The organism is Rhodococcus sp. IEGM 1241, from assembly GCF_033142365.1.
In the GTDB taxonomy this organism is placed as follows: Bacteria; Actinomycetota; Actinomycetes; order Mycobacteriales; family Mycobacteriaceae; genus Rhodococcus_F; species Rhodococcus_F erythropolis.
Map to the genome: position 1 here is coordinate 510,638 of NZ_JAWLSE010000004.1, position 56,335 is coordinate 566,972.

The following is a 56,335-nucleotide window of genomic DNA, read 5'->3' on the forward strand; positions in this document are numbered from 1 at the left end:
TTCCTCGAACCGGCGGCAAACACCGTCACGAGTTTTCTGGTCGTCGCCGCCATGGGAAAGATCGTCGCGCGTCTGCGAAAGCAAGCAATGGAGAACAGTCAGGCGGTAGCGGATCTGCACCGGGACCGCGAACGCAAGATTGCGAATGCCGTTGTCGCCGAACGGCAGGACATGGCACGTGAGTTGCACGACGTCGCGGCTCACCACATGACCGGCATGATCATCCAGGCCCGTGCCGCCGACAAGTTCTTCTCGAGCAATCCAGAACAAGCGCAAGCCCTTCTGGGCGGCGTCATCGAGCAGGGGCAGCGGGCCCTCAACAGCTTGCGGCAGATCGTGGGGATCCTCCGTCTGGGTGAGGAAGACCCCGATTTCCCGACGCCTATGGTCTCCGACATCGACGAGTTGGTGGACGACTGCAGGCGCACCATCTCGTCGATCTCGCTCGAGAAGGTCGGCCGCTTCGACGACCTGGACAGCGGAGTCCAGCTGACGTGTTACCGCATCGTGCAGGAGGCGTTGTCGAACGTCCTTCGCCATGCGCCGGGTAGCGAGTCCAAGGTATGTCTGAGCCGAGAAGCCGGTGCGGTGCGAGTCCGGGTGATCAATACGCTCGGGAATGCTCGCCCGTCCTCCGACGGGCAAAACCTCGGAATTGTGGGAATGCGCGAACGCGCGACGCTCATGGGTGGTCAACTGGACGCCGGACCGAATTCGGAAGGTGAGTGGGCTGTGCAGGCACTGGTGCCGGTGAACGGGAGGATCAACGCATGATCGATGTCCTTATTGCAGACGACCAGCAGGTGGTACGGCAGGGGTTCGAACTGTTTCTCTCCGGTCACCCCGAGATTCGCGTCGTCGGGCATGCCAAGACGGGAGTCGAGGCGTACGAGCAGGTGCGTGCACTGCGTCCGGACGTCGTACTGATGGATATCCGAATGCCTCACGGTGACGGGTTGACCGCGACCAGGGAGGTCCTTGCCGAGTTTCCGGCGACCCGCGTCGTCGTGATCACCACGTTCGATCTCGACGAGTACGTTTTCGAGGCGCTCGACAGTGGCGCCGCAGGGTTCCTGCTCAAAGACGCCGATCCCGAGGAGCTCTCGTCGGCAGTGCTGACCGTGGCCGAGGGTGGCTCGGTGCTCTCTCCGAGATTGACGTCGAGACTGATCGTGGAGTTCGCGAGGCGCAAGCCGGCACCGATGTCCACGGCGCGCTCCGGATCGGATCACGGTCTCAGCGCGCGTGAAATGGATGTGGTGCAGTTGCTGTCACAAGGCTTGGGAAACAACGACATCGCAGATTCTCTCAGCCTCGAGCAGAGCACGGTGAAGTCGCACATCAGCAACATCTGCAAGAAGCTGCAGGTGCGCACCCGTGTGCAGATCGTCATCTGGGCGTACCGAAACAACGTGATCGCCGTATCGCGCTGACGCACGGGACGCTGCGGCGCATCCGGCACGGCGCGGGCAGAGAAATTCCACGTGCCCCGGGTTCGACCCCTCGTCGAACCCGGGGCAGCTGGGTCGCTCAGCCCAGCAGTTTGGCTTTGAGCGTCATGACGGTCGCCGGACTCAGACCCAAGCCCTCGGTCAGGTAACGATCGACCGACCCGTAGGTCAGGTCCAACTGGGCGAGGCCGGCATCGAGATAGCTTGCCTCGACACCCAACAGGGGCTCCATGTTGACGGCCATCTGTTCGCCCAGGCTCGCCGCGATGCCCGCGCGCGTGGCCTTCATGCCTTCGGCTGTGTATTCGTTGGTCAGCAAGTAGTCATTCATGATCACTGAGCGGTCGACACCGGCGATGCTCAGCAGCAGAAACGACGTCCAGCCGGTGCGGTCTTTACCTGCAGTGCAATGGAAGACCTGTGCGCCTTCGGTTTCCGCGAGGCCCGTGAGCAACTGTGCGAACCCGGCTCGCTCCGTCGCTCCGGTGACGAAGGCGCGGTTCATGTCCTGCATCATCGATCGTGAGTCATCGGGGGACTTGATCTTCGCGACCATCTCGGCGATGTTCCCGGACAGGATCGGAATGTTCTCGTACGCAACCCCGTTGGGCAGGACATCCGGCTTGCTGGCGATCTCGGGTTCCGTGCGCAGATCGTAAACCTTTGTCAGTCCCAGCTTTTCGAGAATGCTCATGTCATCGCCCTTGGGCGTGATCGCGTTCGCGCGGTAGAAGACTCCCTTGTTCACGGGCAGACCGAGAGTTCCCGAGTATCCGGCGCCGGTGCCTGCGACGTCGCGGAAATTGTCGATCCCGGTCAGCCGCGGAGCATCTGGGGTTTGCTCGGCACTGCCGAAGTTGCTGGATCCGAAATCCAGTGAGCCGAACTGTGGAGCCGAGGGGGCAGGTTCGGCGTGCGCGATCGAGGCGCCGAAACCGGTGATGAGAAAGCTGCTGGTCAACGCAATGGCCGCGGCAGACCGTAGCGAGCACGTGCGCGTGGATCGGGACATGTGTGAGCCCTTCGTCGAGCGGAGAGAGTGGCTGGTCGATGAGGTATCGCGAAGGCAAGGTAGCGAGTTCGCGTGTCCGATTCGAGAGGAATCTTGCTTTGCTCCCTCTCAGTGGGAGGCGTGCTGCTGTGAGCGTGAGTGACTCGGGAGGCGCAGTTCATTCCTCGGGACCTGTGTTTGTGTAAAGGTCCAGTGCCCTGATATTGGTTAGCCTCACCAAATCAATTCCGGAGCAGTCCGGTGCGTTCAGATGGAGTTCAACATGCGGGTTCAAGGTCTGTCGTGGTTTCGCCGCGCAGTGGTGATCGGCGCAGCAGCTGCGCTGGCGGTCGGCGTCGCCGGCTGCAGCAACTCCGAGGAGGCGTCGTCCGAATCGTCGACGACAGCCGCGAGCTCGCAGACCCGTGTCTTCGAGGCACAGAACGGATCCATCGAGATCCCGAGCGACCCGCAGCGGATCGTGGCCTGCGGATACGCAGTTCTGCCGCTGATTCAGGCGGGAGCGAACCTGGCAGCAGTATGTGAGTGGACCCGTGAACTCGGCAACATGGACGACAAGACCAAGGCCGCTTACGAAGCTCTGCCGAAGGTCGCGCCCGACGGCAACGTCTCCCAGCTCAACTACGAGGGAATCGTCGCTGCCGAGCCCGATCTGATCATCATGGGTGTTCCCGCTCGTGTCGAAAGCCAGCTGGACATGGCGCAGCTCAAGGCGGCCGCTCCCGTCGTCTTCCTGGGACCGACGGTTCCTGCTGATTGGCGAGTGCTGGGCGAGCAGTTCGCCGATGCCGCGAATGTCTCCGACACCTACGGCGAGTTCAAGGACGACTACGACGCCAAAACCGCCGAACTGGCCGCGAAGTACAAGGACAAGCTCGGCTCGTTGACCTTCGGCGGCGTGTGCAACGTCTGCAAGCCCGAGGCCGGCACCTTCTCACGCGAGTACGCGTCTTCGTACACGACCAATCTCTTCGACGGACTCGGACTGCAGTTCCCCGGCACCCCCGCAGACCCCGCCGACATCCACGTCGAACAGGTATCCATCGAGAAGATCGGCGAAAATCTCGGAAATGTCGACGTGATCGTCTACGGCCTCAACGCCGACGGCTCGATGTCTCCGCAGTTGCAGGAGCTGGTCAATTCCGAGCTGTGGAAGGAATTGCCCGCAGTGAAGGCCGGCAACGTCGTCCAGGTCCAGCATTCGTTGGCCGCGACCTATCAGACGGCTCTTCTGACGCTGGACTCGATCGACGAGGGCCTGTCGAAGCTGCCCGCAAACCAGTAGTTCATCGACTGTGACGGTGGCCTCTCGCCTGCTGGCGAGGGGCCACCTGCATATCCGGATGAGCAGGGCGGACAGCTCTCCGAACGGCGAGGACGCTTACCTGTCCCGGCTACCGGGGTTCTGTACGAACTGCGAACGCCCGATAGGGTGACCGGGTGCGTCCTACACTTGATTCCTACACTCATCTGGCCGGTGGCAAGGTCCGTGACCTTTACACGATCGACGACGAGCATCTGCTGCTTGTCGCGAGTGATCGGATCTCGGCCTACGACCACGTGCTCAGCACGCCGATCCCGGACAAGGGTCGCGTGCTCACCGCGATGAGCGTGTTCTTCTTCAACGTCCTCGGTGGCACCAACCACCTGGCCGGCGAGCCCGACGACGATCGCATCCCGGAAGAGGTTCTCGGCCGCGCTCTCGTGGTGCGCTCCCTCGACATGGTTCCCGTCGAATGCGTCGTTCGTGGCTTCCTCACCGGCTCCGGCCTGGTCGACTACAACAACACCGGCGCAGTGTGCGGCGTCGCGTTGCCCGAGGGCCTCGTCGAGGCGTCGCGGCTGCCCGACCCGATCTTCACCCCGGCGTCCAAGGCAGCTCTCGGGGATCACGACGAGAACATCAGCTTCGATCAGGTAGTGGAGAAGGTCGGCCAGAAGCTGGCAGTGCAGCTTCGCGAGGACACTCTCGACGTTTATGCCCGCGCCTCCAACTTCGCGGCCGATCGCGGAATCATCCTTGCGGACACCAAGCTCGAATTCGGTCTCGACTCCGGTGGAAACCTCGTGCTCGCCGACGAGGTGCTCACCCCCGACTCGTCGCGCTACTGGCCTCTCGAAGGCTACGAAGCGGGCAAGGTGCAGCCCAGTTTCGACAAGCAGTTCGTGCGCGACTGGCTCACGAGCCCCGAATCCGGCTGGGACCGTAGCTCGGACACGACACCGCCGCCGTTGCCGCAGGAGATCGTCGACGCGACTCGGGCGCGCTACATCGAGGCGTACGAGCGCATTTCCGGTCTGTCCTTCGACGATTGGGTCGGTCCCAGCGCATGAGCCTGATCCCGCCGGTCGCAAAGAAGGTCCCCGCCGAACGTACCCATCACGGACACACGTTCGTCGATGACTACGAGTGGCTGCGGGACAAGGACAACGCCGAGGTCGTCGCATACCTCGAAGCCGAAAACGCGTACACCGACGAGCAGACGGCCGCGCTCGAGCCGTTGCGCGAGAAGATCTTCCAGGAGATCAAGTCGCGGACGCAGGAAACCGACATGTCGGTGCCCACTCGCATGGGTAAGTGGTGGTACTACTCGCGCAGCGTGGAAGGCAAGTCGTACACCGTCCAGTGCCGGTGCCCCATCGCCGGTGAAGACGACTGGACTCCGCCCAACCTGACGCCCGGCGTCGAGCTGGCGGGCGAGCAGATCCTCATGGACGGCAACGTCGAAGCCGAAGGGCACGAGTTCTTTTCGCTCGGCGCGTTCTCCATCAGCGAGGACGGCACGTTGCTCGCGTACTCGGTGGACATCGTCGGCGACGAGCGGTACACCTTGCGGTTCAAGAACCTCGAGACCGGTGAGATGCTCGCCGACGAGATTCCCGATACCGCGCCTGGCGCCACCTGGGCGATCGACCACAGTCACGTCTTCTACATGACGGTCGACGATTCCTGGCGTCCGGACACCGTGTGGCGTCACAAGCTGGGAACGCCGCAGAGTCAAGATGTTTCGGTGTTCCACGAGCCCGACGAGCGGTACTGGGTTTCGGTGGGGTCTACCCGCAGTGAGAAGTACCTGATGATCTGGGTCGGTTCCAAGGTGACCAGCGAAGGCTGGATGCTGGAATCGGCGAACCCGGAAGGCGACTTCCGCGTCATCATCCCGCGTCGCGAGGGCGTCGAGTACGGCGCTGAACACGCGGTGATCGGGGGAGAGGACCGCTTCCTGATCCTCCACAACGACGTCGTGGACGGAGTCAAGGCCGAGAACTTCGTGTTGGTGGAAGCTCCCGTGTCGGATCCGACAAACATGACGACGCTGATCGAGCACAGCGCAGACGTTCGTCTGGAAGAAGCCGAAGCTTTTGCCGGACACCTCGTCCTGAGCTACCGCCGCGAGGCGCTCACTCGGGTTGCCGTGTGGCCGTTGACGGATGACGGCTACGGCGAGCGTCACGAAATCGACTTCGACGAAGAACTCTTCAGCATCGGTATGGGGTCCAATCCGGAATGGGCGCAGCCCACCATCCGACTCGGCTTCACGTCGTTCATCACTCCCGGGCAGGTGTACGACTACTACGTCGCCAGTGGTGAACTGGCACTGCGCAAGTCGCAGCCTGTTCTCGGTGACTTCGATGCGAGTAATTACGAGCAGCGTCGCGACTGGGCAGTGGCCGACGACGGAACCCGCATTCCGCTCTCGATCGTGAGGCGCGTAGGTGCGCCGGAAGGTCCCGCGCCGCTGCTGTTGTACGGCTACGGTTCCTACGAGGCGAGCATCGACCCGTCGTTCTCGGTTGCCCGCTTGTCGTTGCTCGATCGCGGCGTCGTCTTCGTGGTCGCACACGTGCGCGGCGGCGGCGAGATGGGTCGTCACTGGTACGAAAACGGCAAGACGCTCACGAAGAAGAACACTTTCACCGATTTTGTCTCGTGCGCAAAGCATTTGATCGACACCGGTGTCACCGCCGCTGATCGGATGGTTGCCGACGGCGGTAGTGCGGGTGGATTGCTGATGGGGGCTGTCGCCAACCTCGCTCCGGAACTGTTTGCCGGCATTCTCGCCAATGTTCCGTTTGTCGACCCGCTGACGTCGATTCTCGATCCGTCGCTGCCGTTGACGGTCATCGAGTGGGACGAATGGGGAGATCCGCTGCACAACAAGGACGTCTACGACTACATGCGCTCGTACAGCCCGTACGAGAACGTGGAAGCCAAGGACTATCCCGCCATTCTTGCGATCACGAGCATCAACGACACCCGTGTTCTGTACGTGGAGCCGGCCAAGTGGGTCGCAAAACTGCGCGCCACCAAGACCGGTGATGCTCCGCTACTTCTCAAGACCGAGATGAGCGCCGGACACGGCGGTGTCAGCGGTCGGTACGAGAAGTGGAAAGAGGTCGCATTCGAGTTCGCCTGGGTTCTCGACACGGTTGGCGCAAACTAGCTTCTGTGTCAATCAGGTTCTGCGGTAACGAACCTGAGGGCGCCCAGCGCGCCCGTACTCGGTCTCCCGGGTGAGCATGCCGTCGTCTGCCAGCTTTTCCAGGTAGCGCCAGGCCGTCACCCGGGACACGCCGACCGATGCTGCCACCTCTGCAGCGGTCACCGGTCCTTCAGAATCCCGGACAGACGCTGCGACGAGTCCGAGTGTTTGAGACGCAAAGCCTTTCGGTGCCGCTGCGCGATCGTCGGACGTTCGTAGTGCGGACATCGCGCGGTCGATGTCGTGTTGACTGACCGCAGACTCTCCAGCGGGAAGTGCTGCACGATATTCGAGGTAGCGCTCGAGCTTGTCGCGGAATGCTGCGAAAGTGAACGGCTTGAGAAGATAGAGGACGATCCCGCGAGCCACGGCGCTTCGGACCACCTCCAGATCGCGCGCCGAGGTAACCGCGATGATGTCCGGACTGGGCCGCAACCCGCCGAGGGCGGAAGCCACGTCGAGACCGCTGGCGTCGGGCAACCCGATGTCGAGCAGGACCAGGTCGATGGGCTGGTCGGTGGCATTGGCCGCCGTAACTGCACGCACGGCGGCGTTCCCGGAATGAACCACGCCGTGGACCACGAATTCCGGCACACGCTCGACGTAGGAACGGTGTGCCTGCGCGATCAACGGTTCGTCGTCGACTATCAGTACACGGATCATCGCGGTGCTTCCGCCTCGCGCAGCGGGATACGGACAACCAGCATTGAGCCCATCGCCGGCTCGCTGGTGAGCGTGCCGCCGTGCCGTTTCACAACTTGAGAGACCAGTGCGAGACCGAGTCCGCGAGAGCCGGATTTTGTGGAGTAGCCACGGCCCTTGGCCTTTTCGAGTGCTTCGGGTGTCATTCCCGGGCCGCTGTCGGCGACGGCAACAACCATCATCGAATCCTCTTCCATTACCGTCACTTCCACCCACGGAGACTCGCTCGCGCGCGATGCGTCAATAGCATTGTCCACGAGATTGCCGACCAGCGTGACCAACTCGCGTGCATTGAGCGAAGGAACCGGACCGAGCGCGGTGTCTTCCGTGATGGTCAGGTCGACCCCGCGTTCGGTCGCTTCGCTCATTTTCCCGAGCAGTAGTGCGGCCAGCGCCGGCTCGTGGACCGCATTCATCAGACGATCGATCAGCTGTTGGGACACCCGCAATTCGTTGGTGGCGAAGGCCACTGCGTCCTCGTTTCGCCCCAACTCGACCATCGTGATGATCGTGTGCAGACGATTTGCGCTCTCGTGGGCTTGCGATCGAAGCGACTCGGCAAAACTTCGTACCGAATCCAATTCCCCGAGTACGTTCTGAAGTTCGGTGTGATCGCGAATTGTCAGCACGGTGCCAATACTGTTGCCCTCCCACTCAACCGGGTGTTGGTTGACCACCAGCACACGCTTGTCGGTGAGGTGCACTTGATCCTTCGCGGGAGAGGCGTCGTCGACCCGCATGGTCTCGGGGATGGATGAAAGTGGCACGGGCCCGTCCGGTAGATCGAGGAGGCGACGTGCTTCGTCGTTGACGATGTCCACTCTCGCGTCTTTGCTTCGGCCTTGCCCGATCACCACCAAACCCTCACCGATGCTGTGCAGTACGGCGTCGTGGTGCTCGTACATGGTGCGCAGTTCGTCCGGAGCCATTCCCAGGGTCTGTCGCCTGATGCGTCGGCTCACCAGAAGTGAACTCAGGAGGGCGGCAAGAAGACCGCCGCCGGCAACGAACAGGATGACCGGAACACTTTGGGCGAACTGCTTGCTGATCTGCTCTCGGGTGACACCGGCAGAAACCAGACCGACCAGGGTTCCGCCGGAATCGTAGACAGGAGTGACTGCGCGGATCGACGGCCCCAGCGACCCGGCGTACGTCTCCGTGAAGGTCACGCCGGCGAGTGCGCGGTCAATGTTTCCGTTGAACAGTTGACCGATCAGCTCCGGGCTCGTGTGGGTGAATCGAGTGCGATCCGGCGCCATCACCACGATGAAATCGACGCCGGTTGCCTGTCGTATTTTCTCGGTCTGTGGTTGCAGAATCGCGGTCGGGTCCGGGCTCGTCAGGGCTGCCGCCGTCGAATCCGACAGGGCGAGAGTCTGCGCTATCGAGCTCACCTGCCTGCGGATCGCGTCGTCGCTGTCTCGGCGTTCGTCGACAACTGCGAGCGCGGCCCCCACGCCGATGACCAGCGCCAACAACGCCAATTGCAGGAGCAGGATCTGCCTGGCGACGCTCATACGTCGGCCGGTCTTTCGTTCGACCATCGAGCGCCTCCTGAACGTAATGAACACAAACTTCCGGGCCCACCTGTTTGCAACAAGAATTCTCCACGACTCGAAGTGATCCCGATCACTTCACAGATATCCGATCCAAAGGACACCCCATGAGCAGCACGGCAACAGGGACAGTAGACGGTTCCCCACAGCCCGAGGGCACCAAGGCAAAGCGCGACAAGACGCATTGGCTCTACATGAGCGTCATCGTCGCGGTTATCGGCGGCATCCTCGTCGGTTGGCTCGCACCCGAGTTCGGTAAGTCCGTCGGTGTACTCGGCACGTTGTTCGTCAGCCTGATCAAGATGATGATCAGCCCGGTCATCTTCTGCACCATCGTGCTCGGCATCGGCTCGGTTCGAGCTGCGGCCAAGGTCGGCAAGGTCGGCGGCCTCGCACTCGCCTACTTCATCGGGATGTCCACCATCGCACTCGCGATCGGCCTGGGCGTCGGCAACCTGCTCAACCCGGGCAGCGGCCTGAACATCACGCCCAACGCGGCCTCCGTGGCCAAGCTTGCAGATCAGGCCCACAGCGCGGGCGGTACCTGGGACTTCATCGCGTCCATCATTCCGACGTCGATGCTGTCCTCCCTCACCGCCGGCAGCGTGCTGCAGACTCTGTTCGTCGCCCTTCTGGTCGGCTTCGCGATCCAGTCGCTCGGCAAGTCGGGTGAGCCGATTCTCAAGGCCGTCGGATACATCCAGAAGCTCGTGTTCAAGATCCTGACGATGATTCTCTGGCTCGCCCCGATCGGTGCTTTCGGCGCCATCGCCAGCGTCGTCGGCCAGACCGGTTTGAACGCCGTCGTCCAGCTCGGAACCCTGATGATCGGCTTCTACCTGACCTGCCTGATCTTCGTCTTCGGTGTTCTAGGAACGCTGCTGCGCGCCGTCACCGGATTCAACATCTTCAAGCTGGTCAAGTACTTGGCCCGTGAGTACCTGCTCATCTTCGCCACGTCATCCTCCGAATCGGCACTGCCGCGTCTGATCGCCAAGATGGAGCACGTCGGCGTCGAGCGCACCACGGTGGGCATCGTCGTTCCCACCGGCTACTCGTTCAACCTCGACGGCACCGCGATCTACCTGACGATGGCCTCGATCTTCATCGCCGACGCCATGGGACAGCCGCTCGCCTTCGGTGAACAGCTCTCGCTGCTGGTGTTCATGATCATCGCCTCCAAGGGCGCTGCGGGAGTCAGCGGCGCCGGTCTGGCCACGCTGGCCGGTGGACTGCAGAGCCATCGCCCCGAGCTTCTCGACGGCGTCGGACTCATCGTCGGAATCGACCGCTTCATGTCGGAAGCGCGAGCGATCACCAACTTCTCGGGCAATGCGGTCGCGACTCTCCTGGTCGGCGCGTGGACCAAGACGATCGACAAGGAACGCGTCATCGAGGTGCTCGACGGGAAGATTCCGTTCAACGAAGCCACGATGCTCGACGACGAGGACGAAGAAGAGCAGCACAAACTCGAAACGGCTCCGACCGGCACCAAGCAGTCATTTGTGAGCCATCACTAGATACTTCCGCTCTGCTGAACGTTTGACCGCACAGCAGGCGCGGAACCCGATCTACGATCAGTGATCCTGGTCGTAACGATGAAAGAGACCGCCGCACTAACCGTGCGACGGTCTCTTTCTGTTCGTGGGTGCTATGTGTACCAGGTGGGTTCGGGAATCTCGCCGGTCAGAAAACGACTACCGACTTCACGGCGCTTGTACGCGAGCGGATCGTGAAGGGTATGCGTCCGGATGTTGCGCCAGTAGATATCCAGGCCGACATCGTTGGACGTGGCTCTGGCACCGGTCAGTTCGAAGATCTTGTTGCTGATCTCCAAGGAGACGTCGGCGGCGCGAAGTTTTGCGGCCGCAATGCGTACGGCGAGGTCGCCGCGAGCCTGCTCGGTGAGGTTTTTGCGAGCGTCGTGGAGCACGGCGTCGGCCTCACGGCTGACCTGATCCACGAAGGCCTCCGCTGCCCACAGCTTCGATTGCAAGTCGCCGTAGCCCTCACGGAGGTACCACTCGTCGGTTGCGATTTCGCGGTTGTCACCGCCGTACGGCCATGGACGCGTACGGGTTCGGGTGTACTCGGCCGCAGTGTCCAGTGCGCCACGGGCGATCCCGAGGTAGAAGTTCGCGAACACGATCTCGATCGCGGGGAAGTTCAGCGTGTTGTAGACCAGAGGTTGGAATTCCTTGTCGACAAAGCCTGCCGCACTTGCCCAGTCGACCTCGACGTCGTTGATCTCGACACTGCCGGAATCGGTGAGGCGCTGTCCGAGATTGTCCCAGTCTCCGCGGAAGACTATGCCGTCCTGAGCAGTCGGCACGATAGCGAACACATGCGTCGCAGTTCCGTCGATGATTCCTTCGAGCACCGTGAGGTCGGTGACTCGTCCGCCGGTGGAAAACGACTTCACACCGTTGAACACCAGGGTGTCTCCGCGGTCCACGACGGTGAGGTCCGTATCTCGAGGATTCACTGCGCCGCCGAAGAAGAATCGGTTGCTCGTGTACAGCTCCTCGACAGCGGAGATCTGCGGATCGGTTCCGACCAATCTGGCTGCCCACGCCCACAGGTAGTGATACCCGAGCAGTTGCCCGATGGAGCCGTCGGCGCGCGCGATCTCCCGAACCACCCTGTAGGCGGTCTCCCATCGCTGCCCACCGCCGCCGAACTCGATCGGACCCAGCAGTGTCACCAGACCACTGTCCTTGAGCAGCCGAACTTCTCGAAACGGTGGTTCGCCGGCTCGGTCGCGGGCGAGTGCGTCGGCGGCAAGGATGTTGCTCACCTCGCGAGCGCGGTCGATCCAGCCTTCGGATGTGTCGGGAACGCCGACGAAGACTTCGGTTTCACTGGTCACGGTCATGCCTGTACATCCTTTTCGGTCGGTGCAGTCCCGATGGCCCACACGTAAATCGGTTCGGTTCCGTTGATTTCGTAGTCGCCGACAACTTTGGATTTGAAGACGACCGGGTTGTGGCTGGCCACGGTGCGGGCATTGCGCCAGAACCGATCGAGATCGAGGTCGCGGCTCACTCCGGAAGCGCCGAGTGCGTCGAAGATCTTGGCCGTGGCTGGAACGACGAGTCCGATCGAGGCGACTTGCTCTCGCCCCGAATCGATTTCGGCTGCGATGTTGGCGGCTTTCTCTTCCTCCGGCGAGCCGGAGAATGCGGCTTCGTATGCCCATTGGGACGACTGTGCTGCGTGCAGCGCCACGGCCTCGGCTGCAAAGGCAGCCGAGGACACCTCGCCGACAACTTGCTGGATCTGCGAATCCTGCGCGTATCTCGGAGTGTTGCCGTGACTGAAGGTTCGAGTACGAGAGGCGACTCGACGAGAGATCTCGGTTGTCGCAGCCTTGGCGATGCCGGCGAGAGTAGCGAGATGGAACAGTTGGTAGAACGCGGTCTGGTATTTGAATCGCGTCGAGAAATCGAAGATGTTCTCCGGCTGGACTATTGCGTTCTCGTAGACGGACGAGCCGGAGCCAGTCGTCTGCTGGCCGAACCCGTTCCAGTCGTCACTGTGTGTGACACCGGGTTGTCTCGCTTCGACTGCGGCGATCACGAATGCGCCGGTGTCGGTGCGCTGCGAGTACAGGTCGATCCAGTCGGCGAAAATGGAACCCGTGCTGTAGAACTTTGCCCCGTTCGCCAGGAAATGGTCGGCATCGGGTGCGGGCGAGACCTTGGTGTTGGCTTCGCCCAATGCAACGTCGCCGATTTCGGTCCACGCGTTGCCGACCAACTGTCCCTCCGCGAAGCGTCGGAGCCAGGTGTCACGCTCAGGCCCGGGGTCGGCGACCAGTCGGTCTTCGACAAACGCGAAATGACCGCGCAGTGCCTGGGTGATGTTGGAATCGGCGCTCGACAACTCGACTAGTAACCGGATCAATTGCGGGATGCTCGCGCCGGATCCACCGTGTGTTGTCGGCACCCGAACGGCGCCGAAGCCTGCTTTCTTGAGTGCGTCGATCTGTTGGAAGGGAAGCACGTGATCGCGTTCGCGTTCGACGACGGCTTGTGCGATGTCCGCGAAGATCGGACGGAATTTTGCTGCCAGTGTTTCGTAGTCGACCTCACTCTTGATCGGATCTGCAGACCGGGAAACGGCATTCGGCGTCAGTGCGGTGGTCATGGGAAGAATGCAAGCTGTAATCACCAGGGGCGTCGATCCTTCATCGCGACCTGATTCGAAGTGTTGTCAGTCCGCGCAAATCTCGGTTCGATGGCCTGCCGGGCAGTTCTACCGGAATCGAGTGGTCAGTGCGATTGCTCGTGAAGGTGTTCTACGATCCATCCGTTCCATTCGACAGTTCCTCCGGAACCGCAATCGTGTCGGAACGGCTGCCCTGGAGAGCCGGGTCGAACGACCACGCGAAAGTCTCTCGCCTCCAATCGAAGATCGACAGTCGTATGTTCTCCGTCGACGCTCTCGGTGACGCTCTCGAGTGCGTCCGTCCCGACGATGCCGGTAACGCGTCGGACTGCGTGTTCGGCGGCCTGAGCGGCCTGTGACAGTGCCGCTCGGCCGCGCAGGTGCAGCAGCTCCAATTCTCCGGCTTGGTATTTTTCGGCTGCATCGATCGCGGAGTTGCCGTCCAGTCGGCTGAAATAGACTGCGGCGGGCCACGCAATCATGTTGGCCGCGAATCGATCTCCGCCGATGTGACTGCATTCCCACACATCTGCGATCTGTGCCGCGTTCAGCGCCGACACGACCGGGCGACCGAGTTCCGCGCAGCACGCATCCTTCTTTCCATGTGTGCAGACTGCGAAGAGCGGTTCCGTGCGGGAGCGGCCGAAGTCGGGTTCCACACCGGTGGCCATCGATTCGAACGGCAGTACCGACAGGTCCTCGTATCGGTCGACCGACCCTTCCCGCATCCACTGACGTGTGCCGTCCGTCCAGGCGAGTACGCACATCGGGGTGAGGACTCGGCGGTTGCGGGGCCGCCGGATCACCACGAGGCGGATACGACCCTGCGCTGCGTAGATTTTTTCGGTGAGTGCGACGGGGAGAACGTCGTCAGGAGCGGACGCCGGCCAGGGGCCGGGGTGCTCGATCAACACCCACAGATGTGTCATTCCGGAGCGACCGACCATCGGTTCGCCGACGGTCGACGACTGCCGTGTACAGGCGTGAGGGCGTCGACTGGTTTGCGGATTGGCGACAAATTCCGGAAAGCACTGCATAGATGCCTTCCCCAGGACACCGTCGCTGCAGGTGTGGCAGGGAAGGGAAGACATGATGAGGCTCCAGTCTCGTAGGTTAGGCTCACCAGACTATTGGATGGTGAATCCTTTGCTCAGCCGTGGTGAATACGCGTGGCTGTGACGGTCGAAAGCAGTCGGTAACAGGAGTGTCGGGAATGAAACGCAGTAACTCGCGGGCGAAGTACGTGCTGGGTGGTTTTGTCCTCGCCGCCATCGTGGCAACGACAACGGCGTGTGGCAGTGACGACAAGACGGATATCGACAGTCAGTCCGCCGACACCGTGCACGCGGTCACCCATGCCCGCGGAACCACGGACGTACCGATGGATTCGCAGAGAGTTGTCGTGCTCGAGCCGGTTCAGCTCGACACGTCGGTAGCGCTGGGCGTGATTCCCGTGGGCACCGCGGTCCTCAGCGAGACGACCGGTGTTCCGGCGTACCTCGGTGAGAAGGCCGCGGAGATCGAGATGGTCGGCACCGTCGCGGCACCGAACCTCGAGAAGATCGTCGCACTGAGCCCGGACCTGATCATCGGAACGGAATCGCGGCACGGTGATCTGTACGAGCAACTCGCTGCCATCGCGCCGACCGTCTACATGGCGACCCAGACCGATCCGTGGCAGGACAACGTCCAGTTCGTCGCAGAGGCGTTGAACAAGACCGATAAGGCAGGCGAACTGCTCGGTGACTACACGGCACGCTGCGAGGAAGTGGCGAGCAAGCACAGCACCGAGGGCAAGACCGCTCAGCTCATCCGCCCACGCGACGACGTTCTGACGCTGTACGGACCAACGTCGTTTGCCGGAAGCACTCTCGAATGCGCGGGACTCACGATTCCCGCACGCGACTGGGAGAACTCGATCTCCGTCGACCTCTCCCCGGAATTCGTCTCCGGAGCCAACGCCGACCTCATCCTGGTCACCTCCGCGAAACCGGCCGATGCCAGCACGATGCCGAAGGCCGTGGCGGACAACGCCGGATTCTTCCCGAACCCACATCTGGTCGACATGTCCTACTGGATCACCGGCGTCGGACCGCTCGGCGGCCTCACCGTTCTGGACGACCTCGATCGCATTCTCGGAGCATCGAAGTAGCAGTAGGTGAGAACAAGCAGTAGGTGAGAACAAGCAGTAGGTGAGAACAAGCAGTGGGCGAGAACTGGCAGTCGGCAAGAGTCGCTAAGTTGGACCTATGACAACTCCAGTACAGAACATCGCGATCAACACCCTCGGTGGCGTGCCCACCTCGTTGGGTGAATACGACGGCCGTGCCGTGCTCGTGGTCAACGTGGCATCCAAGTGTGGACTGACCCCGCAGTACTCGGCGCTCGAGAAGCTGGCCAGCGAGTACGCCGATCGCGGTCTGACCGTGATCGGCATCCCGTGCAACCAGTTCATGGGGCAGGAACCGGGTACCGCCGAAGAGATCGAGACGTTCTGCTCCACTACCTACGGCGTCACGTTCCCGCTCCTCGAGAAGATCGAGGTGAACGGCGAGAACCAGCATCCGCTGTACGCCGAACTCACCAAGGCTGCCGACGCCGAAGGCGCTGCGGGCGACATCCAGTGGAACTTCGAGAAGTTCTTGATCGGACCGGACGGCACCGTCGTCAACCGCTTCCGTCCGCGGACCGAGCCTGACGCTCCCGAGGTTGTCGCCGCGATCGAAGCTGCGCTTCCGAAGAACTAGTAGCTTCCCAAGAGCCAGTAGATGCGCTGAAAACTGCCGCCGGATGATCATCCGGCGGCAGTGTGCTGTTCACCCACAGCTGCCACTATCGGAGTATGTCCGCAGAACTGATCGTGTCGGTATCCGGAATCAGAGACGAGACATGTTATCTCGCTGCCGGATTCGCTGACGAGATGGACGCTCGAGGTGTCCGCCTGTCACTCCTGGTGGCGCCGCGACTGAAGGACAAATACCGACTGGCCGACGACGCGGTGACGACGGCCTGGCTGCGTGAGCGTCGTGAGCACGGCGACGCCATCGTTCTGCACGGCTACGACCAGGCCGCGACCAAGCGTCGTCGAGCCGAGTTCGCCACTCTGTCGAAGCACGAAGCAAAACTGCGACTACTCGCTGCGGATCGGGTTCTCGAGCATGCAGGCCTTCGGACCCGGGTGTTCGCACCGCCGCGCTGGGTGGCGTCGCCTGGTGCCATGTCGGTGTTGCCGGAGACCGGCTTTCGGACGATGGCAGGCCTCGGCGCAGTACACGATCTGACCCGTGGAACCTTGCAGCGGGGAAGGGTTTTCGGTATCGGCGAGGGCTTCAAGGCCGAGCCGTGGTGGTGTCGCGCATTGGTTCTCGGAGCTGGGCGCGCCGCCAAGCGTGGGGGACTGGTCAGATTGTCGATTACTGCCAAGCAGTTGGGAAACGAGGGCCCACGTCAGGCTGTTCTCGACGCTGTGGACCTCGCGCTTTTTCATGAGGCCACCTCGCAGGTATACCGATGGAACTCCCCGTCGCAGGAACTCGGCGCTGCCTGAATTCGGTCATTGGCAACTATTCGATAGCTGCGAGATGGTGTCGTGTGTCCGGGTTGCCCGAGCATGCAGACTCTTCGCATTTATCCCGTTCCTTGCAGGCAGTAGGGCCGATTAGGTCAAAGTCGCATAAAGTGGACGTTGAATTCGAGTATGGCGTCGCCCAACCTTTTCGCTGCTACAGTGCGTGCAGTTAATCTGCCGCTAGTAGACGAAGTTGAGGTTCACCATGCGCGCACGAGGGTTCTCCAAGTCGGCCGAGGGTCTTGTCGCTCTGGCTGTGGGCGCAGTCGTCTGTGCTGCAATCGTCCCGGCAGTTGCGTCTGCCGCTCCGACCGGCGTGGTTCACACGCTGCCGACGGGCGGTGTCGACGGTGGTGCGAGCGAAGGCACCCGCACCGCAACTGTCGACGACGAAGGTGAGCAACTCACACTGCGGCTTCACAAGATGAATCTGCGGGGATCCGACTTCTCGATGGCCGTGCAGGAAAGCGGCGGCGAGCTGACCGATGTGGTGATCCCGGCGCCCCGTTCGTACATCGGCAGTGTGGAAGGGCATCCGGACGCAATCGTCTCGGCCATCGTCGACTCCGCCGGAACACTGCGCGGGCAGGTGATTTTCGATCGTGGTGCTTCGATCGAGTTCGTGGGATCCGACGTGGTCGGTCGCAGCACGGCGCCGATCGACGCAAAACCCAAGTGGCCGACCGCCTCTATCGCGTCGGCCTCGGCCGCAAGCGTCGGCAAGACGGTGAAGCAGTTCGTGGTGGGATTGGATCTGAGTGGCGAGTGGTACTCCGCGCACGGCGCAGGCAGTCCCGCCGTCGCTCTGGATCGGGCCGAGGAATCAATGGCCCGAACCGCTGCGATCTGGATCAGAGACGTCGGAATTCGACCGATCCTGGGTCGGGTTGTCCTTCGGCCCGATGCCGCGAGTGACCCGTATTCGAGCAGTTGTGAAGACCTCGACCAGTTGGAAGGTCTGTGGTCCGATCAGGTCGGGACGAGCGTCGACCAGGCGACTGTCGTCTGCGCTTCCGGTGGCGGAAATGCCTACTACTCGAGGTTCGAACTCGATCACAGCTATGCGCAGGTCGGTGCCGAGCCCGATGGCAACTTCAGCCGCGTCCTCCGCCACGAGTTGGGCCACAACTTCTACGCCGACGACTATCACGGCGGCGGCGCCGAGGGATCGACCATCATGAACGGCAACGACCTCTCGCGCTTCGACGGCACCGAATTTGCTGCCATCGTCGATGCCGCGGACGTGGCCTCGGATCGACTCGACGACGTCGGTCGGTACACGGCAAGCCCGATCCCGCCGTACGCCGCACTCGACACCGCGCAGGTCCGCTCAGGTGGCACAGTCACCGTCGACGCCGTCGCGAATGATCATGACAGCAACGGAGATTCGATCAAGGTAACCGGGGTCGAGGCGACGTCACTTCTCGGTGGCACCGTAAAGCTCGAAAACGGCGAAGTGGTGTTCGAGGCCGGAACGAAGACAGGCACCGACAGGATTCTCTACACACTCACCGACGCAGCCGGTGGGACGAGCACCGGCTGGATCATCGTCGATGTGAGTGCGTGAGGACTGAATCAGGCGACTTCGACGCTCGACTCCTCGCCGAGAACTCGGAACTCGGTACCGTCGGCAGCCATTTCCGAGTAGCGACCGTAGAAGATGCCTGTGGCTTCGTCGCGGATGATCGCTTGATGGATGGGAACCGCGACGCGCGGCGCTACCGCGCGGAGGTAGTCGATGGCCTCCGAGATCTTGAGCCACGGTGCGGCGGCGGGAAGGGCAAGAACGTCGACCTTCTGTTCGGGGACGTAGAGGGAATCGCCGGGATGCATGAACTGCGCCGGGTTGGTGGCGTCGCCGAGGAGGAACGCGGTGTTGTCGATCATCGGTAGGTCCGGATGGATGATCGCGTGCTCTCCGCCGGTTCCGGTCACCTCGACGTCGCCGATGCTGAACCGGTCGCCCGGCCGGACTCCCGTCCAGCGCCCACCGAGCTTCTCAGCCGTCTGCGGATCGCTGTACAGCACCGCGTCGGGGTTTGCTTCGGCCAGTTCGGGTAGGCGCGCCGGGTCGGCGTGATCGGGGTGTTGATGTGTCACGAGGATGGCGTCGAGGCCGGTGATGCCTTCGAATCCGTGCGAGAAGTTGCCGGGATCGAAGAGGATTTTCGATCCGTTCAACTCCACGAGCACACAGGAATGGCCAAAATGTGTCAGTCGCATGATTTCGAGTATGCGCCGCCCTGGAGTGACTCGCAGGCGGGTTTCGCGGGTGTTGGCCGTCACGCCCCGATCACTCGATGCGAACCATCTCGGGTGCGCCCGGTAAACTGGCCATCACCCGAGCGTTTCACTCCGGGTTCGCGCACTAGTACCGAGGAGCAGCACGTGGCCCGTGTCGTCGTCGAAGTCATGCCCAAGGCCGAGATTCTCGACCCCCAGGGACAGGCAATTGTCGGGGCACTGTCTCGCCTGGGCTTTGCAGGAGTATCCGATGTCCGTCAGGGCAAGCGGTTCGAGTTGGAGATCGACGGCAGTGTCGAAGACGCCGAACTCGAGAAGATCGCCGAAGGCCTGCTGGCCAACACGGTGATCGAGGATTGGACCGTCAGGCGAGTCGAGGCATGAGCGCACGTATCGGGGTTATCACGTTCCCGGGCACGCTCGACGACATCGATGCTGCTCGGGCCATCAACCTGGCCGGCGGTGAAGCTGTCGAACTCTGGCACGGCGACGCAGACCTCAAGGGTGTCGACGCGGTTGTCGTTCCCGGCGGATTCTCCTACGGCGACTACCTTCGTTGCGGCGCGATCGCACGTTTTGCTCCCGCGATGGGCAAGGTTGTCGAAGCAGCCAAGGGCGGCATGCCGGTCCTGGGCATCTGCAACGGTTTCCAGATCCTCTGCGAAGCAGGTTTGCTCCCCGGTGCCCTGACCCGTAACCAGGGTCTGCACTTCATCTGCCGCGACGAGTGGTTGACGGTCGAAGCCAACAACACGGCTTGGTCCTCGCGTTACGAGGCCGGCGCCCAGATCCTCATCCCGCTCAAGTCGGGTGAAGGTCGCTTCCAGGCTTCCGAGAATGTTCTCGACGAACTCGAGGGTGAAGGCCGCGTCGTCTTCCGCTACTCGGAGGAGAACCCCAACGGTTCGCAGCGTCGTATCGCCGGCATCTCTTCGGCCAACGGCCGTGTCGTCGGTTTGATGCCGCACCCCGAGCACGCCACCGAGGCTCTCACCGGACCGAGCGACGACGGACTCGGCTTGTTCTACTCGGCACTCGACGCGATCGTCACTGCCTGATCGCCTGCTGATTCTCACCACTGAACGCCGACCGGAAATCCGGTCGGCGTTCAGTCGTTTGTGGAGGTGTCGCGGGGCTCGGGGGTTACTGGCTGTAGGAACTGAGGAAGTTGCCGAGACGCTCGAGGGCGGTCGCGAGGTCGTCGGTGTTCGGCAGAGTCACCAGTCGGAAGTGGTCGGGTTCGATCCAGTTGAACGCGCGGCCGTGACTGACCAGAATCTTTTCCGATTCCAGTAGATCGAGAACGAACCTCTCGTCGTCGACGATGCCGAACTTGTCGACGTCGAGCTTCGGGAACAGATACAGCGCGCCGTCGGCCTGCTGACAGCTGATCCCGTCGATGCTGTTGAGCGTGCTGTGCGCGAGATCGCGCTGTGCTGTCAGTCGGCCCTGCGGGAGCAGGAGGTCCTCGATGGACTGGCGTCCGCCGAGTGCGGTCTGGATCGCGTGCTGCGCCGGCACATTGGCACACATTCGCATGTTGGCCAGTAGTTTGATGCCTTCGATGAAACTCGACGCCCGCTCGAGTGGTCCGGTGATGGCCAGCCATCCGGCTCGGAACCCGCAGACGCGGTAGGCCTTGGACAGCCCCGAGTACGTCAGACACAAAACGTCTCGCCCGGTCATCGACGCAAGGTTTGTCATGGATCGGCCGTCGTAGACGATCTTCTCGTAAATTTCGTCGGCGAAGAGCATCAGGTCATGCTTGCGGGCAATGTCGACGAAGCGTTGCAGCACCTCCGTCGAGTAGACGGCGCCCGTCGGGTTGTTGGGATTGATGACGACAATCCCTCGGGTGCGCGGAGAGATCCGGGCTTCCAGATCGTCGAAGTCCGGTGCCCAGCCCTGGCTTTCATCGGTGAGGTAGTGAACCGGCGTGCCGCCGGCAAGTGAAACCGAAGCCGTCCACAAGGGGTAGTCGGGAGCGGGAATCAGGATCTCGTCCTCGGGATTGCAGAGCGCCTGCATCGTCAGCGTGATCAGTTCGGAGACGCCGTTTCCGAGATAGATCTCGTCGACGGTGACGTCGGTGATACCCCGCGTCTGGTAGTACTGGACCACCGCGGTGCGCGCCGAATACAGTCCGCGAGAATCGCAATATCCCTGGGCGGTAGGGAGATTGCGGATCATGGCCATCATGATTTCGTCCGGTGCTTCGAATCCGAAGGGGGCCGGATTACCGACGTTGAGTCGCAGGATCGTGTGTCCCTGATCCTCGAGTTCTTCGGTCTTGTCGAGAATTCGCCCTCTGATGTCGTACCTGACATTCTCGAGCTTGCGGGCCTGATCGATGGGTGTGTTCACGCGGTTACGTACCTCTCCGGTTCGGGTGGGCGAGTTGTGTTTCAGATGAGAAGGGCGCCTCAGGGTTCGGTCTGGAAACGGACATTGATTCGCGATAGCGCTAGCGGCGAGAGGAGAGTAGCGCTACTATGATTCGACATGTCCAATGATAGCAGTTCGAGGATTGTCGCAGCCTTGCGCGAATGGATCGCGACGGCACCTCCAGGCGCGAAGCTTCCGTCCACTCGGTCGCTCGTGAGCCTGCACGGGGCGAGCCCGGTCACCGTGCAGAAGGCGCTGCGAACGCTGGTATCTCAGGGGGTTGTGGAGGCTCGTCCCGGTGTGGGGACCTTCGTACGCGCCGCATGCGTCGTGCGACCCAACGACTACGGGTGGCAGACAGCGGCGCTCGGATCGCCGAACTATCGTCTGCAGCTGCCTATTGCGCTGCAGTCCACCTCCAACGACGTGATCGCGCTGCATTCCGGCTATCCGGCCCGAGAGCTGTTGCCCGAAGGGCTGGTTCGTGCAGCATTCACCAGAGCGACGCGAACCGACGCCGTGTTCAATCGGCCCCTCGCTGCCGGGCTTCCGGAACTGCAGTCCTGGTTTGCCTCCGAATTGGGTTCCGCAACTCCCGCCGGGATCACTCCGCCCGGGCCGAACGACGTGGTTGTACTTCCCGGCAGTCAGGGTGGGCTTGCGACGTCCTTCCGTGCGCTGGTGGGGGAGGGGCGTCCGTTGCTCATGGAATCGCCGACCTACTGGGGTGCGATCCTGGCTGCCGCCCAGGCCGGAGTCACGGTCATTCCGATCTCCAGCGGCGCCAACGGCCCTGATCCTGAAGAGCTTTCGCGTGCATTCGAACAGACCGGTGCCCGGGCGTTCTACGCACAACCGAGCTTCGCGAGCCCGACGGGAGCGCTGTGGTCGCCGTCGTTGGCTGACAAGGTTCTCGACACCGTCCGTCGGCACGGCGCCTTCCTCATCGAGGACAGTTCGGCGCTCGACTTCGGAATCACCGCAGATCCCAGCCCCATCGCTGCACGCGACGACAGCGGACACGTCGTTTACCTTCGTGCACTGACCAAGAGCGTGTCGCCATCGGTGCGAGTTGCCGGATTGATCGCCCGAGGGCCGGCCTACGAGCGGATTCTTGCTGATACACAGGCGGATTCGATGTATGTCAGTGGGATGCTGCAAGCGGTAGCGCTCGACGTCGTGACCCAGCCGGCCTGGCGCACGCACTTGCGCCGGCTTCGTCACCAACTCGAGGCCAGACGCGACCTCCTCGTGTCGAGTCTGCGCGAGCATGCGCCGGACGCTCACCTCGACGCTGTACCGCAAGGCGGACTCAACCTCTGGCTTCGGCTCCCGGACACCACGAATCTCGAACGTGTCGTGCAGGACTGCCGGTCGGCCGGCGTCATCGTCGGGGCCGGTGACGATTGGTTCCCGGCAGAACCGACCGGAAAGTTCTTGCGGCTCAACTACGCCGGACCGAACCCGGGTGAGTTCCCCGACGCCGCCCGCATCATCGGCCGAGCAATCACACAACATATGTAGAACTTCACCTCGCTGGTGGTTGACCTGAACTTCCGTTGAGGTTTTATCGTCGTGTCCATGAACAAACAAGCGATGCAGCCACCGGCCAATCAGCCGATCGGATTCTGGACAGCGCGTGCCGGTGAAGCGATTCGCGCGCGCACGCGCGGAGCGCTCGAAGCAATCGGCGTGACCCAGCCGGGGTGGTGGGTCCTGCACCAACTTTCGCTGCACCCTGAAGGTGTGGAGCGAGCTGTCCTCCTGCGAACGATCGGTCCGAACGAATCAACTGACGTGATCGACGCTGCCGTCGACTCTGCTCTCGACCTGGGCTGGGCGCGTGAAGACGAGTCTGTCCTTCTCCCTACTGATGCGGGCACCCAGCAGTTCGATCGCGCCGCGCGGGTACAGCAGATGCTGCAGGAAGAGCGGATGCAGGGAATCAGCGAAGAAGAATTCGTCACCACCATCACGGTTCTGCAGCGAACCATCAAGAACGTGGGCGGCGACGCCTGGCACTGGTAGCCACCACTACCGCCGCCCGCTGTCTGGCAGGGCGGCCTCGATCAACTCGACGGCACGAGATACACCGCCCGCCGCTGCGAGTTCTTTTGCCAACTCTGCACTGCGTCGGCGGAACTCGTCCGAGCTCACCCGAGTCAGAGCCTCTCGAAGCTCTACTGGCGTGACGGTAGCGCCGTCGACGCGTACTGCGACACCGGCGTCGACGAGTGAGTCGGCGTTGCCGAACTGATCGACGGCTTGCGGCACCGCGATCATGGGTGTGCCGGTCACGAGACCCTCGCTGGATCCGCCCATACCCGCGTGGGTCACGAATGCGTCGGCCTGCTGCAGAATCGCGAACTGCGGTATCCAGCGGTGTATTTCGACGTTGGCGGGCAGTGGTCCGAGATCCGAGATCTGCACCTGCTTTCCGATCTGGAGGACGACGTGCCAGCCGTCCGTCTGGCCGAAAGCCTCGACGCAGGTGCGATAGAAATCCGGATGATCGGTGAAGGCTGAACCCAGCGAAATCAACACAAGCTTGCGTTCGGGATCCGGGTTCACCCAGGGTTGATTGCTCGGTTCGAGTGCGGGGCCGACAAACGTGTAGACGTCGCGGTTCACTCGATCGGCGTTGGGCTGCATCGATTCTGCGATCAGCACGATTGCACGGGGTGGGCGTCCGGTGAACTCACGCGGATCGACCTCGACGCCTTCGGCGCGGAAGAACCGGGCCTCGCGATCGAGTAGGTCGACGCCTCTCGGATCGGAACGAATCTCGTCGTACATCGGTGCGGCGTCGGCTTCGTAGCCGTCCCAGGCAACATACGTCGGCGACAACTGGATGATGGGAACGTTCCACTGCTGAGCCAGTATTCGCGCGGGGATCCCGGCGATGTCGTAGAGAAAGAGGTCGGGACGGTCGTCGTCGTAGATTTGGCGCAGCTGCGGCAGCATCGCCTCGTAGTCGTCCTGGAAAATCGTCAACTGATCGATCAGATCCCCATCCCAACTCTTCTCCGGTTCGGCGCCGTCAGGGGAAGGAACGAGGCTGGGCAGCGTGGAGACGTACGGTGCGAATTCGGCCCCGGTCGCCTCGATGACCTCGCGCATCGACTCGTCGTTGGCGTAGGTGACGCGGTGACCGGCGGCGACGAGACGCGCGATGATCGCCAGGCTCGGATTGACGTGGCCAGGTGCCGGAATGCTCACCATGGCGATATGTCTGCGGGTCATCGATCACTCCTGCCGTCTGACTGTTGTCGAACAACAACTGTTCTGGAACAACTCCGGATACCGGACCGAGACTATCCACCAGGCTGGGTAACGGCATCTGATTTTTGCCGGGGAAGTACCGTGCGCACTCGAGTAGGACTACGCATCCGAGTGCCGGGATGGGCGAGCAGACTTCGAAGCATGAGCACACCGACAACACCTTCGAAGACCACTGCAGCCTTCTATCTGCAGGCCGGAATAGCCTTTGCCGTCAGTTTTGTCGGCACCCTCCTCGGAATTGCGTATCTTCCGATCGATGCGTGGCAACGCGGATTTCTCGGAATGTCCTTGCTGTTCTTGGTCACCAGTACGTTCACGTTGGCCAAGGTGATTCGTGATCAGCAGGAGGCGTCTACCGTCAGGGTTCGAGTGGACGAGGCTCGACTCGAGAAGTTGATCGCCGAGCACGATCCGTTCAAGGCAGCTGCCTGAGTCCCATCGGCACAGTGAGGACGAGCGTGCTGCCGAGTGGCTGCTCGTTGCGGCGGGCCGTCAGGTTGCCGCCATGCGCCAGCGCGAGGCTCCTCGCAATGGTGAGTCCCAAACCGGAGCCGTCGGATCGATCACCGCGATGGAAACGGTCGAAGACGGATTCGAGTTGGTCTGCGGGAATTCCGTCACCGGTATCGGTGACGGACACCGTGAGGTGATCACCTTCCCGTGCGAGTGTCACCTTCACCGAACCTCCGGTTGGAGTGTGCCGCAACGCGTTTTCGAGCAGGTTGGCGAGGATCTGTTCGATTCGTTGGCGATCGACCTCGGCCGTGACCGGTTGCGGAGGCAGGGCGGTTGTCAATTCGACTCCACGATCGGCAAAACGTGGCCCCGCTGCTGCCGTTGCGCTGCAGACGACGTCGTCGAGATTCTCGGTCCGGCGATCGAGTTCGAGAGCGTGTTCGTCGGCAGCGGAGACGTCCGCCAGATCGCACGACAGCCGACGCAGACGTTCGAGTTGATCGCGCATCACCGACCACGACGAAGGATCTGTCGGCACAACTCCGTCCTCGATACCGTCCACGTACGCAGCCAAAGTCGATACCGGAGTGCGCAATTCGTGGGCAAGGTCGGCAAGCAGTCGTTTGCGGACCCGATCCGAATGATCAAGGCGTGCAGCCATGTCGGCGAATGCCGTTTCGAGACGCGTGAAATCGGCATCTACGTCGGACCTGCCGATAGTCACGTCGAAGTTCCCGTCGGCGACGCTTTGCGCCGCCTCTGCCAGCATGGTGATCGGTGCCGTGACGCGTCGGACGATGTAGACCGCGGCGATGCCTGCGCCCACCAGCGCGACCACGATCCCGCACAACAGTGCAATGGCCATGGTCTGAGCGAATGCTTCTTCGGTGTGGGTACGGACATTCGAGTCTTCGATGCCGGCCATCATGAGGTGGTTGTGAAAGAGCGGGGCAGCGACGGCGATGGCAACGGCGGCGATGACGAGGCAGGCGACGAACAGGACGACAAGCTGCGCGAGCAGTAGTTTTCCGCGTAGCCCGAGTCTTTTCATGACGACCGCGTTCATGACGACCGTGTTCATGACGACCTCAGGGAGTATCCGACGCCCCTGACGGTTCTGATGAACCGCGGATCGGTCGCGTCGTCGCCGAGTTTGCGGCGTAATGCACGGACATGGACGTCGACGATGTGCTGGTCCCCGAACCAGGACGACCCCCACACCGAGGCGATGATCTCGGCCCGACTCCAGGCTGCGTCGGGTCGGGATGCGAGCGCGGACAACAGGGTGAACTCGGTGGGGGTCAGATCGACCAGGTTGTCGTCGACACGGACCGTGCGGGCCAGGACGTCGATGTCGAGTCCGGGAGGCGTTGGCAGCACTTTCGGCAGCAAACTCGACGCGCGTGGCCGTCTGAGCAGAGCTTTCACTCGCGCAACCAACTCGCGGGGGCCGAAGGGTTTGACCACGTAGTCATCCGCGCCGGCCGCCAGACCCGTCACCTTGTCCGACTCTTCACCGCGGGCGGAGAGCATCAGGATGTACGCGTCCGAGAAGGTGCGGATTCGTCGGCAGACTTCCATGCCGTCGAAGCCCGGGAGCATCAGATCGAGCACGATCAGCGCGGGCTCGAATTCGCGCACCGAACGTACTGCGCTCGGCCCGTCGTGGACGAGGCGAACGGTGAATCCTTCGCGTGTCAGATAGTTGGCGACAACCTTCGCGAGGGCAGTCTCGTCGTCGACGACAAGAACACGCCCCGGTTCCTCACCCGGTCGTAGTTCGGCGCTCATCAAACCGAGGTTAGTCGACTGCGTGTCTGCATTGCTGTCGTGTGGTGGTTTCCGCTCGACTGTGAAGATTCGATGAAGGAAGCCTGTTTGGGCCGGTTATCGGGCTTCGAGGCGGATTTTCGCCGGTAACGTGGCAACTGTGCATGTGCAGCATTGTTGTCAAATCAATTGTGGTGCAGTGCATATCGAACAGAATCAATTCTCGGGAGTGAAACATGTCTTTGACGGTCAGGAAGAGCGCCGCACGGTTCGTACCGGTTGTGGCAGCGGCAGCACTGTTGATTGCCGGATGCTCGGACAACTCCGGGGAGAGCGTCAACCATTCTTCCGAAACAACCAGCGTCGCAGCACAGTCGGAGATTCCTGCGGGTGTCAATGCTGCCGACATCGAGTTTCTCGAAGGGATGTACCCGCATCACGCGCAGGCATTGGACATGGCCAGAATGGTCGACGGTCGAACCGACAATGCCGAACTTCTCTCTCTTGCAGCGCAGATAGAGGCAGCGCAAGGCCCGGAAATGGCTCAGATGACGGAATTGCTGACGAAGTGGGGACGCCCCGATCCTTCGTCGAGTTCGATGGAGGGCATGGATGATTCGGCGCATGCGGGACACGGCGTCGGGATGGCCGAGATGCCGGGCATGATGTCGGCCGACGACATGACCGCCCTCACCGACGCCAGTGGCGCGGAGTTCGACAAGTTGTGGCTGACGATGATGATCGAGCACCACAAGGGTGCCATCACCATGTCCCAGACCGAACTCGACAACGGGCTCGATCCATCGGCGGAAAAGATGGCAGAAGCGATCATTGCCGGTCAGCAGGCGGAAATCACTCAGATGGAAGCGATGTTGAAGGAGAAATGAACGGTTGACCTCGGCCGCGTGACCTTGCTCGGTGGCCGAGTCGGGCATACGTTCGAGGCTGATGGTTTGACCGCTGCAGTGCCGAAATCACACGCGAGGGGATGACCGCCACATGGATCACAGTCAGATGGACCATAGCGAGACGGACCATAGCGCGATGGACCATAGCCAGATGGAGCACGGTGCACACGGTGGTCACGCGGATCATGTCGCACAGTTCCGGACGTTGTTCGCAGTCATGCTGGTAATCGCAGTTCCGGTTGTTGCGGCAGATGCGATGTTCGCTGATCTGGTCGGGTACACATTGCCGGAAAACTCTCTGGTGGAATGGATCTCACCGGTACTCGGCACCGTGATGTACTTCTGGGGAGGCAAGCCGTTCCTCACCGGCGCTGTCGCCGAAATACGTTCTCGGCAACCCGGAATGATGCTTCTGATCGCACTTGCCATCACCGTTGCCTTCTTCGCTTCTTGGGCTGCAAGTCTGCACTGGGTGGATCACACTCTTGATTTCTGGTGGGAGCTCGCGCTTCTGATCGTGATCATGTTGTTGGGTCACTGGATCGAGATGCGTTCGCTCAGTCAGACATCGAGCGCCTTGGATTCGCTTGCCGCTTTGCTGCCCGACGAGGCCGAACGGGTGGTGGGGGAGTCGGTGGAAACCGTGCCCACCGCAGCTCTGGCCACCGGCGACCTGGTGATAGTTCGTCCCGGCGCCCGCGTTCCCTCGGACGGAACGGTCGTCGAGGGCAGTGCCGACATGGACGAATCCATGATCACGGGTGAGTCGAAGACCGTCCGCCGGACTGTCGGAGATCAGGTGGTGGCCGGCACCGTAGCCACCGACTCGGCACTTCGGCTTCGAGTCACCGCTGTGGGAGAAGACACCGCGCTCGCCGGTATTCGGCGCCTGGTCGAACAGGCGCAGAACTCGTCGAGTCGTGCTCAGGTGTTGGCGGACAAGGCCGCTGCTCTGCTGTTCTGGTACGCACTGGGCGCGGCAGTGCTGACCGCGATCGCCTGGAGTATCTGGGGCACACCGGAGAGCGCAGTCACCCGGACGATCACCGTTCTGGTGATCGCCTGCCCGCACGCGCTCGGGTTGGCGATTCCGCTGGTCGTCTCCATCGCGACGGAACGAGCAGCTCGGGCCGGGATTCTGATCACCGACCGCATGGCCCTCGAGGCGATGCGCAACGTAGACACCGTTCTCTTCGACAAGACCGGCACTCTCACCAAGGGGGAGCCCGCAGTGGTCGGTGTGCGCGGCGTCGACGGGTACTCCGACGACGAAGTTCTCAGCGCAGCAGCTGCCGTCGAATTCGACAGCGAACATCCACTCGGGCGCGCCGTCGTCGCAGCAGCGCGGGAGTTGTCGCTCGAATTCACTTCGGGTTCCGACTTTCAGGCGCACAACGGGATCGGGGTTGCTGCGGACGTCGGCGGCGTTCGCGTCGGTGTCGGCGGACCGGGGATGTTGAGATCGGTCGGGGCCACAGCGATCCCGGGGACCGAAGAGTGGCTCAGTGACGGGTCGACGGTCCTGCATGTAGTGCGTGACGAGAAGGTAATCGGCGCATTGGCATTGGCCGACGAGATTCGCCCGGAATCAGCATTGGCCGTCGACGCCCTCCACGCTCGCGGTGTTCGAGTGGCCATGGTCACCGGAGACGCGGAGGCCGTGGCTCATTCGGTCGCCCGCAGACTCGGAATTGACGAGGTCTTCGCCGAGGTGCTTCCTCAGGACAAGGGAGCGCAGGTATCTCGGCTTCAGGCTGCGGGCCACCGCGTGGCGATGGTCGGTGACGGGGTCAACGATGCGCCGGCACTCGCCCAGGCGGATGTGGGTATCGCGATCGGTGCCGGAACCGACGTGGCGATCGCATCGGCGGGAGTTGTTCTGGCCAGCGATGATCCGCGTTCGGTGAGCTCGGTCATCGAGCTGTCCCGCGCCACCTACCGCAAGATGGTTCAGAACCTCTGGTGGGCGGCGGGATACAACGCGATCTCGGTTCCCCTCGCTGCGGGAGTACTGGCGCCCGTCGGGTTTGTGCTGCCGATGGAGGTCGGAGCAATCCTGATGTCGGTATCCACTGTGGTCGTTGCCGCGAATGCCCAGTTGCTGCGACGCTTGGACTTGCGGCAACCACCGGTGACCGCGTTCGAGTCGAGAGTGCTCACACCGCAGTAGTGAGCGGATGAAGGCGGACTACTGTCGGCTCAGGAACGGAACGAGCGCACGCAGCACAGCTTCGGAGTCCGCGACTGCGCTCGCGTGATCAGCCCCCTCGATCACAGTCAAGGCACTGTCCGGGATCATCGACGCGAGATGCTCGGTATCCGGCAGGCGCTCGCGATCTCTCGATCCGACGAACAACAACGCCGGTGTGGTGATCCGTTGAAGCACGGCGTCGTCGATGCCCTGCTCCTTCTCGGCCCGGCGCATGTAGGCCGCGAGTGCGAGGGCATCGTTGATTCGAAAGGCAGTCGCAGTCTGTGGATCCACCGGTTTGCCGCGCCTCGCGCCCCAACCGCTCAGAAACCCCTCGATACCGCCGCTTTCGAGTGCGTCGATGCAGCCTGGGAAGAACAATGCGTCGAACGCCCCCGTCATCGGCCGGCTACTACCGCCCCCGACGGTCAGCGATCGCACCCGTTCGGAGTGCTCGACAGTCAGCGACATCACCGAGCGCCCGCCGAACGAGTATCCGACGACGTGCGCCGGTTCGAACGGAGACTCCGTGTCGAGGATCTCCAGGAGGTCGCCGACCACCAGATCCATTGCATACGAATCGGAGTCGTGTGGTTTGTCACTGCGTCCGTGACCCCGCATGTCGACGAGGATCAGACGATACTGTTCCTGGAGCGCCTTGACGTACCCGAAGCCACGCCAGATGGAGCGCGACAACGCTGTGCCGTGCACCATCAACAGGGGTGGGCCATCGCCCACGATCTGATAGGCGATCCGCGCACCGTCCACCGGATTTCTCACGTCGTGCAACACCCGTCCAGTATGGGTGCCCGTTACTACGCACGTGAACTCGAGTAGTCGTCCGGAGCCATTCCGGCGGATGCCGTGAACTTTCACGACCAGTCGAGCAATCAACTCGGCCTCCCTCAGAGCTACCGGTCACTGCCCGGCCGGGCAGTACCCACCGTTCCAAGCAGTGCATCGGTGAAGGGGTCTGCCGTGCTGACGCCTGCGGCTATGCCCCGAAGCAGAGCCTCGAAATCAGTGGCAACTACGGTGACCTCCTCGAACTCAGGCTCTCCCCCACGGACAACCTGACCGTCCGGTGCGAGCGCCAGGTACTCGTACCCATTGCGTACCGACAGCAGAATCGGGAGGTGAGTGGACCAGAAGGCGTTGATCGCCGCGCGCTCAGCCGGCCCGGAAGCGACCGCCAGGCTCTCGTGCCGGAACGCATTCCAAGGAAACGCCTCATCACTGACGCCGACTCCACCGGCATAGTTCTCCGCCGAGAGAAACCACACCTGGTCGTCGGAACTGGCAAGTACGGAGAACGAACTCGCCCACACGATGAGTTGATCACAAACGCCGACCAGCGGTTGCGGAACTGGGGCAGAGGCCGATCGAGTAGGTTCTTCGCGAACCCAACCTGCGATCGACAGCGCGGCGGTTGCGTCGAGGTGAAGGCACATCGCCCCACAGTAAGGCCAGACCGTCTCGCACCGATAGCGTCAACCGTCGGCCTACTCGGGATCGATGTCCTGAATACCATTCTCGTCCATGCTGATCCATCGCGTTATGCCGATGTCGCGCAGGAACGGCAGATCGTGACTCACCACCACCATGGCACCGCGGAAATCGGAAAGTGCCTGCGTGAGGTGAGCGAGACTCGGTAGGTCCAGGTTGTTTGTCGGCTCGTCGAGAAGAAGCAGCTGGGGCGCGGGTTCGGCCAGAAGGATCGTCGCTAACGCCGCGCGCAATCGTTCACCGCCGGAGAGCGCAGAAGCCAACACGTCGGAATCCGTTCCCCGGAAAAGGAACCGTGCCAACTGCCCACGAATTTCCTCGGCTGTTGCATGTGGCGCGGCCAAAGCGACGTTGTCCGCCACCGAGAGATTCTCGTCGAACACGTCGAGACGTTGGGGGAGCGCACGAGAGGCTACGAACGGAGTCGACGCAGCGAGTGCATCGAGCAATGTTGTCTTGCCGATTCCGTTGCGTCCCAGTAGCGCAATCCGCTCCGGCCCGGTGATCTGGAGCGATACCCCTTGGCCGCTCCGCAACGTAACCTCGGCGAGCCGCGCAACCTGCTGCCCCGGATGAACCTCTGTAGCAGGAAGGTCCAGGCGAATCTCGCGATCGTCTCGAAGGAGTTCCTCTGCCTCCGACAGGGCGGACTTGGCCTCGTCCACCTTCCCGATATGGTTGAGGGCCAGCTTTCCGGCCGAAACTTGGGCTTGGCGTTTTCGTTCCTGCGCGATAATCAGTGGGACCCGCTTGTTCTCGAACATCTTCTGCCCATAGCGCTTACGTCGGTCCAGTTTTGTTCGAGCGTCGATCAGCTCGCGGCTCTGCTTCGCCAGATCGGCCTTGGCGTCGCGAACAGTGGCGAGTGCGTTTTCCTGCTCAGCGGTCACGACCTCCTGGTAGTGCGAGTAGTTGCCGCCGAACACGCGTAGATCCCCCCGACGTAGTTCGACGGTGTACTCCGCGGTGTCGAGCAGTTCCCGGTCGTGGCTGACGATCAGTACGGTTCCCGGAAACTGTTGGACTGCAGCATGAACTCGTGATCGAGCGTCGCGGTCCAGGTTGTTGGTCGGCTCGTCGAGGAGCAGCACCTGCGGATTCTTCAGCAGCGTTGCGGTCAGGCCGAGTAGGACGGTCTCTCCGCCGGAGAGGGTGCCGACGGTTCGGCTCAGTGCCGCCGTATCCGGAACTACCTTCGCGAGGCCGAGTCGATGCAAGGTGGAGAGAGCGCTCTCCTCGATATCCCAGTTGTTGTCCACGAGTGCAAAGTCGGACTCGGATCCGTCACCGGTTTCAATGCGGTGCAAAGCGTTTCGTAGTTCGTGGATACCGAGGATGCCGTCCACCCGAACGCTCGGATCGAGTGTGATGTCTTGGCGGAGGTAGCCGACCTCGCCGGAAGCGGTTACTGATCCGGATTCCGGTGAGAGCTCTCCCGCGATCAATCGCAGCAGAGTCGACTTTCCCGATCCGTTAAGTCCCACGAGACCGACACGGCCACTGGGGAATACAAAATTAGTGCGGGAAAAGACTGATTCGCCGTCCGGCCAGATGAAGGTGAGATCCGAGAGCGACAGAGAAGGATGGGATTGGGTCATGAGTACTCCTGAGGGTGCTTGGACTGTGCGCCCGGCTCAGCAATTGCTGATGGGTGCGAGTGCCTTCGCGTGATGAACCTCTAGAGGAGCAACGGCCCGTTTCCTGTTCTGTCGGGAATGATTCGTGTTCCAGGCTAACGCGGTCGACCTGGCGGTGCAATGGGTTATTCGAGTCCGGCTCCTTGTGATCTTGACAATAGGCAAACGCATCGGCATTGTTACGCCTGCCAGATGATATGGCTGACATACTAAATATTCGAGCAAGTATCAGGGAGGAAATCATGGCCGTAGAGGTACTCGAGTTGCATCACATCGGGTTGGGGATGGGGAATGACATCGCCGACCGAACCCGCGACTACTACCGGGACGTTCTCAATCTGACCCAGGATGCGGGACGCTGGCACATTCCCGGTATTCATGGTTACTTCCTCGATATTCCGAGTGACGTGCAGATTCATCTTCTCGGTAGTGACGGGCCTTCCCCCTACAGCAAGGGGCCGGGCAAGGATCCGGTGGAAAATCACATAGCGCTCGCGGTGGCTGACATCGGGGCCGCCGAACGTGAACTGGACAAGCTCGGTGTTGAATACTTTGCTCTGGACAACGTCGCCTCGCCCGACCTCAAGCAGTTGTTCGTGCGTGACCCGGCCGGCAACCTCGTCGAACTCCACCAGGTCGGATTGTGCAGATGCCGTAAGAGCCTGCGCGCCCAGCCTGCGGCCGGTGCGAACGAATGATTTTCGACGTGGGGGAGATGGCACCGAAGTCTCGCTACAACCTCCTCGCCTCCCTCATCGTTCCGAGACCGATAGCCTGGATCACGACGGTGGACGTCAGGGGTTTGGTGAACGCCGCCCCGTTCTCGTTCTTCAATCTGATGTCGGGGACGCCACCGCTCGTGTGCATCGGGATCGGCGCTCGTGAGGGAATTCCGAAGGATACTGCTCGAAATATCGGCGACACAGGTGAGTTCGTGATCAATCTTGTAGATCTCGAGTCTGTCAAGAGTATGAATATCACCGCCGGAGACTATCCAGCCGCAGTCGACGAAACGGCTGTCGCGGGTCTGGAACTGGTTGCTTCACAGAGCATTGCGCCCCCTCGGTTGGCAAGAGCACCAGTTTCGTTGGAATGCGTGGAACAACAGACGTTGTCGATCGGCTACGGGCGATCGATCGTGGTCGGCGAGATCACGACCGCACATGTCGACGACGAGCATGTGTTGGATCCGAGCCGAGGCCACATCGACGGTGCTTCGCTCGATCTCGTGGGGCGAATGCACGGTGGCGGTTGGTACACAACCACTTCCGACCCGTTCAGACTCGCTCGGGTCGATCAGCCTTCAGTCGTGTCCGGATCTTTGAAATGAGTCCACCACTTGCCGAGGATTCGGCCGAGGTCTTTTCGGTCTCGATCGGACAGAGGGGCGAGGAGGTCACGGCAAGCCTCTTCGAAGGCAGGAACCGTCTCCGCGACAGTGCCTTTCCCGATTTCCGTGATCTGGATGGGAGTGGACCGGCGGTCCGTCCCGGTCCGAGTGCGCTCGACGAATTCGCGCTTCTCGAGCCAGTCGAGGACGCCGGTTGCACTGGCACGGGAGATCCCGAAGTAATCCGAGATGCCGCTCGGTGTCTGCCGCATGTACGGCTCGTCTGTGTCGCTGATCGCCTGAGCGGCAAAGATGAGCAGAACGTCGAGCTTTCGTTCGGAAATCTCGAACGGTTCGAGGCTTCGGTTCACCGAACCGATGATGTCGTCGGCCAGCCACAGCGCGAGCAGCCCCAGTCGAGCAGCGGCAGGGTCGTCGGCAGATCCGTACTGGTCGAACATTGCCAGGACGGGTTCCATAGCTTCATCAGCAGTCCGTTTGCTGCGCTCGGCATTTGTTCCCGCCGCGCCGCGCCGATCGGCATTTGTTCCCGTCGCTTCCACGAATCGAGCTTACAAGTCTGCAGGCCGACCGCGGCAATGCGGCGGAAGCGTCTCGCGCGCGGATCGCTGCACTCACCTCCCCCAGAAATCTCGACAGCAGGAGCGTCATGCTGACTGAACGTCAAATACGGACCGCCGCCGAAGAACTCGACCAAGCAGAGCTGTCCGGTGTGCAGGTCGGACAGCTCTCACTCGGATATCCGAAGATGGACCTCGACGACGCCTATGCAATTCAGACCGCATGGGTCGCGAGAAAGCTTGCCAGGGGCAGGACGATCATCGGTCACAAGATCGGGTTGACTTCGAAGGTGATGCAGCGTGCGTCGAACATCACCGAACCGGACCACGGGGTACTGCTCGACGACATGCTCTTTGCCGACGGTTCCGAGATACCCCATGGGCGCTTCATTGTTCCGCGGGTGGAGGTGGAGCTGGCGTTTGTCCTCGATCGGGACCTCAGTGGCCCCGGCGTCACACTGTACGACGTACTCGACGCGACGCGGTATGTCGTTCCGGCGGTGGAGATCATCGACGCGCGGATCGTGCAGGTCGACCCGGGATCAGGTCGAACACGAACAGTGTTCGACACCATCTCGGACAATGCAGCGAACGCCGGAATCATTCTCGGTGGGCGTCCGGTGGTACCGAACGAGACCGATCTGCGCTGGGTGTCAGCGCTCTGTTATCGAAACGCAGTTGTCGAGGAAAGCGGAGTAGCTGCCGCGGTCCTGAATCATCCGGCAATCGGTGTTGCGTGGCTCGCGAACAAACTCGGACGTCTCGGTGTCGGACTGAAAGCCGGCCACGTGATTCTTGCCGGCTCGTTCACCCGTCCGATCCAGGCGCAGCCGGGGGACACCTTTCACATCGACTACGGCTCGCTCGGCACTGTCTCATGTCGGTTCGCCGAGACCGGATAAGGGGAACAATGACAACCAAGCCGTTCAAGGTCGCGCTTCGGTCCGATACTGCTCCCGCCCTCGGTTTGTGGCTCGGGCTCGGTGAAGCGGTCACTGCCGAGATATGCGCCGGGGCCGGGTTCGACTGGGTTTTGATCGACTCCGAGCACGGTCCGAACGACCTCCGGTCGGTGGCGGATCAATTGCGAGCTGTTGCAGCTGATGCGGTCGAACCGATCGTGCGCCCGCCGAGCACCGACGCGGTTGATATCAAGAGACTTCTGGACATCGGCGTGAGAACGCTACTGCTGCCGATGGTCGAATCCGGTTCAGCGGCGAGGGATGCCGTTGCCGCAACACGATATCCGCCGTTCGGGAACCGCGGCGTCGGTAGCGCCCTCGCTCGCGCCTCGCGATGGAACAGAGATGTCGACTACCTCGAAAGTTCCGCGGACGGAATAACTCTCATCGCGCAGATCGAAACCCCCGGCGCTGTGGCGAACATCGGCGATATTGCGGGCACAGCCGGTATCGACGCTGTCTTTGTTGGCTTGTCGGACCTCGCTGCGACGTCGGGTCATCTCGGCCAGCCGCTGCATCCGCAGGTGCAGGAGGCATTTCGATTCGTGGTGGACGAGTGCACACGAATCGGAGTTCCGGTGGGAACTTTGGCGGGGTCGGACGCCGTGGCCGACCTCGCGATCGGTCGCGGTTGTCGATTCGTGGCAATCGGGACCGACGTCGCGGTGCTGGTTCGAGGCTGTGAGACCTTGTTGGAAAGGTATCGTGCTCCGAAAGCTACTCGTGGAGTTGAAGTCTCGGTCTACTGAAAATCGCACGGTCCTCAGATTTTCGGGCCTTCGGACCGAAGATCGTCGACCTTCGACATCGCTTCGCGGAGTTCCGTGAGCCATTGTTCGCTGTGCTTGCCCGCCAACCGGACTGTCCACATGAGAGCGTCCGCTCGCGAGCGAGCAACTCCCGCGTCCACCAAGGTGTCGAGAACCTTGCGTTCGGGCTGACGTAGTCGTGTCATCACCGGAACTGCGAGATGTGTGAACAGGACGGTCTTTTCGTCCAGGCGTACACCCCAGGCGACCTTGCGTCCGTAGCGAGCCTCGGCCTCGTCGGCGATGCGCATCCGGTCGGCGCGCGTGGTTTCGCGAAAGCGCGAGATCCTTCCGTCCGCGGCGGCCTCGCCACCGTCGACTGCCGGGAGTTCGCCGATCACGACGATTTCTTCGCGGTCGACCTGGACGTCGGCGGTCCCGGTGAACCAGTCATCTGGAAGTCGACCGGCAAACCAGTCGGACGCATCACTCGCGTCGGGAACCGATGCTTGTTGCCAACCTCCGGGACGGCCGAACCTGCGGTCGCCGGAGCTTTGTGAGTTCTTCATGGCGTTCTCCTCGGAAACCTGGTGGAGCATGACGTGCGTTTATTGCACTGATTACATGATTACACCGTTAGTCGAACCGGCGCCACAAATTCGGGCATGATCGGAGTCGTGCGCCTTTCACACGCTCGTCAGAGCTTCCGAACTTTCCGTCGTCCCGTGGCTGCCGTGGCTCTGGGGGTATTGGCCGCAGGATCGGTAGTTGCCTGCAGTTCTGGCCCTGACCAGCCGAAATCAGTGGCAGAGGAGTTCGCCTCCGCGCTCACGTCGGATGACGTGCAAGCGGCGGCAGCCCTGACCACCGATCCGGCGGCGGCCTCGACTGCGATTTCGGCTCTGATCGACGGGCTGGGCAAGGACGAGGGAACATTCACCGTCTCCGACGCCACCGAGTCCGGTGATTCTGCGGGGACGTTCACACTCGATGCGGCGTGGAAGTTCGGTGAAGGTCAGGACTGGAACTACTCGACGCAGGGAAACGCGTCGAAAAGCGGGGACAACTGGCTGATCCAGTGGGACCCGGCGCTGCTGGCCCCGGACCTGACCTCCTCGACCACTCTGCGCTACACGCCCACGACCGGTGCGCCGCCGTCCGTGCTGGACGCGGCGGGTCAGCCGATCATGGAGCAGCAGGTGGTGACGCTGGTCAATCTGGATTCCGCTGCGGTTCCTCCGGTGGACACGGCAGCCGTGGCCGCCCTGCTCTCGCCCATCGCACCGACGATCACGGCGGCATCGCTCAGCGGCGACCTTGCGTCGGCGAGCGGGAAGCCGGTCACCGCAATCACTTTGCGTGCCGAGGATCTTGCACCGATCGAGGAGCGGTTGGCGGCGATTCCCGGAGTGAGCTTGGCGCCGCAAGCGCGGTTGCTCTCGGTGGACAAAACTTTGGCGTCGCCGACGTTCAGTGGGCTGTCCGATCTGTGGCAGGAGGGGCAGGACAAATCCGCAGGCTGGGCGGTGCAGCAGGTGAAGCAGAACGGAACCGTCACCACCGTCGCCGGCCAAGACGGGCCGGTCGCTCCGAACATCGCGACCACCATCGACCGACCACTGCAGCTCGCGGCCGAGAACGCGCTCGCCGGGGTGACGCAACAGGCGGCGATCGTAGCGCTACAGCCGTCGACCGGAGCGGTGTTGGCGGTGGCCCAGAATGCCCCCGCCGACGCACAGGGCCCCATTGCGTTGACCGGCCTGTACCCACCGGGGTCCACGTTCAAGACCGTGACGACCTCCGCGGCGCTGCAAGCCGGCGTCGCTACACCGGACACCGTTCTGGCGTGCCCGGGTACCGAGAACATCGAGGGCCGTCAGATCCCCAACGACGACGAGTTCGACCTCGGATCGGTTCCGCTGCACACCGCGTTCGCGAAGTCGTGCAACACCACCATGGCCAGGATGGCCGTGGGTCTGCCTGCCGATGCTCTGCACAACGCGGCTCTGCAGTTCGGGCTGGGCGTCGACTACGTCACCCCGGGCCTCACGACGGTGACGGGCAACGTCCCCGACGCGAACACGCCCGCCGAACGCGTCGAGTCCGCGATCGGACAGGGCACGGTGACCGCCACGCCTTTCGGGATGGCTCTCGTGGCGGCCTCGATCGCCAACGGGACGACACCCGCGCCGATGTTGGTCAAGGGACAGCCCGGCGTGGCAGATCAGACCGTGGCACCGGCGCCCACCGAGGTGACCGAACAGTTGCGGGTGATGATGCGCGAGACCGTCACAGGCGGTACGGCAACGTCGTTGCAGGACATTCCGGGGCTTCTGGGCAAGACCGGTACGGCCGAAACCGAAGGTGGTCCAGCACACGGGTGGTTTGTCGGAATCAAGGGAGATCTCGCATTTGCGGTGTTCATTGCCGGCGCCGACAGCTCTTCGCCTGCGGTGCAGGTAGCGGGTACTTTTCTGCGCTGAAACCTGTTTTCCGTTGCAGTTGGATCACGCCGTCGTAGCTCAACCGTGACACGTTCGTAGGCATCCCGTGCTTGTTACTCGTGTGACAGAAGTAAAGAGTTACATGCATGGGGCCCGGAGGACAGCACAACCGTCGTGGAAAATATGTCGTTGCTTCGATAACTGCTGTCGTTCTGACAGTGGCGCTCGCGTCATGTGTCATCGGTGGGGAGAAGAAAACCGACGCCGCTTCGGTGGTGGAAGACTTCGTCACCGCCCTCAACAACCACGACGCCGAAGCTGCTGCGGCGCTCACGTCGTACCCCAACGCAGCCCGCCCCTCGATCCAGCAGATGTTCGACGGACTGGCCGCCAAGTCCACCGACTTCGACGTCGCTCAGGTCATGGATCTGGGTAGCGACTCCGGACTCTTCACCCTCGACGCGTCCTGGAACTTCGGCGAAGGCAAGGACTGGAGCTACCAGTCGCAGGGCGAGGTTCGCGATCTTTCCGTCGGCTGGCGGGTGTCCTGGGACCCGTCAGTCCTGGTTCCCGACCTCGGAAACGGGCGCACCGTCTCGTACACCCGCACCGACGCAGCGCCCCCGAAGGTCGTCGACAGCACGGGCACCCTGCTCATGAACGAGCAGACCATCAACGCGATCACTCTCGACCCGACGACCATGCCGGACCCCGTCGACACCACTCGTCGCCTCGCCGCAGTTCTCGAACCCGTCGCACCGTTGGTGACCTCGGAGTCGATGCTGGCCGACCTCGCGGCCAACCCGGGCAAGCCCGTCACCGCCGTACTGCTCCGCGATCCCGACTACGCGTACCTGGAAAGCGATTTTGCGATCCCCGGCGTCGTCGTGGTCAAGACACCCAAGCTGATCGCCTCCGATCGTCGTATCAACTCGCCGCTCCTGGACCCGCTTCGGACCGTGTGGCAGGCCAATCGCGACGCCACCGCCGGTTGGGCGGTCAACCTGGTGGAGTCCAACGGATTCCCGATCAAGCAAGCCGGCTTCCAAGGACCTCCCGGCCCCGACGTCGCCGCAACCCTCGACTCGCACGCTCAACTCGCTGCGATCGAAGCCGTCGTCAGTGCAGGTACTCCCGCCGCCATCGTCGCGATCCGCCCGTCGGACGGTGCCATTCTGGCTGCAGCACAGAACAATCAGGCCATCGAGCAGGGCCCGATCGCATTCACCGGGTTGCGCCCGGCCGGCGGCGCCCTCGATCTGGTCCGCCTCGCATCGTCGATGCAGAACGGCGTCGACCCCGGATCTGTGTCACCCGAACAGTTGGCCGACACCGGGCAGCAACTCGGACTCGGCAACGGCTTCCACATTCAGGGACTCGATCAGCAGACGGCAGTACTTGCCGCGAACCGCCCCGGCGTGGACCAGGCGATGAACAACGTCATGGTCAACAAGACGTCCAACGACTCGGACGCGCCGACAGTGACACCGTTCGGAATGGCGATGCTCGCGGCATCGATCGCCCGCGGCAGTGCCCCGCTGCCGATGATGGTATTCGGACAACCGGCTACCGCCGACGTCACGCCGACGGCATTGCCCGGCGACGTCAACAATCGTCTGCGCGACGCGATGCGAGGGGCCGGCGGACTCGCCGGGTACCCGGACATGATGGCGGCCGGTGCAGCGAGCGGTGACGATCGTTGGTTCTATGGATCACGTGGTGACTTCGCGTTTGCAGTGTTCGTCGCAGACGCCGACGGCGGCGATCGAGCAATGCAGATGACGGACAAGCTCTTCCAGGAACTCGGCAAGCCTGCCGACAAGTAGTACCAGGCACCGCGGGTAGATTCCTGGTTCGTGAACCTGCTCGATTTCCTTTTCCTCGTCGTAGCGGGATTCTTCAGCGGTCTAGTCGGTTTTGTCACCGGTCTCGCATCGATTGTTTCGTATCCGGCGCTGCTGAGCGTCGGGCTTTCGCCGGTCAGCGCGAACATGACCAATACCGTCGCGTTGGTGGCCGTCGGCGTCGGCGCATTGGCGAACTCGTCCCGTGAAGTTGCCGACACGGGTCCGAAACTTGTTCGCTGGTCTCTCTATTCGGCCGCCGGCGGCATCATCGGTGCCCTGATTCTGTGGCTGGCACCGGAAGGTTCGTTCGAATCCGTTGTGCCGGCGATGGTTGTGTTCGCCTCGCTCGCGTTGCTACTGCAACCGAAGATTCGTGAGTTGTCCGGCGGCGGTGACCGTCCCGGAATCTACTCGGCCGCACTGTTTGCCGTCGCGGTCTACGGCGGCTATTTCGGTGCTGGTGCCGGCGTCATCTTCCTGGCCGCGACGCTCATCCTCACTTCCGAAACGGTGTGGCGTGCAACGATCCTGAAGAGCTTCTTTCTCGGCATTGCCAATCTTGTGGCTGCACTCATCTTCGCCTTCTCCGGACAGGTGCATTGGGTGGCCGCGTTGGCGATGGCGCTCGGAGCGTTGGCCGGAGGTTGGTGTGGCCCGCCCGTAGTCAAGAAAATCCCGCCATCGGTACTGCGTGTGGCAGTAGCGATAGCGGGATTCGTGCTGGCTCTGTGGTTGTGGGTGAAGTGAGACCGCCTACTTCACGCCCTGCATCAGCTTCTTGATCCAGGGCGAGGCAAGAGCAAGAAGTACTCCGATTCCGATTGACGAGAAACCGATGATCAGGAAGAACGGACGACTGTCGTCGATGTCGAAGTAACCGGCCAAGGTTCCCGCCATCGAAGAACCCAATGCAACGGACAAGAAGAACAACGCCACCATCTGGGTGTGGAAATGCTCGGGCGCGAGTTTGGTTGCAAGGGAAAGGCCGACGGGGGACAGGAAGAGTTCCGCGAAGGTGAAGAGCAGAAGCACTCCGGCAAGGCCGAGGAGCGGTGCACTGTTCGGTCCGCCACCGGTGATCGGGATGAATGCCAGGAACGCCAGACCCATCGTGCCGGTACCGAGCGCGAACTTGATCGGCGACGACGGCTGACGGTCACCGAGTTTTGTCCACATCGCTGCAAACACACCGGCAAAGATGATGATGAACACCGGATTGATCGACTGCACCCACGTCGGCGGGAAGTCCCAACCGAAGAGATTGCGGTCCAGGAGTTTGTCGGAGATCACCGGCACGGTGGTGAACTGCTGCTGAAACAGCGACCAGAAGGCCGCGCTCGCAATGAACATCGGGATGAATGCAAAGACTCGACTGCGTTCGACCTTGGTCACCTTCTTACTGGTGAGCATGAGGAGGAAGTAACCGACCGACGCGACGATCGTGAGTCCGACAACGACGTCGGACATGTTGTCCGCGGTGATCAAACCGGTGATCGAGGCGACCGCGACGACGACGATCGCGGCAATGCCGATCCCGATGTAGAGCGCGCGCTTGTCTGCAGGCAACGGGTTGCCGGGCTCGGCTCCAATTCCGTGAAGATGCTTCCGACCCAGCGTGTACTGGATCAGGCCGAGAGCCATGCCGACGGCGGCGAGAGCAAAACCGGCGTGGAATCCCCAGGCGTCCTGGACGGCTCCGGTGAGCAGTGGACCGACAAGACCGCCGATGTTGATGCCCATGTAGAAGATGGAGAATCCGGCGTCGCGGCGATTGTCCTGTTCGGAATATAGGTCTCCGACCAGAGAGGTCGCATTGGCCTTCAAACCGCCGCTGCCGAAGGCGACCATGACCAGGCCGACACCCACACCCCACATGCCAGGAAGAACCGACAAGGCGATGTGGCCGGCCATCACCAGCGAAGCGCTGTAGAAGAGCGTGCGCTCGGAGCCGAGAAGTCGGTCCGCCACCCACGCGCCGAGAATCGTCGACAGATAGACGGTGCCGCCGTATGCGCCGACGATGCTGGTCGCTGCCGCCTGACTGATGCCGAGGCCGCCGTCGCTGACGCTGTAGTACAGGTAGTAGATGAGGATGCCTTGCATCCCGTAGAAGGAGAATCTCTCCCACATCTCGACGCCGAACAGGTTCGCCAGCGCAAAGGGTTGGCCGAAGAACCCCCGGTCTTCTTTCTCGCTACGTTCGACGGGCTCCGTAGTGTTGCTCATTCGAAAAGTGTCCTACGTGCTCGGGCATTTCGGGTGGTTCCGAGCCGTGGAGTTTGGTTACGACTTGGTGCGGATCCTCGCTACCAGCGGAGCGAGTGCGCGCCAACCGAGAAGGAACGCGCCGAGGACCAGCGTCGCGACGACGATGAAGCTGAATTGGGTGCCCTGGCCACTCAACACTCGAAGGATCATGCCGATGACGACGGCGCCGAGCCAAACGACAATGCCGGTGGGAAGAAGGAGAACGGCGTTGAACTTGTCGCGGTACAGCGCGAACGTGGCAGCCCATCCGATCACCAGGCCGGTCAGGAAGGGCCACGATGTCTTCGCCAGACCGGCGAGCGCATTGGCTTCTTCGTGGGTACGGCGCCCTATCGCGCAGAAGATTATGACAAGAATGGCGTCGATCAGCAGGAATGGTGCGTACTTCTTCACGCTCACACCATACGACTGTGCGCCTTTATTAACCGCGGGCGGTTAATAAAGGCGCACAGTGCTGTTAGGCCTGGAGGCCGGCTTCGATCTCGAGGGTGATCGTGATCTTGTCGCCGACAACTGCTCCGCCGCCTTCGAGGGGCATCTCGATGGAGATGTCGAAGTCCTTGCGGTTGATGACGGTGGTGGCTTCGAATCCGGCGACGGGGCCCTGGCCCATGCCCGGGTTGACGCCGTTGAACTCGAGGTTCAGCTCGACCTCGCGGGTGACGCCGTGGAGCGTGAAGTCGCCGGCGAGGACGAAGTCGCTGCCCTTGGAGCGCACTGCGGTGGACTTGAAGGTGGCCTTCCGGAACTTCTCGACGTCGAAGAAGTCAGCGGACTTGATGTGGCCGTCGCGCTGCTCGTTCTTGGTGTTGATGGAGTCCACGGAGATCTCGGCCTCGACGGCGGGGGTTCCGTCTTCGGCAACGGTGATCGTTCCCGAGAACTCGTCGAACGTTCCACGAACCTTGGAAACCATGAGGTGGCGAACCGAGAATCCGACAGTGGAGTGGACGGTGTCGATGACCCAGGTTCCGGCGGTCAATGTGGGCAAGGTTGCGGTGGTCATGGAAGCTCCTGAATAAGTAGTTGAATGTTCAAGTTCTTGTAGCTTCAACTATGGACCCCAGGAAATCCTTCCGCAAGATCATGTGAGCTGCATCACAGTGTTTGTGCTTGCGGCATAGACGGCGTGAAGCGCCGACGCTGTCACCGACTGATGCACCGCAATGCCCCAGCGCCCTTCGCCGTTCACCACGCATTCTGCGATGGTGACTGCCGAATTCGCACTACCGGAAGACTCCGGGTTGCGGGGCAGTGAATGCTGGGTGAGCGAGACGACCTCGACCGCCGAGCCCTGTTCGGTCAGGATTTTACTCAAGGCCTCGACCGGCCCGGACGCACTGGCTACAGCGGTGACCTCGCGTCCGTCGCGATCAATGGCGATGAACAACTGATCACCGTCGGCGGTGTGTTCCAGTGAGTACCGACGCACTCCTCCGTTGTATCCGTACTCGCGCAGCAGCAGTTTCCACAGCTGGTCGGCGGTCATTTCGGTGCCCGAGTCGTCGGTTTCGAGCTGCACCCACGAGGCGAAGTCGATTTGCAGGCGCCGGGGGAGTTCGACCCCGTACTCGGTCTGCAACAGATAAGCGATTCCGCCTTTGCCCGACTGGCTGTTCACACGAATCACCGCCTGGTAATCGCGGCCGACGTCGGCGGGGTCGATCGGCAGATAGGGGACTGCCCACGGCGCCGATCCCGGATCGACGCCGGCAGCCTCCGCACTCTCGTAGTGATGGGCGAAGCCCTTCTTGATCGCATCCTGGTGGGTTCCGGAAAATGCCGTGTACACGAGATCTCCGCCGTACGGGTGGCGCTCGTGGACGGGAATTCGGTTGCAGTACTCCACCGTTCGACGGATCTTGTCGATGTCGGAGAAGTCGATTTCCGGATCGACGCCCTGTGCATGCAGATTCAGCCCCAGCGTGACCAGGTCGACGTTGCCCGTGCGCTCGCCGTTGCCGAACAGGCATCCCTCGACGCGCTGCGCGCCGGCCAGTACTGCCAGTTCGGCACATGCAACCCCGGTGCCGCGGTCGTTGTGCGGGTGGACCGAGAGAATCACCGAATCGCGTCGGGCCAGGTTCTGGTGCATGTATTCGATCTGGTCGGCATAGATGTTGGGGGTGGCGATTTCGACTGTGGCAGGCAGGTTGTGGATGACCGGGCGATCGGGACTGGCGTCCCAGAGTTCGGTGAGGCTGTTGCAGACCTGCAGGATGTAATCGGGTTCGGTGAGGTTGAAGACCTCGGGGGAGAACTCGAATCGCCACCCGTCGTGGCCTTCGCCGCCACGGGCCACGTCCTGCGCCGCGCGGAAAATCATGTCGTGCAACTCTTCTCGCTCTTTGCCGAGAACCACGTTTCGCCACGTCGGCGCAGTCGCGGTGTACATGTGGACGACCGCGTTCGGCAGTCCCTCGATCGACTGGTACGTCCGTTCGATCAAATCCGTACGCGCGGCGGTGAATACGACGACGGTGACGTCGTCGGGAACGAGATCGAACCGCACCAGGTCGCGAACGAAATCGAAATCGGTCTGGCTCGCAGAGGGATAGCCGACCTCGATTTCCTTGTAGCCGATCGCCACCATCAGTTCGAACATTCGGCGCTTGCGTTCGGGGTCCATCGGTTCTGCGAGGGCTTGATTGCCGTCACGCAGATCGACGGGCACCCACCGGGGCGCCGCGGTGGTGCGATTGGACGGCCACGTTCGGTCGAAAATCGGAATGTCGACGCGATCCCACGCGGCGCGATAGCGCTCGGACGGCATGGGTGACGGCTTCTGGTTGTTCCAGCGGTTGGCGCGGGTAGTACTCATCTTCGGTTTCTCCTGCGGTCGAGTCGAGAGACCGGCATGGCGAAACCCCGCGGAGGGGTGCCGGTCTGTCAGGCCCCGCCGCGGCAGTCGAGAAGGAGTGCTCCTGTAGCCATGCGGGCTACACTAGAACGAAATCACTTATCAGACAACCTGAGGAGTTCACGTGTCACCGATCGTCGAGCGTCGGCTGCTCACCGACCAGGCTGCGGAGTTGCTGCGAGCGCGGATCGTGAGCGGTGAATGGGAAGTCGGCGCCAAACTTCCAGGTGAAACCACTTTGGCTGCGCAGTTGGGTATCGGTCGGTCCACCATCAGGGAAGCGGTGCGGACCCTCGCGGGCCTCGGCATGCTCGAATCGAGACAGGGTGCCGGCGTCTTCCTACGGAGTACGACACCCCCGGATCAGTGGCCGCGTGTGCTCGAAGCCGAGGCGATTCTTCATGTCGTCGAGGTGCGGAACGCGGTCGAGATCGAAGCGGCTCGCCTCGCAGCGCAGCGCCGCGATGCCGTTGACGTCGCGGCTCTGCGGCAGGCGCTCGACGGTAGAACTGCTGCCGCGCACTCTGGGGACGCAGCGTTTGTCGACGCCGATATCGCCGTCCACCGGGCAGTGGTGGATGCGGCACACAATCCCGTGCTGTCGGAACTCTTCGAGACTTTTGTGCCGCGTCTGCGGGCCGCGTTGATCGAGTTGATCGCGGTTCTGGACCTGCATCCACACAGTCAGCCGGATGCGGACGAGCATCGAATGTTGGTGGACGCCATCGAAGCCGGCGACGCGGAGGCAGCGGTACGGATCAGCCGGGCACACCTCGACGACATGGCGGCAGCGTTGCGACGCTAGACGCCGGGTTGTTCGCGGCGTTCGAACTCGAGGTCCATCTCGAGGTCTTCGTGGTGGGTTGCACGGAACGTGATCAAGAAGACGATCCAACCGGCGACAGCGACCATGATGAAGCTGACCAACCGATATACAAGCCATGCCGCAATCGCCTGCGGTCCACTGGCACCGGCGATCGTCAGCGCGGTGATCAGTGCGGTGTCCACGTAGCCCAGCCCGCCGGGAAGCAGCGGAATGCTGCCGACTGCTTTGGCGGCGGTAAAGGCAATCAGGAGCCCCGCGAAGGAGGGTTCCGCGCCCACCGCCCAGCATGCGAAACCCAAACAAGCGACATCGGCGACACGATGGATGGCCGACCACCCGAATGCGATGACCGAGTCGGTGCGGCTGAGCTCGACCGAATCCAGTTGCTTGAGGATTTCGGACCAACGGTGCATACCGCGTCCGGTCGGGTTATTGCGAGAACGGTTGTACAGCGCCAGAACTCGGTGTCCGATGCGCTCGATGCTGCCGGGATTCTGGGCTATGTATCGCAACGCCAGAAACAGTGCTGCCATGCCCACGATCGAAATTGTGAGCGTCACCGGGCTGACCTTGGTGCCGAACGCCGCTGCGCCGGTAGCGCCGAGTAGTGCCAGCGTCGCGGCGGCGATGACACCGCACATCGCCAACTGCCAGGACGCGACAACCGGCGTCGCCCCCCACTTTCGAGTCTGTTTGTACGTGAATGCAGTGGAGAAGACCTGGCCGGCAGGCAACGTCAGCGCCATTGCCGTACTGGCATAGATGACCGAGAGGTTCTTGAGGTGACCGGCAACCACACCAGCGGCGTTGAGCAGACGTTGTTGAACGGACGCGTAACCGCTGAGTGAAATGAGTTGGGCCGCGACGCACGCGGCCACCCAACCCCAATGGATTTCGGTCAGGACCCGCCAGGCCTCACTTAGCCTGGGCCAGAGATATGCGCCTTCGGCTATCAGGAGGGCGATGAGCGCTATCCCGAGCACCCACTTCAGCCACCAGTAGCGCCCTCTGGCCCGACTGGTCCCGGCCACGGGCGAGCGTGGTCGTCTCAGTCGCCGTGGGGTGTTTCCAGGCTGAGCCATCGACTCACCCTAACCAATTTGATCCGGATCGACCTCTGGATACTTTTCGGGCCACGCCAGATGCGTCAGTCGTCGGCGCCCACGCAGTTGGACTTGCTCGCCGAGTTCCCACTCGGCCTGTTCCTCTTCGTCGGCGAAATACAGCGCGCTCGTCGACGCCAGCACTCGGCTGGGCCGAAGTTTCGCGAGCTCGGTGAGCCGTGATGCTTCGTTGACCGGATCGCCGATCACGGTGTACTCGAAACGTTCGGCAGCACCGATGTTGCCGGCGACCGCGAGTCCCGCGCTCACGCCGATACCGACGTCCAAGCCGGTGATGTCGTTGAGCTTGAACCGCAGCTCGCGAGCCGCCGCGAGGGCTGCCGTCGGAGCGTCGGGTCGATCGAGTGGTGCACCGAAGATGGCGAGCGCCGCATCACCCATGAACTTGTTGACAAAACCGTGGTGGCGATCGATGACGTCGACGACCACACGGAAGAACTCGTTGAGCAGTTCGACCACTTCGCCCGGCGGGCGCTCGGCCGCGGCACCGGTTGATCCGACCATGTCGACGAACAGAACTGCCACGAATCGAGTTTCGCCGCCCAGTTCGGTACCGAACTTCAGCGCGCGCCGGGCCACGTCCTCGCCGACGTGCTGGCCGAACAGCTCACGCAGCAGGCGACGCTCGTCGGACTCTTTCATCATGCGGTTGAATCCGACCTGTAGCCGGCCGATCTCACTGCCGTCGAACACCTCGACGCGTACGTCCGTGGCGCCGCGCTGCACTCGCTCGATGGCGCGTCGCAGTTGTCGGATCGGATCGGAGATCTGAGTAGCCGTCAGCATCGACAGTGCAAAGGCCTGCACGATCGCCATGATCGAGATGAGCAGGATCGCCCACGCGAGCGAGTCGGGGGAGAACTCGAGATCGGTCGTGAGCTGCGTCGAGCACAGCAAGATGATGCCTGCGACGGGCATCAGCGTGCCGAGTCCCCAGGTCATCGCCAGCCGGGTTCCGACGCCCGGCGCCATGGTCCGATCGAATTCGCCCTCGCTCAACGCCTGGGCGGCGACCGGACGCAAGATGCGCTCGCCGAGCATGTAGGTGAACCCGAAGGTCGTGGTCGCGGCCATGCAGACCGTCACGATCACGGCGATCGCGAGTCCGGGCATCTCGGTGATGGTCAGGAACACGAAGATGATGCCGCCCAGAATCCACAGCACCAGGTGGACGATGGCCTGGCGAAGCGGCGCGTGCAGTGCCGCCATCTGCTCGGACCTCGTCGGCGGACCCCCGCGCAGCCGCCAACGGATGACCGACTTCAACATCATTGCCGCCGCGGTGAGGCTGACGGCACCGGCGAATGCCAGGTAAACGCCGAAGATCGCGAAGTTGCGGACCCGGTCGGCAACTATCGCGTCGGACTCTTGGATCGGAACGCCGTACCGCACGAAAGCGAAGACCAGCACCGCGCCGATCAGATTGGCCGCGAGCATGGAGAGCATATAGAGGGGCCACCGGCTGCGGATGGTCACCGCTATTGCTCTGTATGAGGCCCGCACAGGGTTCAATTTAGCTGGCAGAGCTCGAAGTGTTGGTACGCGCGTCCGATTATTGGTCCGCTCACCTGTGTCGGCCGGTCCGGTTAGGCTCGCGAGGTGAACGCAAACAGGGGGCGTGCGGAGCGAGCTTCGAGGATGAACAAACCCATCTCCGCCGACGCTCGGGCGGTGCATCCGGGCGTGCGTATCGCGGCGGAATGGTCGTGGCGCCTCATCGTGATTTTTGCCGGGCTACTGGTTCTCGGATACGTGGTTCTGCGCCTCGAGACCGTGCTCATCCCGGTGGGGCTGGCTCTACTGGCATCGGCTCTGCTGATTCCGGTTGTCGATCGGCTACAGGTATGGGGAGTTCCTCGCTCGGCAGCCGTCATCGTCGTTCTGCTTGCCTCGATCGGACTGGTCGCGGGAATCATGACGTTTGTCGTCGAGCAGTTCATCGACGGGTTGCCCCAGCTCACCGACCAGTTCACGGCCAGCGTCACGCAGATTCAGAACTGGCTCACCAGCGGCCCGCTGCATTTCAGCGAGGATCAGATCCGCCAGGCGGGTGACTCGGTCGTCAAGTCGGTGCAATCCAATCGTGAGTCCCTGACCAGCGGCGCCTTGACCACAGCGACGGTCATCGGCGAGATCTTCACCGGGGCATTGCTGACGCTGTTCACTCTCATCTTCTTCCTCTACGGCGGCGACCAGATCTGGCAGTTCGTCACCCGGATCGTTCCCACCGACGCGCGTCGTCGGGTGCGGATCGCCGGTTCTGCAGGTTTTGGGTCGCTGATCGGTTACGTGCGCGCCACGGTCGCGGTTGCCGCCGCCGACGCGATCGGTATCGGTGCCGGCCTGGCGATCCTCGGGGTGCCGCTCGCCCTGCCGCTGGCGTCGTTGGTGTTCATCGGCGCGTTCATCCCGATCGTCGGTGCATTTCTGACCGGTTTTCTCGCGGTGCTTGTCGCTCTGGTCACGAAGGGTTTCCTGACGGCACTGATCGTCCTCGGCATCATCATCGGCGTCATGCAGCTCGAAGCGCACGTGATGCAACCGCTGTTGTTGGGTCGCGCTGTTCGCCTGCATCCGCTGGCAGTCGTTCTCGCCATTACAACGGGCATCGTCCTCGCCGGAATCGTCGGCGGGCTCTTGGCTGTTCCGATCGTCGCGGTCCTGAATACCGCCATTCGTTCCCTCCTCGCCGACGACCCGGACATCGCGTACGCCGAACTGCACGTCGAAGATCCGGAGACCCCACTGTTCCCCGCCGAACCCGACGAGCCGCGCGCCGAGCCTCGCATCGTGAACCCCACTCCTCCCGATGACTGAGCCCACCCGCCGTCGTCGGCTGCACTATCAGCCGACCGTTCGCGAGGCGTCGGGCGTCGACACCGACCCTGATGCCCCGCTGTGGCGGGCGGCGCAGGCATTTCGCCTCGTCACGCTGGTGTACGCGATCAGCTACCAGTTCGCTTCGGCCTCCGACTACACCAACTCCCGGCTCAGCTGGTTCTTCGTCGCTCTGATGGCCGTGTGGACCGGGGTGTCGGCGCTGTTGCTCGGAACTTCCGGTGCTCTGTTCGGTAAGACGCTTCCGAGGTACCAGGTGGTGATCGCCGATCAGGTGGTCGTCATCTTGCTGATGGCGTCGACGAGGCTGGTCTCCGACCACGAGTGGTATCAGAATCACCAGACGCTCCCCACCACGCTGTGGGCCACCAACGCGGTCATCTCCGCGGCAATTCTCGGCGGACCGTGGCTCGGTATGGCGTCCGGAGTTGTCATCTCGGCGGCCAGCGCGATCATCCGCGACCAGGTCAACCTGGATCTCTGGCGCGATGCGACGGCTCCCGTGCTCGTATCGGTCGGCCTGGCGTTGGGCTTGGCCACCACCACCGCTCGGCGCTCGCATCGACAACTCGAGCAGGCCGTACGTCTGGCGGCGGCTACCGAAGAGCGCGAACGTTTGGCACGCGAAGTGCACGACGGCGTTCTGCAGGTGCTGGCGATGGTGCGCCGGCGAGGAGCCGCACTCGGCGGCGAGGCAGCTGAGCTGGCCGCGCTGGCCGGCGAGCAGGAGGTCGCGTTGAGAATGCTGATTTCCGAGCAGGTTTCGGGTGCCGCGGCAGATGTCGGCGGACAGACAGTGGATCTGTGTCCGCTGCTGACCACGCAGGCCAGCACGTCGGTGTCGGTGTCGACGCCCGCGCACCCGGTCGTGATCGAGCGCGATCGAGCCATCGAACTGGCAGCCATCGTCGACAATGCCCTGTCCAATGTCGGGCTGCACGCCGGTCCTGCGGCGAAGGCGTACGTATTGCTCGAAGATCTGCCGGACGAGGTGATCGTCAGTGTCCGCGACGACGGCGTCGGAATCCCCGAAGGTCGCTTGGCGCAGGCCGAGGCCGAAGGCCGCATGGGAGTATCGAAGTCCATTCTCGGTCGAGTACAGGTGCTCGGCGGAACTGCAGTCCTGCAAACGGGGCCGGGGGAGGGCACCGAATGGGAGATCAACGTTCCGAAGGGGAAGAGTGAGCGTGGCTGACGAAATGGGCGAGAATCCGGTGACGGTGATGGTCGTCGACGATCACCCGATGTGGCGCGACGGTGTCTCCCGGGACCTCGAAGCCGCGGGCTTCACCGTGAGCGCCACGGCGGAGGGTGTCGAGAGTGCGCGCCGCCGAGCCGCCGCCGTGCAACCGGCCGTGGTTCTGATGGACATGAACCTGCCGGACGGAAACGGTGCCGACGCCACCACCGCGGTGCTCGAGGTTTCGCCGAAGAGCAAGGTACTGGTGCTTTCGGCCTCCGCCGAGCGTGACGACGTCCTCGACGCGGTCAAAGCCGGAGCGTCGGGTTACCTGGTCAAGAGTGCTTCGGTGGCGGAACTTCTCGAGGCCGTGCGAGCGACTTTCGACGGACAAGCCGTCTTCACACCCGGCCTCGCCGGATTGGTGCTCGGCGAGTACCGCCGGATGTCGACGGCACCGGCCGACGATCGCGCACCCGAGCTGCCTCGGCTCACCGACCGTGAGACCGAAGTGCTCCGTCTTGTCGCCAAGGGGCTGAGCGCAAAACAGATCGCCACGAGGCTCTCGCTCAGCCACCGGACCGTCGAAAACCACGTCCAGGCGACGCTGCGGAAACTTCAGTTGGCCAATCGAGTCGAGCTCACGCGATACGCAATAGAACAAGGTCTCGAATAACGTTTATCCTGGAAATCATGGAGGCCAGGAATCTACGCGTATCCGATGCCGAACGAGAGCACGTCGGCGAGCTGCTGCAGAAAGCTGTCGGTCAAGGGATGCTCTCGCTCGGTGAGTTCACCGAGCGCATGGACACTGCCTTGGCTGCAAAGACGCGAGGTGAGCTCAACTCGGTTCTCGCCGATCTTCCGGGCATCACGCTGATCTCCGACTACGACCCACCCGCGTATCCCAATGCAGGTCAGCCGATGTACCAAGGCCAGCCGTATCCTTCGCCGACATACCAACCCCAGCCGCCGCCGGTTCACCCGAGCCCGCCTTACCGCGCTCCCGTCGGCGCTCCGGTAGTCGGTAACTACGGAACGGCAAATGCTGCCGTGATTCGTGGACGAATGGCGACGGTGACGCGAAACGGCGCATGGATCGTTCCTCCCGCTGTCGTGGTCGATACCAGAATGTCCAGTGTGACTATCGATTTCACGCGCGCTGTGATGCAGACGCAGGTCGTGAACATCTCGATCGACGACTACGCCAGTTCGATTTCACTGATCGTTCCCGAAGAGGCGACGGTGGACATGAACGGTGTCGAGGCAGTCGGAGGAAGTGCGTCGAACAAGGTTCGTTCCGGCCCGCAGATGGGCCCGCTGCATCTGGTGGTGCACGGCAAGGTGCGATTCGGCAGTGTCACCGCGAAGCATCCCTTCGGTACCACGATCCGAAAGATGTTCGGCTCCTGACCTTTCAGTGATACGCGCGGGTCAACATCTCGGCGACGCACACGGGTTTGTCACCGTGTTCTCGTTCGAATGTCTGCGTCACCGTGATCTGGACGCCGCCATTGATCGGTTCGACTTTGCTCAACGTCGCACGCATGCGAACGCGAGAGCCAACCGGAAGCGGAGCAGGCAACCTGACCTTGTCGAATCCGCAATTGAGAGCAAACGCAAAACCCTCGAGCGAGAACATCGCATACGAGAACATGGGGCCGAGTGAGAGCGTGTAGTTGCCGTGCGCGATCGTTCCACCGAACGGTGACTCCTTCGCGCGATCCACATCGACGTGAATCCACTGATCGTCGCCGGTGACCCGGGCGAACTCGTCGATGGACTCCTGCGTGACATCGTGCCAGTCGCTGACGCCCAACTCTTGGTTCAGGTTGGCGCTGAGGTCTTCTGCTCCGGTGAGTACAAGCATGAATCTTCCTTTGATCGGTAGGTGCTGGCAGTCGGTCAGTGACTTTCGATGCCGAATCCCACACCGTGCGTCTGTGCGATCTCGGCAGTGGCAACGAGATCGAATTCGATCCCGAAATCTGCTTCTACCCGCGCTGCAACCGATTCCGCGGCGGAACCAGCTTCGGCCAGTAGTTTCGGCATCAGTTCGAACAGGTCTTCCATCCCTCCGGGCGTGATGATTTCGAGAATCCGTGCTGGAGCGTCGTCGGGATTCCACACGGCGTGCCACTGGCCACGCGGTTTGAAGATCATGGCGCCAGTCTCCGCGTAGACGACCTCGTCTCCGACCATCGCTGCGACGCGGCCACTTTGAACCACCGTGTACTCGTCTTCGCGGCTGTGGCGATGGACCGGTGAGGTCATCGAATGCGGAGCGATGCGGTGTTGTACAAGAGAGAATCCTCCCTCGGTTTGTTTGCTTCGAACCATCATCCGGACGCCGGTGGCCGCGAGAGTCCCGGTGAGATCTACGTCCGGTCCGAGGACGGTCGTCGTGGTGTGGTTTGCGGAATTCGGTGACATCGATTTGGTCCTTTGCCGTCGTGAGCGTCGTTGGCTGTGCTCCGGTTTCGATTCTCGAATCATGTACCAATCGGTCTAGTGATGCAAGGCTTTGGCTATTTATGCACTTCAAGTGTTGTCGATATGTGTACTGATCGGTATGTTGAACTTATGTCTACGAGGGATTTGTTGGTCGATGCCGCTGCCGACTTGTTGCAGCGGAAGGGGTACGCGGGAACGGGTGTGTCGGAAGTGCTCTCGGCGAGCGCGACCACCAAGGGGTCCTTGTACTTTCACTTTCCCGGTGGCAAGGAAGAACTCGCAGGCGAGGCTCTGAGGCGACGCGGTGAGGCAATGGCCGATTTCATCCGGCATCTCCTGGAGAGCTCACCCGATGCCGCCACCGCGATCTCGGCATTTGCTGCCGCACTGGCTGCGCGTTTGTCGGATTCGGACTACGAACGTGGATGCGCCCTGGCTACGGCAACACTGGATGCCGCAACCGAATCCGAGGTCATCCGTGGTGCTTGTGCGGACGGGTACAACTCGTGGCTGGGGCTGCTGGCTCAGCGCCTCGAAGCCGACGGTTGGTCCCGCGAAGACGCAGAGTCCGAGGCAATTCTCGCTTTGTCCGCACTCGAGGGCGCGCTTGTCCTCGCTCGGGCGCGTCAGGATCCCGCTCCGCTTCACACTTCGGGTCGGTTGCTCTCCGAACGATTGCGGAATGCAGCGCCTCGGCGATAGTTCCCTGTCGGTCGATGATGCAGTCGGTCGATGATGCAGTCGGTCGATGGTGCCGTCGGTCGATGGTGCCGTCAGTCGAAGGTGTCCTCAGTTGAATACGAGAACTCCCCAGGCTGATCGAGTAGTACTACTCATCTGATCGGCTCGGCCACGCAGCAAGCTCGTAGCCATGACCACACCGAGCTCTCCCGCCGTCGATCCGCGACTGGTGACCGCCCTCTCGGCCGAGTGCGACAGCATCGGCCGGCAGTTGCGTCACATGGGCCAGAACCTGTCGATCCTGCAGACTCAGCTGGCCTCGGCTACTGTTCCCCCGCCCATGCCGGTAGTTCCGGCACCCGCAGCTCCGGCGCCACAGATGCCGCCAATGCGTCCTCAGCAGAACGTGCCCACCTGGCAGCCGCCGACGTATCCGGTTGCCGCACCTCGCCAGCCCTGGTGGCAACGCGACGGTGTCATCAGTCGACTCCTGGCCGCGGCCGGTGTTGCCGTCACACTGATCGGCGTCGTGATGCTGCTGGTACTTGCAGCGCAGGCCGGATTCTTCGGACCGCCGCTGCGGGTGCTCGGTGGCGCACTCCTTTCCGGCGCCTTGGTGTTTGCCGGGGTGCGGGTCCACGGACGACCAGGCGGCAAAGTGGGAGCGATTGCTCTGGCCGCCACCGGTTTTGCGGGAATGTACCTCGACGTCGTCGCGGCCTCGGTTCTCTACGGCTGGGTGACGACGCCGCTCGCGGTGGTGATTGCCTTCGGGATTGCCGCGGCCGGGGTTGCTTTGGCGGTGAAATGGGATTCCGAATCACTGGCACTCATGATCGTTCTGGGCGCAGCGGTGCTGGCTCCCGTGT

Annotated in this window: 55 protein-coding genes (2 of these 55 cut by a window edge); 31 read left to right on the forward strand and 24 right to left on the reverse strand. The window is 62.4% G+C overall.

The features are described from left to right. A protein-coding gene (locus tag R4P70_RS20695; protein ID WP_317831465.1) for a sensor histidine kinase crosses the window boundary here: on the forward strand, positions 1-774 show its 3' portion. 540 nt of this gene lie to the left of the window's left edge; 774 of the gene's 1,314 nt are visible here — the last part of the coding sequence; its start codon lies beyond the left edge, outside the window; the stop codon is at positions 772-774. Beyond that, positions 771-1,433, forward strand: coding sequence for a response regulator transcription factor (locus tag R4P70_RS20700; RefSeq protein ID WP_019747064.1), 663 nt, complete (start codon positions 771-773; stop codon positions 1,431-1,433). Before R4P70_RS20695 ends, R4P70_RS20700 begins: the two co-directional genes overlap by 4 nt. 97 nt (positions 1,434-1,530) lie before the next feature. Here the strand turns inward: R4P70_RS20700 and R4P70_RS20705 are convergent, their stop codons facing one another. Further along, positions 1,531-2,463 carry a tyrosine-protein phosphatase gene (locus R4P70_RS20705; protein WP_021342988.1) on the reverse strand — a complete coding sequence of 311 codons (933 nt, stop codon included), beginning with the start codon at positions 2,461-2,463 and terminating at the stop codon, positions 1,531-1,533. A gap of 250 nt (positions 2,464-2,713) precedes the next feature. On the opposite strand from R4P70_RS20705, the gene R4P70_RS20710 reads away from it, so the two are divergent. The 3 genes from R4P70_RS20710 (at position 2,714) to R4P70_RS20720 (ending at position 6,908) form a co-directional block, all read left to right on the forward strand. Continuing rightward, complete coding sequence (locus tag R4P70_RS20710) at positions 2,714-3,748, forward strand: ABC transporter substrate-binding protein (RefSeq protein ID WP_020906369.1); 1,035 nt, start codon at positions 2,714-2,716, stop codon at positions 3,746-3,748. A gap of 155 nt (positions 3,749-3,903) precedes the next feature. Beyond that, positions 3,904-4,797, forward strand: a complete 894-nt coding sequence (locus R4P70_RS20715) for a phosphoribosylaminoimidazolesuccinocarboxamide synthase (protein ID WP_019747067.1) — start codon at positions 3,904-3,906, stop codon at positions 4,795-4,797. Further along, a complete protein-coding gene (locus tag R4P70_RS20720; protein WP_019747068.1) occupies positions 4,794-6,908 on the forward strand; it encodes a S9 family peptidase in 2,115 nt (704 codons plus the stop codon). Before R4P70_RS20715 ends, R4P70_RS20720 begins: the two co-directional genes overlap by 4 nt. A gap of 12 nt (positions 6,909-6,920) precedes the next feature. Here the strand turns inward: R4P70_RS20720 and R4P70_RS20725 are convergent, their stop codons facing one another. Together R4P70_RS20725 and R4P70_RS20730 are read right to left on the reverse strand one after the other, a co-directional pair. After that, a complete protein-coding gene (locus tag R4P70_RS20725; protein ID WP_003945570.1) occupies positions 6,921-7,610 on the reverse strand; it encodes a response regulator in 690 nt (229 codons plus the stop codon). Continuing rightward, entirely contained in the window at positions 7,607-9,193 is a 1,587-nt protein-coding gene (locus R4P70_RS20730) for a sensor histidine kinase (protein ID WP_308371996.1), read from the reverse strand. The genes R4P70_RS20725 and R4P70_RS20730 overlap by 4 nt, the downstream gene beginning before the upstream one ends. A gap of 119 nt (positions 9,194-9,312) precedes the next feature. Between R4P70_RS20730 and R4P70_RS20735 the strand changes: the two genes are divergently transcribed. Continuing rightward, positions 9,313-10,725 carry a C4-dicarboxylate transporter DctA gene (locus R4P70_RS20735; protein WP_003945501.1) on the forward strand — a complete coding sequence of 471 codons (1,413 nt, stop codon included), beginning with the start codon at positions 9,313-9,315 and terminating at the stop codon, positions 10,723-10,725. A 131-nt stretch (positions 10,726-10,856) separates the two neighbouring features. Here R4P70_RS20735 and R4P70_RS20740 read toward each other — a convergent pair whose 3' ends face one another. The 3 genes from R4P70_RS20740 to R4P70_RS20750 form a co-directional block, all read right to left on the reverse strand. Then, the gene (locus R4P70_RS20740; RefSeq protein WP_317831473.1) at positions 10,857-12,080 is read right to left on the reverse strand and encodes an acyl-CoA dehydrogenase family protein; all 1,224 of its coding nucleotides are present in this window, start codon (positions 12,078-12,080) and stop codon (positions 10,857-10,859) included. After that, entirely contained in the window at positions 12,077-13,354 is a 1,278-nt protein-coding gene (locus R4P70_RS20745; RefSeq protein WP_317831475.1) for an acyl-CoA dehydrogenase family protein, read from the reverse strand. Before R4P70_RS20745 ends, R4P70_RS20740 begins: the two co-directional genes overlap by 4 nt. Before the next feature lie 125 nt (positions 13,355-13,479). Then, the gene (locus R4P70_RS20750) at positions 13,480-14,466 is read right to left on the reverse strand and encodes a sucrase ferredoxin (protein WP_317831477.1); all 987 of its coding nucleotides are present in this window, start codon (positions 14,464-14,466) and stop codon (positions 13,480-13,482) included. Positions 14,467-14,588: 122 nt separating this feature from the next. Here R4P70_RS20750 and R4P70_RS20755 point away from each other — a divergent pair, with 122 nt between their 5' ends. The 4 genes from R4P70_RS20755 to R4P70_RS20770 all read left to right on the forward strand — a co-directional run bounded on the left by R4P70_RS20755 (position 14,589) and on the right by R4P70_RS20770 (position 18,510). Continuing rightward, a complete protein-coding gene (locus R4P70_RS20755) occupies positions 14,589-15,527 on the forward strand; it encodes an iron-siderophore ABC transporter substrate-binding protein (protein ID WP_317831479.1) in 939 nt (312 codons plus the stop codon). 97 nt (positions 15,528-15,624) lie between these two features. Further along, a complete protein-coding gene (locus R4P70_RS20760; protein ID WP_003945816.1) occupies positions 15,625-16,122 on the forward strand; it encodes a glutathione peroxidase in 498 nt (165 codons plus the stop codon). A 95-nt stretch (positions 16,123-16,217) separates the two neighbouring features. Further along, entirely contained in the window at positions 16,218-16,922 is a 705-nt protein-coding gene (locus R4P70_RS20765) for a DUF2334 domain-containing protein (protein WP_019747074.1), read from the forward strand. Between the two features lie 226 nt (positions 16,923-17,148). After that, positions 17,149-18,510, forward strand: a complete 1,362-nt coding sequence (locus R4P70_RS20770) for an Ig-like domain-containing protein (protein ID WP_317831481.1) — start codon at positions 17,149-17,151, stop codon at positions 18,508-18,510. Positions 18,511-18,518: 8 nt separating this feature from the next. Here R4P70_RS20770 and R4P70_RS20775 read toward each other — a convergent pair whose 3' ends face one another. Further along, positions 18,519-19,166, reverse strand: a complete 648-nt coding sequence (locus R4P70_RS20775; RefSeq protein WP_029254557.1) for an MBL fold metallo-hydrolase — start codon at positions 19,164-19,166, stop codon at positions 18,519-18,521. Between the two features lie 165 nt (positions 19,167-19,331). Here R4P70_RS20775 and purS point away from each other — a divergent pair, with 165 nt between their 5' ends. Both purS and purQ read left to right on the forward strand, forming a co-directional pair. Next, positions 19,332-19,571, forward strand: coding sequence for a phosphoribosylformylglycinamidine synthase subunit PurS (gene purS, locus R4P70_RS20780; RefSeq protein ID WP_003945817.1), 240 nt, complete (start codon positions 19,332-19,334; stop codon positions 19,569-19,571). Then, positions 19,568-20,245 (forward strand): phosphoribosylformylglycinamidine synthase subunit PurQ, encoded by a 678-nt coding sequence (gene purQ, locus R4P70_RS20785; RefSeq protein ID WP_019747077.1) that lies wholly within the window; start codon positions 19,568-19,570, stop codon positions 20,243-20,245. The genes purS and purQ overlap by 4 nt, the downstream gene beginning before the upstream one ends. Before the next feature lie 85 nt (positions 20,246-20,330). Here the strand turns inward: purQ and R4P70_RS20790 are convergent, their stop codons facing one another. Further along, positions 20,331-21,551 (reverse strand): pyridoxal phosphate-dependent aminotransferase, encoded by a 1,221-nt coding sequence (locus tag R4P70_RS20790; protein WP_019747078.1) that lies wholly within the window; start codon positions 21,549-21,551, stop codon positions 20,331-20,333. Positions 21,552-21,689: 138 nt separating this feature from the next. On the opposite strand from R4P70_RS20790, the gene R4P70_RS20795 reads away from it, so the two are divergent. After that, positions 21,690-23,096, forward strand: a complete 1,407-nt coding sequence (locus R4P70_RS20795; RefSeq protein ID WP_317831485.1) for a PLP-dependent aminotransferase family protein — start codon at positions 21,690-21,692, stop codon at positions 23,094-23,096. 57 nt (positions 23,097-23,153) lie between these two features. Further along, entirely contained in the window at positions 23,154-23,600 is a 447-nt protein-coding gene (locus R4P70_RS20800; RefSeq protein WP_024487534.1) for a hypothetical protein, read from the forward strand. 6 nt (positions 23,601-23,606) lie between these two features. Here the strand turns inward: R4P70_RS20800 and R4P70_RS20805 are convergent, their stop codons facing one another. Next, positions 23,607-24,815, reverse strand: coding sequence for a macrolide family glycosyltransferase (locus tag R4P70_RS20805; RefSeq protein ID WP_317831488.1), 1,209 nt, complete (start codon positions 24,813-24,815; stop codon positions 23,607-23,609). A 180-nt stretch (positions 24,816-24,995) separates the two neighbouring features. Here R4P70_RS20805 and R4P70_RS20810 point away from each other — a divergent pair, with 180 nt between their 5' ends. After that, entirely contained in the window at positions 24,996-25,286 is a 291-nt protein-coding gene (locus R4P70_RS20810) for a YiaA/YiaB family inner membrane protein (RefSeq protein WP_003945505.1), read from the forward strand. Here the strand turns inward: R4P70_RS20810 and R4P70_RS20815 are convergent. After that, positions 25,270-26,391, reverse strand: a complete 1,122-nt coding sequence (locus R4P70_RS20815; protein WP_317831490.1) for a sensor histidine kinase — start codon at positions 26,389-26,391, stop codon at positions 25,270-25,272. The genes R4P70_RS20810 and R4P70_RS20815 overlap by 17 nt on opposite strands. Then, on the reverse strand, positions 26,388-27,101 hold the full coding sequence (locus R4P70_RS20820) for a response regulator transcription factor (protein WP_317831492.1): 714 nt from the start codon (positions 27,099-27,101) through the stop codon (positions 26,388-26,390). The genes R4P70_RS20815 and R4P70_RS20820 overlap by 4 nt, the downstream gene beginning before the upstream one ends. 215 nt (positions 27,102-27,316) lie before the next feature. Between R4P70_RS20820 and R4P70_RS20825 the strand changes: the two genes are divergently transcribed. Beyond that, the gene (locus tag R4P70_RS20825) at positions 27,317-27,967 is read left to right on the forward strand and encodes a DUF305 domain-containing protein (RefSeq protein WP_019747083.1); all 651 of its coding nucleotides are present in this window, start codon (positions 27,317-27,319) and stop codon (positions 27,965-27,967) included. A gap of 112 nt (positions 27,968-28,079) precedes the next feature. Continuing rightward, on the forward strand, positions 28,080-30,158 hold the full coding sequence (locus R4P70_RS20830; RefSeq protein WP_411742484.1) for a heavy metal translocating P-type ATPase: 2,079 nt from the start codon (positions 28,080-28,082) through the stop codon (positions 30,156-30,158). Between the two features lie 18 nt (positions 30,159-30,176). On the opposite strand, the gene R4P70_RS20835 is transcribed toward R4P70_RS20830, so the two are convergent. The 3 genes from R4P70_RS20835 to R4P70_RS20845 all read right to left on the reverse strand — a co-directional run bounded on the left by R4P70_RS20835 (position 30,177) and on the right by R4P70_RS20845 (position 33,283). Further along, positions 30,177-30,947, reverse strand: coding sequence for an alpha/beta fold hydrolase (locus R4P70_RS20835; RefSeq protein ID WP_317831632.1), 771 nt, complete (start codon positions 30,945-30,947; stop codon positions 30,177-30,179). 143 nt (positions 30,948-31,090) lie between these two features. Then, positions 31,091-31,630: a hypothetical protein gene (locus R4P70_RS20840; protein WP_070796320.1), complete on the reverse strand. Its 540-nt coding sequence runs from the start codon at positions 31,628-31,630 to the stop codon at positions 31,091-31,093. Between the two features lie 51 nt (positions 31,631-31,681). Beyond that, positions 31,682-33,283: an ABC-F family ATP-binding cassette domain-containing protein gene (locus R4P70_RS20845; RefSeq protein ID WP_019747087.1), complete on the reverse strand. Its 1,602-nt coding sequence runs from the start codon at positions 33,281-33,283 to the stop codon at positions 31,682-31,684. A gap of 281 nt (positions 33,284-33,564) precedes the next feature. Between R4P70_RS20845 and R4P70_RS20850 the strand changes: the two genes are divergently transcribed. Then, the gene (locus tag R4P70_RS20850; RefSeq protein WP_019747088.1) at positions 33,565-34,020 is read left to right on the forward strand and encodes a VOC family protein; all 456 of its coding nucleotides are present in this window, start codon (positions 33,565-33,567) and stop codon (positions 34,018-34,020) included. After that, positions 34,017-34,652 (forward strand): flavin reductase family protein, encoded by a 636-nt coding sequence (locus tag R4P70_RS20855; protein WP_317831499.1) that lies wholly within the window; start codon positions 34,017-34,019, stop codon positions 34,650-34,652. The genes R4P70_RS20850 and R4P70_RS20855 overlap by 4 nt, the downstream gene beginning before the upstream one ends. Here the strand turns inward: R4P70_RS20855 and R4P70_RS20860 are convergent. Then, positions 34,619-35,215, reverse strand: coding sequence for a MarR family winged helix-turn-helix transcriptional regulator (locus tag R4P70_RS20860; protein ID WP_019747090.1), 597 nt, complete (start codon positions 35,213-35,215; stop codon positions 34,619-34,621). The genes R4P70_RS20855 and R4P70_RS20860 overlap by 34 nt on opposite strands. A gap of 107 nt (positions 35,216-35,322) precedes the next feature. On the opposite strand from R4P70_RS20860, the gene hpaH reads away from it, so the two are divergent. Beyond that, positions 35,323-36,135, forward strand: coding sequence for a 2-oxo-hept-4-ene-1,7-dioate hydratase (gene hpaH / locus R4P70_RS20865; protein ID WP_317831501.1), 813 nt, complete (start codon positions 35,323-35,325; stop codon positions 36,133-36,135). 8 nt (positions 36,136-36,143) lie between these two features. Then, positions 36,144-36,944, forward strand: a complete 801-nt coding sequence (locus tag R4P70_RS20870) for an HpcH/HpaI aldolase family protein (protein WP_029537611.1) — start codon at positions 36,144-36,146, stop codon at positions 36,942-36,944. 14 nt (positions 36,945-36,958) lie between these two features. On the opposite strand, the gene R4P70_RS20875 is transcribed toward R4P70_RS20870, so the two are convergent. Beyond that, entirely contained in the window at positions 36,959-37,513 is a 555-nt protein-coding gene (locus tag R4P70_RS20875) for a hypothetical protein (RefSeq protein WP_029254565.1), read from the reverse strand. Positions 37,514-37,609: 96 nt separating this feature from the next. On the opposite strand from R4P70_RS20875, the gene R4P70_RS20880 reads away from it, so the two are divergent. The 3 genes from R4P70_RS20880 (at position 37,610) to R4P70_RS20890 (ending at position 41,982) form a co-directional block, all read left to right on the forward strand. Continuing rightward, positions 37,610-39,427: a penicillin-binding transpeptidase domain-containing protein gene (locus tag R4P70_RS20880; RefSeq protein ID WP_211918315.1), complete on the forward strand. Its 1,818-nt coding sequence runs from the start codon at positions 37,610-37,612 to the stop codon at positions 39,425-39,427. A 107-nt stretch (positions 39,428-39,534) separates the two neighbouring features. Then, a complete protein-coding gene (locus R4P70_RS20885; protein WP_256063722.1) occupies positions 39,535-41,214 on the forward strand; it encodes an NTF2-like N-terminal transpeptidase domain-containing protein in 1,680 nt (559 codons plus the stop codon). A 30-nt stretch (positions 41,215-41,244) separates the two neighbouring features. Continuing rightward, the gene (locus tag R4P70_RS20890; protein WP_003945554.1) at positions 41,245-41,982 is read left to right on the forward strand and encodes a sulfite exporter TauE/SafE family protein; all 738 of its coding nucleotides are present in this window, start codon (positions 41,245-41,247) and stop codon (positions 41,980-41,982) included. A gap of 6 nt (positions 41,983-41,988) precedes the next feature. On the opposite strand, the gene R4P70_RS20895 is transcribed toward R4P70_RS20890, so the two are convergent. The 4 genes from R4P70_RS20895 to R4P70_RS20910 form a co-directional block, all read right to left on the reverse strand. After that, the gene (locus tag R4P70_RS20895) at positions 41,989-43,461 is read right to left on the reverse strand and encodes a peptide MFS transporter (protein WP_019747095.1); all 1,473 of its coding nucleotides are present in this window, start codon (positions 43,459-43,461) and stop codon (positions 41,989-41,991) included. 57 nt (positions 43,462-43,518) lie between these two features. Continuing rightward, positions 43,519-43,896, reverse strand: coding sequence for a DUF3054 domain-containing protein (locus tag R4P70_RS20900; protein WP_030534655.1), 378 nt, complete (start codon positions 43,894-43,896; stop codon positions 43,519-43,521). A 64-nt stretch (positions 43,897-43,960) separates the two neighbouring features. Further along, positions 43,961-44,509, reverse strand: a complete 549-nt coding sequence (locus tag R4P70_RS20905; protein WP_317831510.1) for a YceI family protein — start codon at positions 44,507-44,509, stop codon at positions 43,961-43,963. 78 nt (positions 44,510-44,587) lie between these two features. Next, a complete protein-coding gene (locus R4P70_RS20910; protein WP_317831512.1) occupies positions 44,588-46,324 on the reverse strand; it encodes a 2-isopropylmalate synthase in 1,737 nt (578 codons plus the stop codon). A 163-nt stretch (positions 46,325-46,487) separates the two neighbouring features. Here R4P70_RS20910 and R4P70_RS20915 point away from each other — a divergent pair, with 163 nt between their 5' ends. Further along, entirely contained in the window at positions 46,488-47,168 is a 681-nt protein-coding gene (locus R4P70_RS20915; protein ID WP_007734477.1) for a FadR/GntR family transcriptional regulator, read from the forward strand. Here the strand turns inward: R4P70_RS20915 and R4P70_RS20920 are convergent. Together R4P70_RS20920 and R4P70_RS20925 are read right to left on the reverse strand one after the other, a co-directional pair. Next, positions 47,165-48,271 (reverse strand): YbhN family protein, encoded by a 1,107-nt coding sequence (locus R4P70_RS20920; protein ID WP_205907495.1) that lies wholly within the window; start codon positions 48,269-48,271, stop codon positions 47,165-47,167. The two genes, R4P70_RS20915 and R4P70_RS20920, sit on opposite strands and share 4 nt — an antisense overlap. Positions 48,272-48,280: 9 nt before the next feature. Continuing rightward, the gene (locus R4P70_RS20925) at positions 48,281-49,759 is read right to left on the reverse strand and encodes an adenylate/guanylate cyclase domain-containing protein (RefSeq protein WP_003945952.1); all 1,479 of its coding nucleotides are present in this window, start codon (positions 49,757-49,759) and stop codon (positions 48,281-48,283) included. A gap of 192 nt (positions 49,760-49,951) precedes the next feature. On the opposite strand from R4P70_RS20925, the gene R4P70_RS20930 reads away from it, so the two are divergent. Genes R4P70_RS20930 through R4P70_RS20945 form a run of 4 tightly spaced genes read left to right on the forward strand, consistent with a single transcriptional unit; the run spans position 49,952 to position 53,744 of the window. Continuing rightward, entirely contained in the window at positions 49,952-51,130 is a 1,179-nt protein-coding gene (locus tag R4P70_RS20930) for an AI-2E family transporter (RefSeq protein WP_019747101.1), read from the forward strand. After that, positions 51,123-52,346 (forward strand): MacS family sensor histidine kinase, encoded by a 1,224-nt coding sequence (gene macS, locus R4P70_RS20935; RefSeq protein ID WP_020906401.1) that lies wholly within the window; start codon positions 51,123-51,125, stop codon positions 52,344-52,346. The genes R4P70_RS20930 and macS overlap by 8 nt, the downstream gene beginning before the upstream one ends. A gap of 4 nt (positions 52,347-52,350) precedes the next feature. Continuing rightward, the gene (locus tag R4P70_RS20940; RefSeq protein WP_037134012.1) at positions 52,351-53,007 is read left to right on the forward strand and encodes a response regulator; all 657 of its coding nucleotides are present in this window, start codon (positions 52,351-52,353) and stop codon (positions 53,005-53,007) included. A 17-nt stretch (positions 53,008-53,024) separates the two neighbouring features. Further along, positions 53,025-53,744, forward strand: coding sequence for a DUF1707 domain-containing protein (locus R4P70_RS20945; RefSeq protein ID WP_021333130.1), 720 nt, complete (start codon positions 53,025-53,027; stop codon positions 53,742-53,744). Positions 53,745-53,748: 4 nt separating this feature from the next. On the opposite strand, the gene R4P70_RS20950 is transcribed toward R4P70_RS20945, so the two are convergent. Beyond that, the gene (locus tag R4P70_RS20950; RefSeq protein ID WP_019747104.1) at positions 53,749-54,201 is read right to left on the reverse strand and encodes a MaoC family dehydratase; all 453 of its coding nucleotides are present in this window, start codon (positions 54,199-54,201) and stop codon (positions 53,749-53,751) included. 35 nt (positions 54,202-54,236) lie between these two features. Next, positions 54,237-54,764, reverse strand: coding sequence for a cupin domain-containing protein (locus R4P70_RS20955; protein WP_259117404.1), 528 nt, complete (start codon positions 54,762-54,764; stop codon positions 54,237-54,239). Positions 54,765-54,914: 150 nt separating this feature from the next. Here R4P70_RS20955 and R4P70_RS20960 point away from each other — a divergent pair, with 150 nt between their 5' ends. After that, on the forward strand, positions 54,915-55,487 hold the full coding sequence (locus tag R4P70_RS20960; RefSeq protein ID WP_019747106.1) for a TetR/AcrR family transcriptional regulator: 573 nt from the start codon (positions 54,915-54,917) through the stop codon (positions 55,485-55,487). Positions 55,488-55,656: 169 nt separating this feature from the next. Continuing rightward, on the forward strand, positions 55,657-56,335 hold the beginning of the coding sequence (locus R4P70_RS20965) for a DUF2339 domain-containing protein (RefSeq protein WP_317831520.1). The gene runs 1,166 nt beyond the window's last position; 679 of the gene's 1,845 nt are visible here — the first part of the coding sequence; its start codon is at positions 55,657-55,659; its stop codon lies beyond the right edge, outside the window.

Bases quoted from the DNA above. Each gene is read 5' to 3' on its own strand.
- R4P70_RS20800 (WP_024487534.1), top strand. From the start codon at position 23,154: ATGAACAAACAAGCGATGCAGCCACCGGCCAATCAGCCGATCGGATTC.
- R4P70_RS20840 (WP_070796320.1), bottom strand. From the start codon at position 31,630: ATGTGCCTTCACCTCGACGCAACCGCCGCGCTGTCGATCGCAGGTTGG.
- R4P70_RS20775 (WP_029254557.1), bottom strand. From the start codon at position 19,166: ATGCGACTGACACATTTTGGCCATTCCTGTGTGCTCGTGGAGTTGAAC.
- purQ (WP_019747077.1), top strand. From the start codon at position 19,568: ATGAGCGCACGTATCGGGGTTATCACGTTCCCGGGCACGCTCGACGAC.
- R4P70_RS20755 (WP_317831479.1), top strand. From the start codon at position 14,589: ATGAAACGCAGTAACTCGCGGGCGAAGTACGTGCTGGGTGGTTTTGTC.
- R4P70_RS20740 (WP_317831473.1), bottom strand. From the start codon at position 12,080: ATGACCGTGACCAGTGAAACCGAAGTCTTCGTCGGCGTTCCCGACACA.
- R4P70_RS20810 (WP_003945505.1), top strand. From the start codon at position 24,996: ATGAGCACACCGACAACACCTTCGAAGACCACTGCAGCCTTCTATCTG.
- R4P70_RS20745 (WP_317831475.1), bottom strand. From the start codon at position 13,354: ATGACCACCGCACTGACGCCGAATGCCGTTTCCCGGTCTGCAGATCCG.
- R4P70_RS20815 (WP_317831490.1), bottom strand. From the start codon at position 26,391: ATGAACACGGTCGTCATGAACGCGGTCGTCATGAAAAGACTCGGGCTA.
- R4P70_RS20735 (WP_003945501.1), top strand. From the start codon at position 9,313: ATGAGCAGCACGGCAACAGGGACAGTAGACGGTTCCCCACAGCCCGAG.
- R4P70_RS20730 (WP_308371996.1), bottom strand. From the start codon at position 9,193: ATGGTCGAACGAAAGACCGGCCGACGTATGAGCGTCGCCAGGCAGATC.
- R4P70_RS20945 (WP_021333130.1), top strand. From the start codon at position 53,025: ATGGAGGCCAGGAATCTACGCGTATCCGATGCCGAACGAGAGCACGTC.
- hpaH (WP_317831501.1), top strand. From the start codon at position 35,323: ATGCTGACTGAACGTCAAATACGGACCGCCGCCGAAGAACTCGACCAA.
- R4P70_RS20805 (WP_317831488.1), bottom strand. From the start codon at position 24,815: ATGACCCGCAGACATATCGCCATGGTGAGCATTCCGGCACCTGGCCAC.
- R4P70_RS20795 (WP_317831485.1), top strand. From the start codon at position 21,690: ATGTCCAATGATAGCAGTTCGAGGATTGTCGCAGCCTTGCGCGAATGG.
- R4P70_RS20820 (WP_317831492.1), bottom strand. From the start codon at position 27,101: ATGAGCGCCGAACTACGACCGGGTGAGGAACCGGGGCGTGTTCTTGTC.
- R4P70_RS20720 (WP_019747068.1), top strand. From the start codon at position 4,794: ATGAGCCTGATCCCGCCGGTCGCAAAGAAGGTCCCCGCCGAACGTACC.
- R4P70_RS20940 (WP_037134012.1), top strand. From the start codon at position 52,351: ATGGGCGAGAATCCGGTGACGGTGATGGTCGTCGACGATCACCCGATG.
- R4P70_RS20885 (WP_256063722.1), top strand. From the start codon at position 39,535: ATGGGGCCCGGAGGACAGCACAACCGTCGTGGAAAATATGTCGTTGCT.
- R4P70_RS20750 (WP_317831477.1), bottom strand. From the start codon at position 14,466: ATGTCTTCCCTTCCCTGCCACACCTGCAGCGACGGTGTCCTGGGGAAG.
- R4P70_RS20700 (WP_019747064.1), top strand. From the start codon at position 771: ATGATCGATGTCCTTATTGCAGACGACCAGCAGGTGGTACGGCAGGGG.
- R4P70_RS20770 (WP_317831481.1), top strand. From the start codon at position 17,149: ATGCGCGCACGAGGGTTCTCCAAGTCGGCCGAGGGTCTTGTCGCTCTG.
- R4P70_RS20850 (WP_019747088.1), top strand. From the start codon at position 33,565: ATGGCCGTAGAGGTACTCGAGTTGCATCACATCGGGTTGGGGATGGGG.
- R4P70_RS20920 (WP_205907495.1), bottom strand. From the start codon at position 48,271: ATGGCTCAGCCTGGAAACACCCCACGGCGACTGAGACGACCACGCTCG.
- R4P70_RS20725 (WP_003945570.1), bottom strand. From the start codon at position 7,610: ATGATCCGTGTACTGATAGTCGACGACGAACCGTTGATCGCGCAGGCA.
- R4P70_RS20830 (WP_411742484.1), top strand. From the start codon at position 28,080: ATGGATCACAGTCAGATGGACCATAGCGAGACGGACCATAGCGCGATG.
- R4P70_RS20710 (WP_020906369.1), top strand. From the start codon at position 2,714: ATGGAGTTCAACATGCGGGTTCAAGGTCTGTCGTGGTTTCGCCGCGCA.
- R4P70_RS20765 (WP_019747074.1), top strand. From the start codon at position 16,218: ATGTCCGCAGAACTGATCGTGTCGGTATCCGGAATCAGAGACGAGACA.
- R4P70_RS20825 (WP_019747083.1), top strand. From the start codon at position 27,317: ATGTCTTTGACGGTCAGGAAGAGCGCCGCACGGTTCGTACCGGTTGTG.
- R4P70_RS20925 (WP_003945952.1), bottom strand. From the start codon at position 49,759: ATGCTCTCCATGCTCGCGGCCAATCTGATCGGCGCGGTGCTGGTCTTC.
- R4P70_RS20960 (WP_019747106.1), top strand. From the start codon at position 54,915: ATGTCTACGAGGGATTTGTTGGTCGATGCCGCTGCCGACTTGTTGCAG.
- R4P70_RS20870 (WP_029537611.1), top strand. From the start codon at position 36,144: ATGACAACCAAGCCGTTCAAGGTCGCGCTTCGGTCCGATACTGCTCCC.
- R4P70_RS20855 (WP_317831499.1), top strand. From the start codon at position 34,017: ATGATTTTCGACGTGGGGGAGATGGCACCGAAGTCTCGCTACAACCTC.
- R4P70_RS20930 (WP_019747101.1), top strand. From the start codon at position 49,952: ATGAACAAACCCATCTCCGCCGACGCTCGGGCGGTGCATCCGGGCGTG.
- R4P70_RS20895 (WP_019747095.1), bottom strand. From the start codon at position 43,461: ATGAGCAACACTACGGAGCCCGTCGAACGTAGCGAGAAAGAAGACCGG.
- R4P70_RS20950 (WP_019747104.1), bottom strand. From the start codon at position 54,201: ATGCTTGTACTCACCGGAGCAGAAGACCTCAGCGCCAACCTGAACCAA.
- R4P70_RS20705 (WP_021342988.1), bottom strand. From the start codon at position 2,463: ATGTCCCGATCCACGCGCACGTGCTCGCTACGGTCTGCCGCGGCCATT.
- macS (WP_020906401.1), top strand. From the start codon at position 51,123: ATGACTGAGCCCACCCGCCGTCGTCGGCTGCACTATCAGCCGACCGTT.
- R4P70_RS20910 (WP_317831512.1), bottom strand. From the start codon at position 46,324: ATGAGTACTACCCGCGCCAACCGCTGGAACAACCAGAAGCCGTCACCC.
- R4P70_RS20760 (WP_003945816.1), top strand. From the start codon at position 15,625: ATGACAACTCCAGTACAGAACATCGCGATCAACACCCTCGGTGGCGTG.
- R4P70_RS20845 (WP_019747087.1), bottom strand. From the start codon at position 33,283: ATGACCCAATCCCATCCTTCTCTGTCGCTCTCGGATCTCACCTTCATC.
- R4P70_RS20875 (WP_029254565.1), bottom strand. From the start codon at position 37,513: ATGAAGAACTCACAAAGCTCCGGCGACCGCAGGTTCGGCCGTCCCGGA.
- R4P70_RS20880 (WP_211918315.1), top strand. From the start codon at position 37,610: ATGATCGGAGTCGTGCGCCTTTCACACGCTCGTCAGAGCTTCCGAACT.
- R4P70_RS20905 (WP_317831510.1), bottom strand. From the start codon at position 44,509: ATGACCACCGCAACCTTGCCCACATTGACCGCCGGAACCTGGGTCATC.
- R4P70_RS20955 (WP_259117404.1), bottom strand. From the start codon at position 54,764: ATGTCACCGAATTCCGCAAACCACACCACGACGACCGTCCTCGGACCG.